This is a genomic window from Cobetia sp. SIMBA_158 (assembly GCF_046566945.1).
In the GTDB taxonomy this organism is placed as follows: Bacteria; Pseudomonadota; Gammaproteobacteria; order Pseudomonadales; family Halomonadaceae; genus Cobetia; species Cobetia amphilecti.
In genome coordinates this window covers 1-57671 of sequence record NZ_JAWJYL010000017.1, presented here as the reverse complement: position 1 = coordinate 57671, position 57671 = coordinate 1, and the positions used below count along the sequence as shown (strand labels likewise).

The 57671-nt window shown below is 63.9% G+C and carries 48 protein-coding genes (1 of these 48 running past the window's edge); 16 read left to right on the top strand and 32 right to left on the bottom strand.

What is annotated here, in order from left to right; all coding sequences use genetic code 11:
* The 3 genes in view from R2R70_RS17665 to lptF are tightly spaced (each overlapping or abutting the next) and all read right to left on the bottom strand, a layout consistent with a single transcriptional unit that may run on beyond the window.
* Nucleotides 1–321 carry the 5' portion of an RDD family protein gene (locus R2R70_RS17665; protein ID WP_235506925.1) on the bottom strand. It extends 144 nt beyond the left edge of the window, so only the first 321 of its 465 coding nucleotides appear in the window; the start codon lies at nt 319–321; the stop codon falls past the left edge of the window.
* Nucleotides 314–1396, bottom strand: coding sequence for an LPS export ABC transporter permease LptG (gene lptG, locus R2R70_RS17660; protein WP_107335633.1), 1083 nt, complete (start codon nt 1394–1396; stop codon nt 314–316). Before lptG ends, R2R70_RS17665 begins: the two co-directional genes overlap by 8 nt.
* Nucleotides 1396–2490 carry an LPS export ABC transporter permease LptF gene (gene lptF, locus R2R70_RS17655; RefSeq protein WP_410978630.1) on the bottom strand — a complete coding sequence of 365 codons (1095 nt, stop codon included), beginning with the start codon at nt 2488–2490 and terminating at the stop codon, nt 1396–1398. The genes lptG and lptF overlap by 1 nt, the downstream gene beginning before the upstream one ends.
* A 412-nt stretch (nt 2491–2902) precedes the next feature.
* On the opposite strand from lptF, the gene R2R70_RS17650 reads away from it, so the two are divergent.
* From R2R70_RS17650 to R2R70_RS17640, 3 genes are all read left to right on the top strand, one after another.
* Complete coding sequence (locus R2R70_RS17650) at nt 2903–4423, top strand: leucyl aminopeptidase (RefSeq protein WP_043333204.1); 1521 nt, start codon at nt 2903–2905, stop codon at nt 4421–4423.
* Nucleotides 4424–4568: 145 nt separating this feature from the next.
* Complete coding sequence (locus tag R2R70_RS17645; protein WP_410978629.1) at nt 4569–5663, top strand: branched-chain amino acid aminotransferase; 1095 nt, start codon at nt 4569–4571, stop codon at nt 5661–5663.
* 221 nt (nt 5664–5884) lie between these two features.
* Nucleotides 5885–6355 (top strand): DNA polymerase III subunit chi, encoded by a 471-nt coding sequence (locus tag R2R70_RS17640; RefSeq protein WP_043333207.1) that lies wholly within the window; start codon nt 5885–5887, stop codon nt 6353–6355.
* Between the two features lie 15 nt (nt 6356–6370).
* Here R2R70_RS17640 and R2R70_RS17635 read toward each other — a convergent pair whose 3' ends face one another.
* A complete protein-coding gene (locus R2R70_RS17635; protein WP_410978628.1) occupies nt 6371–9325 on the bottom strand; it encodes an ATP-binding protein in 2955 nt (984 codons plus the stop codon).
* Between the two features lie 262 nt (nt 9326–9587).
* On the opposite strand from R2R70_RS17635, the gene R2R70_RS17630 reads away from it, so the two are divergent.
* A complete protein-coding gene (locus R2R70_RS17630; RefSeq protein WP_410978627.1) occupies nt 9588–12431 on the top strand; it encodes a valine--tRNA ligase in 2844 nt (947 codons plus the stop codon).
* Nucleotides 12432–12596: 165 nt separating this feature from the next.
* Here R2R70_RS17630 and R2R70_RS17625 read toward each other — a convergent pair whose 3' ends face one another.
* Nucleotides 12597–13103, bottom strand: a complete 507-nt coding sequence (locus R2R70_RS17625; protein ID WP_410978626.1) for an META domain-containing protein — start codon at nt 13101–13103, stop codon at nt 12597–12599.
* 524 nt (nt 13104–13627) lie between these two features.
* On the opposite strand from R2R70_RS17625, the gene R2R70_RS17620 reads away from it, so the two are divergent.
* Nucleotides 13628–14311 (top strand): phosphatase PAP2 family protein, encoded by a 684-nt coding sequence (locus R2R70_RS17620; RefSeq protein WP_410978625.1) that lies wholly within the window; start codon nt 13628–13630, stop codon nt 14309–14311.
* 41 nt (nt 14312–14352) lie between these two features.
* On the opposite strand, the gene R2R70_RS17615 is transcribed toward R2R70_RS17620, so the two are convergent.
* From R2R70_RS17615 to R2R70_RS17600, 4 genes are all read right to left on the bottom strand, one after another.
* Complete coding sequence (locus tag R2R70_RS17615; RefSeq protein WP_410978624.1) at nt 14353–15579, bottom strand: diguanylate cyclase; 1227 nt, start codon at nt 15577–15579, stop codon at nt 14353–14355.
* 285 nt (nt 15580–15864) lie between these two features.
* On the bottom strand, nt 15865–16305 hold the full coding sequence (locus tag R2R70_RS17610; protein WP_043333215.1) for a VOC family protein: 441 nt from the start codon (nt 16303–16305) through the stop codon (nt 15865–15867).
* Nucleotides 16306–16479: 174 nt separating this feature from the next.
* A complete protein-coding gene (locus R2R70_RS17605) occupies nt 16480–18867 on the bottom strand; it encodes an FdhF/YdeP family oxidoreductase (RefSeq protein WP_410978623.1) in 2388 nt (795 codons plus the stop codon).
* 15 nt (nt 18868–18882) lie between these two features.
* Nucleotides 18883–19674, bottom strand: a complete 792-nt coding sequence (locus R2R70_RS17600) for a formate dehydrogenase accessory sulfurtransferase FdhD (RefSeq protein WP_052384488.1) — start codon at nt 19672–19674, stop codon at nt 18883–18885.
* A gap of 336 nt (nt 19675–20010) precedes the next feature.
* On the opposite strand from R2R70_RS17600, the gene R2R70_RS17595 reads away from it, so the two are divergent.
* Nucleotides 20011–21117 (top strand): rhodanese-related sulfurtransferase, encoded by a 1107-nt coding sequence (locus R2R70_RS17595; RefSeq protein ID WP_107335642.1) that lies wholly within the window; start codon nt 20011–20013, stop codon nt 21115–21117.
* A 69-nt stretch (nt 21118–21186) separates the two neighbouring features.
* Here R2R70_RS17595 and R2R70_RS17590 read toward each other — a convergent pair whose 3' ends face one another.
* From R2R70_RS17590 to R2R70_RS17555, 8 genes are all read right to left on the bottom strand, one after another.
* Nucleotides 21187–22074, bottom strand: coding sequence for a LysR family transcriptional regulator (locus tag R2R70_RS17590; RefSeq protein WP_410978622.1), 888 nt, complete (start codon nt 22072–22074; stop codon nt 21187–21189).
* 175 nt (nt 22075–22249) lie between these two features.
* On the bottom strand, nt 22250–22381 hold the full coding sequence (locus tag R2R70_RS17585; protein ID WP_043333217.1) for an entericidin A/B family lipoprotein: 132 nt from the start codon (nt 22379–22381) through the stop codon (nt 22250–22252).
* 151 nt (nt 22382–22532) lie between these two features.
* Nucleotides 22533–22664, bottom strand: a complete 132-nt coding sequence (locus R2R70_RS17580; RefSeq protein ID WP_131431188.1) for an entericidin A/B family lipoprotein — start codon at nt 22662–22664, stop codon at nt 22533–22535.
* A 23-nt stretch (nt 22665–22687) separates the two neighbouring features.
* Complete coding sequence (locus R2R70_RS17575) at nt 22688–22819, bottom strand: entericidin A/B family lipoprotein (protein ID WP_084589348.1); 132 nt, start codon at nt 22817–22819, stop codon at nt 22688–22690.
* 65 nt (nt 22820–22884) lie between these two features.
* Complete coding sequence (locus R2R70_RS17570; protein ID WP_054555249.1) at nt 22885–23880, bottom strand: zinc-dependent alcohol dehydrogenase family protein; 996 nt, start codon at nt 23878–23880, stop codon at nt 22885–22887.
* Nucleotides 23881–24037: 157 nt separating this feature from the next.
* Nucleotides 24038–24817, bottom strand: a complete 780-nt coding sequence (locus tag R2R70_RS17565; RefSeq protein ID WP_225347489.1) for a sulfite exporter TauE/SafE family protein — start codon at nt 24815–24817, stop codon at nt 24038–24040.
* A gap of 202 nt (nt 24818–25019) precedes the next feature.
* Nucleotides 25020–27092: a TRAP transporter permease gene (locus tag R2R70_RS17560; protein ID WP_107336689.1), complete on the bottom strand. Its 2073-nt coding sequence runs from the start codon at nt 27090–27092 to the stop codon at nt 25020–25022.
* 363 nt (nt 27093–27455) lie between these two features.
* The gene (locus tag R2R70_RS17555) at nt 27456–28463 is read right to left on the bottom strand and encodes a TAXI family TRAP transporter solute-binding subunit (protein ID WP_107335646.1); all 1008 of its coding nucleotides are present in this window, start codon (nt 28461–28463) and stop codon (nt 27456–27458) included.
* 404 nt (nt 28464–28867) lie between these two features.
* On the opposite strand from R2R70_RS17555, the gene R2R70_RS17550 reads away from it, so the two are divergent.
* Nucleotides 28868–29296 carry an HIT domain-containing protein gene (locus tag R2R70_RS17550; RefSeq protein WP_054555248.1) on the top strand — a complete coding sequence of 143 codons (429 nt, stop codon included), beginning with the start codon at nt 28868–28870 and terminating at the stop codon, nt 29294–29296.
* Between the two features lie 40 nt (nt 29297–29336).
* Here R2R70_RS17550 and R2R70_RS17545 read toward each other — a convergent pair whose 3' ends face one another.
* The 7 genes from R2R70_RS17545 to R2R70_RS17515 form a co-directional block, all read right to left on the bottom strand.
* Nucleotides 29337–29996, bottom strand: coding sequence for a hypothetical protein (locus R2R70_RS17545; protein ID WP_410978621.1), 660 nt, complete (start codon nt 29994–29996; stop codon nt 29337–29339).
* 55 nt (nt 29997–30051) lie between these two features.
* Nucleotides 30052–31248 carry a nickel/cobalt transporter gene (locus R2R70_RS17540; protein WP_410978620.1) on the bottom strand — a complete coding sequence of 399 codons (1197 nt, stop codon included), beginning with the start codon at nt 31246–31248 and terminating at the stop codon, nt 30052–30054.
* Complete coding sequence (locus tag R2R70_RS17535; protein ID WP_410978619.1) at nt 31238–31999, bottom strand: DUF1007 family protein; 762 nt, start codon at nt 31997–31999, stop codon at nt 31238–31240. Before R2R70_RS17535 ends, R2R70_RS17540 begins: the two co-directional genes overlap by 11 nt.
* A 122-nt stretch (nt 32000–32121) precedes the next feature.
* Nucleotides 32122–33651, bottom strand: a complete 1530-nt coding sequence (locus R2R70_RS17530; RefSeq protein WP_131431186.1) for a sigma-54-dependent transcriptional regulator — start codon at nt 33649–33651, stop codon at nt 32122–32124.
* A 16-nt stretch (nt 33652–33667) separates the two neighbouring features.
* Nucleotides 33668–35791 (bottom strand): cache domain-containing protein, encoded by a 2124-nt coding sequence (locus tag R2R70_RS17525; RefSeq protein WP_410978618.1) that lies wholly within the window; start codon nt 35789–35791, stop codon nt 33668–33670.
* Between the two features lie 121 nt (nt 35792–35912).
* On the bottom strand, nt 35913–36350 hold the full coding sequence (locus tag R2R70_RS17520; RefSeq protein ID WP_410978617.1) for a hypothetical protein: 438 nt from the start codon (nt 36348–36350) through the stop codon (nt 35913–35915).
* Nucleotides 36350–36898: a hypothetical protein gene (locus tag R2R70_RS17515; RefSeq protein WP_107335651.1), complete on the bottom strand. Its 549-nt coding sequence runs from the start codon at nt 36896–36898 to the stop codon at nt 36350–36352. Before R2R70_RS17515 ends, R2R70_RS17520 begins: the two co-directional genes overlap by 1 nt.
* A 487-nt stretch (nt 36899–37385) precedes the next feature.
* Between R2R70_RS17515 and R2R70_RS17510 the strand changes: the two genes are divergently transcribed.
* From R2R70_RS17510 to R2R70_RS17500, 3 genes are all read left to right on the top strand, one after another.
* On the top strand, nt 37386–39383 hold the full coding sequence (locus tag R2R70_RS17510; protein ID WP_410978616.1) for a BCCT family transporter: 1998 nt from the start codon (nt 37386–37388) through the stop codon (nt 39381–39383).
* 364 nt (nt 39384–39747) lie between these two features.
* On the top strand, nt 39748–40227 hold the full coding sequence (locus tag R2R70_RS17505) for a Dps family protein (protein ID WP_043333228.1): 480 nt from the start codon (nt 39748–39750) through the stop codon (nt 40225–40227).
* A 199-nt stretch (nt 40228–40426) separates the two neighbouring features.
* The gene (locus R2R70_RS17500; protein WP_410978615.1) at nt 40427–41539 is read left to right on the top strand and encodes an App1 family protein; all 1113 of its coding nucleotides are present in this window, start codon (nt 40427–40429) and stop codon (nt 41537–41539) included.
* A gap of 135 nt (nt 41540–41674) precedes the next feature.
* Here the strand turns inward: R2R70_RS17500 and R2R70_RS17495 are convergent, their stop codons facing one another.
* From R2R70_RS17495 to rmuC, 5 genes are all read right to left on the bottom strand, one after another.
* Nucleotides 41675–42148 carry a DoxX family protein gene (locus R2R70_RS17495; protein WP_410978614.1) on the bottom strand — a complete coding sequence of 158 codons (474 nt, stop codon included), beginning with the start codon at nt 42146–42148 and terminating at the stop codon, nt 41675–41677.
* 77 nt (nt 42149–42225) lie between these two features.
* Nucleotides 42226–43032: a putative DNA-binding domain-containing protein gene (locus R2R70_RS17490; RefSeq protein ID WP_410978613.1), complete on the bottom strand. Its 807-nt coding sequence runs from the start codon at nt 43030–43032 to the stop codon at nt 42226–42228.
* Nucleotides 43029–43955 carry a DUF692 family multinuclear iron-containing protein gene (locus R2R70_RS17485; RefSeq protein ID WP_410978612.1) on the bottom strand — a complete coding sequence of 309 codons (927 nt, stop codon included), beginning with the start codon at nt 43953–43955 and terminating at the stop codon, nt 43029–43031. Before R2R70_RS17485 ends, R2R70_RS17490 begins: the two co-directional genes overlap by 4 nt.
* A gap of 109 nt (nt 43956–44064) precedes the next feature.
* On the bottom strand, nt 44065–44361 hold the full coding sequence (locus R2R70_RS17480) for a DUF2282 domain-containing protein (RefSeq protein WP_043333233.1): 297 nt from the start codon (nt 44359–44361) through the stop codon (nt 44065–44067).
* A 234-nt stretch (nt 44362–44595) separates the two neighbouring features.
* Nucleotides 44596–46452: a DNA recombination protein RmuC gene (rmuC, locus tag R2R70_RS17475; RefSeq protein ID WP_410978611.1), complete on the bottom strand. Its 1857-nt coding sequence runs from the start codon at nt 46450–46452 to the stop codon at nt 44596–44598.
* Between the two features lie 216 nt (nt 46453–46668).
* Here rmuC and R2R70_RS17470 point away from each other — a divergent pair, with 216 nt between their 5' ends.
* Together R2R70_RS17470 and R2R70_RS17465 are read left to right on the top strand one after the other, a co-directional pair.
* Nucleotides 46669–47256, top strand: a complete 588-nt coding sequence (locus tag R2R70_RS17470) for a type 1 glutamine amidotransferase domain-containing protein (protein ID WP_043333235.1) — start codon at nt 46669–46671, stop codon at nt 47254–47256.
* A 405-nt stretch (nt 47257–47661) separates the two neighbouring features.
* Nucleotides 47662–48075 (top strand): hypothetical protein, encoded by a 414-nt coding sequence (locus R2R70_RS17465; RefSeq protein WP_410978610.1) that lies wholly within the window; start codon nt 47662–47664, stop codon nt 48073–48075.
* Nucleotides 48076–48208: 133 nt separating this feature from the next.
* Here R2R70_RS17465 and R2R70_RS17460 read toward each other — a convergent pair whose 3' ends face one another.
* Nucleotides 48209–49675 (bottom strand): aminoacyl-histidine dipeptidase, encoded by a 1467-nt coding sequence (locus R2R70_RS17460; RefSeq protein ID WP_248379790.1) that lies wholly within the window; start codon nt 49673–49675, stop codon nt 48209–48211.
* Between the two features lie 356 nt (nt 49676–50031).
* Nucleotides 50032–52371 carry a tRNA(Met) cytidine acetyltransferase TmcA gene (locus R2R70_RS17455; RefSeq protein WP_410978609.1) on the bottom strand — a complete coding sequence of 780 codons (2340 nt, stop codon included), beginning with the start codon at nt 52369–52371 and terminating at the stop codon, nt 50032–50034.
* Nucleotides 52372–52683: 312 nt separating this feature from the next.
* Between R2R70_RS17455 and R2R70_RS17450 the strand changes: the two genes are divergently transcribed.
* The 4 genes from R2R70_RS17450 to R2R70_RS17435 all read left to right on the top strand — a co-directional run bounded on the left by R2R70_RS17450 (nt 52684) and on the right by R2R70_RS17435 (nt 56283).
* Entirely contained in the window at nt 52684–53244 is a 561-nt protein-coding gene (locus R2R70_RS17450) for an iron transporter (protein ID WP_107335659.1), read from the top strand.
* Nucleotides 53245–53421: 177 nt separating this feature from the next.
* Nucleotides 53422–53826, top strand: coding sequence for a cupredoxin domain-containing protein (locus R2R70_RS17445; RefSeq protein WP_410978608.1), 405 nt, complete (start codon nt 53422–53424; stop codon nt 53824–53826).
* 76 nt (nt 53827–53902) lie between these two features.
* Nucleotides 53903–54763, top strand: coding sequence for an FTR1 family protein (locus tag R2R70_RS17440; protein ID WP_107335660.1), 861 nt, complete (start codon nt 53903–53905; stop codon nt 54761–54763).
* 41 nt (nt 54764–54804) lie between these two features.
* Nucleotides 54805–56283 (top strand): 4Fe-4S binding protein, encoded by a 1479-nt coding sequence (locus R2R70_RS17435; RefSeq protein ID WP_410978607.1) that lies wholly within the window; start codon nt 54805–54807, stop codon nt 56281–56283.
* 127 nt (nt 56284–56410) lie between these two features.
* On the opposite strand, the gene R2R70_RS17430 is transcribed toward R2R70_RS17435, so the two are convergent.
* Nucleotides 56411–57535: a hypothetical protein gene (locus R2R70_RS17430; RefSeq protein ID WP_410978606.1), complete on the bottom strand. Its 1125-nt coding sequence runs from the start codon at nt 57533–57535 to the stop codon at nt 56411–56413.
* Between the last annotated feature and the right edge of the window lie 136 nt (nt 57536–57671).

The window sequence follows — 57671 nt, the reverse complement described above, 5'->3', positions numbered from 1 at the left end:
CAGGCACTGCTGCAGCGTCGGGACATGACCCTGTGGCGTCTCGATGCGCAGTCGCCAGGCCTGCATGCCCAGCGTCATGCCACTGCGGCTCCAGCAGCCGCCGAAGAAGGCGAACATCGCCACCAGCAACAGACTGCGGAACAGCGGCGACTGATTGGCCTCACCGCCATTGACGGCAACCCCGATGAAGCCCAGCACGATCAACAACGCCATCACGAGGAAGGCGTCATAGACCACGCCGCCCAGACGCCGCATCAGGCCCGCAGGGCGCGCTCCCTGCGGGTCGAGACGGCGGCGAGAGTGCGGGGCGCCCCTAGCCACTGCGCCGGATCAGCAGCAGGCCGATCACGTAACAGGCCAGCATCGGCGCCAGCACCGCCCAGATGGGCGCGAAGCCGAACACCACCGAGGCCGGGGCGAGCAGGTCCTGCAGATACTTGAACAGCAGGCCGACCACGATGCCGTAGAAGACCCGCGTCCCCGCCGCCACCGTGCGCAAGGGCCCGAACACGAAGGAGGCGGCCACCAGTACCAGCGCCGCCAGTGTCAGCGGCTGCAGAATCTTCTGCCAGAAGTAGAGCAGTGGCTGGTTGGCCGACAGTCCCTGGTCCTGCAGATAGCGGGAATAGCGCCACAGATCGGAGGCTGACTGCTGCTTGGGGTCGCTGATGACCAGCTTGAGCAGGTCCGGCGTCAGCTGGGTGTCCCACTCGCGGGTCTCCTGCTGAGCCACCGTGGTGGCGCTCGGCTCGCCATCCTGAGACTCGAAGGTGGTGGTCTGCACCGCCTCCAGCGTCCAGCCATCGTCCTGCCAGACGGCGCGCCTGGCGTAGAGCGCCTGGGTCAGGTGGCGCTCGTCATCGAAGCGATAGCGGGTGACATTGAGCACCACATCATCGCTGCGAATCGAGCCGAATCGGTAGTAGTCGTTGCCCTCGCGCTGCCAGCCGCCGCCTTCCGCGTAGACGGCGCCTGCGCCCTGCTGCTTCTCGGCGCGCCAGGCGTCGGCCTGCAGTTCGGTGACGGGGGCGACGTATTCACCGACCGCCATGGTGATGGCGATGACCAGCCCCAGCGGCTTCATCACACCCCACAGAATGCGCGTCAGTGAGCGACCGGCGGCGCGCATGATGGTCAGCTCATTGCTCGAGGCCATGCTGCCCAGCCCGATCAGGGCGCCCAGCAGTACGCCGACCGGCACGAATTCGTAGAAGCGCGACGGCAGACGCATCAGCAGATAGAGGAGCACTTCAAAGGCGCCGTAGTCGCCTTTCACATCCCCCAGATCATTGATGTAGGTGATCATCAGGTCGAGCCCGAGAATCAGTACCTGCACCACCAGCATGGCCACCAGCACATTGCGGGCGATGTAACGGTCGAGACGATCAAGCAGCATCAGCGGCCACCTCCGCGGTTGTCGCGCCAGCTCAGCCAGATGCCGAGCGCCAGATAGACGCCGTGAATGGGCCACAGGCCAATGGCGGCCGGGTACTTCTCGGATGCGACGGCATTCTGCGCCGCGATCAACAGGCTGAGATAGGTGATATGCACGAAGATGGCCGGCAGCAGACGCGCAAAACGCCCCTGACGCGGATTGACGCGTGCCAGCGGCAGGCCGATCAGCATCAGGATCGGCACCATCAACGGCAGCGAGATGCGCCACTGCAGCTGGCCCTTGGCCTCCGGAAGATCGGAAGCCCAGAGCTGCGCCGTGGTCGCAAGCTCGATGTCCTCCTTGAGAGCCGCGGCATCCTGACCCTCGGTGATGCGCACGCCGTAGCGATCAAAGCCCAGTCGCTGGGCGATCGCCTTGCCTGGCTCCACCCCGTAGCGCGTACCGTCGCTCAATACCAGATAGCGGCTGCCGGTCTCGGGGCTGACTTCCTGGAAGGCACGCTCGGCGCGCACCACCGACTGGCTCGGTTCGCTGTCGGGCGTGCTGGCGGCATTGCTGTCACCTGCCTCGGCGATGAAGACGTTTTCCAGCTCGCTGTTGTCATCGCTCATGCTCTCGGCATAGACGGTGCGATTGCCGATCTCCTGGAAGCGTCCCGCGCCGAGAATCGAGAAGTCGGTCTTCTGCTTCTGCTGCTCGAGCAACAGCTCATTCTTGAGCGCGCCGGCAGGCGTCAGATAGAGGCTGCAGGCCGCGACCAGCGCCGTGATCAACAGCGCCGGCAGCAGGGTGACACGCAGCAGGCGCTCCGGGCCGACGCCACAGGCGACCAGCACGGTGATCTCGCTGTTCATGTACAGCTGACCGAAGGCCAGCAACACGGCAAGGAAGAAGGACAGCGGCAGTAGCAGTTCGAAGAAACCCGGCAGGTGATAGAGCATCAGGCTGCCGAGAATCGACGCCGGGAAATCCCCCTCCGCCGCATCACTGAAATAGCGGATGAATCGGCTGCCCATGATGACAAGCATCAGCACCCCGGCCACGGCGGCCATGGTGGTGAGTATCTCGCGTGTCAGGTAGCGGAAGATGATCAAGTGGAACTCCTGTTTCCCGCTCGCAAGCGAGCGTGTTGACCAGATCGATGATAGCCGGTGGAGGAATGGTCGTGATCACATGAAGGCATCATCCCCCTCATGCATGGTGCGCAGCCTTTGCGTACACTGGCGGCACGGGTCTGAAGACTGGACGGGAGCGACTCCCCCTCATGCAGCAGCATTATCCAGAAAGGATGCTGCCTTGTCGCGGCTGCAGGCATTGCACGTGGACAGCCTGACATGATGGACTGCCCTCACTCGTGCATGCCAGCTCAGCTTGTCATGAGCGGTCTGCGCCCCCATCCAGACCATGACCCCGATGTCGCCGCGAGCCGGGCACGCCTGGCCTGACGACATCCTTCATCCTTGTACTGTTCATCTTCGTACCCTCACTCGCGCGCGTGGAGTTGCCATGGAATTTCCTGTAGTCACTGCCAATCCGGCCCAGCTTGAAACCGCCTGCATCGTGGTACCTGTCATCGAGGGCGACCTCACCGGTGCTGCGGCACGACTCGACGATGCCAGCGAGAAGCTGATTTCCCAGCTGATCGAGCGCGGCGACTTCAAGCCCGAGCTCGGCAATACCCTGCTGGTGCCCTTCGCTCCGGGCCTCGGCGCTCAGCGCCTGCTGCTGGCCGGTTTCGGCAGTGAGGAAAAGCTCGACGAAAGCCGTTACAAGCGTGGCCTCGACGCCGCCATGACCGCTCTGCTCAAGCTGCCCATCGAAGACGCGGCCTTCGCTGGTCTCGAGTTGAATCTCGAGCTGCGTGAGGCTGACTGGATGGCGCGCATGATCGCCGAGAGCGCGCTGCGCACTGCCTATCGCTTCACCGAGATGAAGAGCAAGCCGGGCGAGCCCGTCTCTCTGACCCGCCTGAGCGTGGTTAGTGCCGACAAGCAGCGTCAGGCCGAACTGGAAGCCGGCCTGCGCGTCGGTGCCGCCATCGGCATGGGCGTCAATGAAGCGCGCACGCTGGGCAATCTGCCGGGCAACATCTGCACGCCGCGCTACCTGGGCGAGCGTGCCGAGCAACTGGGTGCCGCCTCGGATGGCGCCCTGAAAGTGACCGTGCTCGGCGAGGAAGAGCTCGAGGAGCTCGGTGCCCTGTCCCTGCTGTCGGTCGGCCGCGGCAGTGAAGAGCCGAGCCGCCTGATCGTGATGGAATACCGCGGCGCGGAAGACGAGAACGAAGCCCCGCACGTGCTGGTCGGCAAGGGCATCACCTTCGATACCGGCGGCATCTCGCTCAAGCCGGGCGCCGGCATGGACGAGATGAAGTACGATATGGGCGGCGCGGCCAGCGTGTTCGGCACCATGCGCACCGTGCTGGAACTCAAGCCCAAGCTCAACGTGGTGGCCATCGTGGCCAGCGCCGAGAACATGCCGGACGGCCGCGCCACCAAGCCGGGCGACATCATCAAGACCCTGAAGGGTCTGACCGTCGAAGTCCTCAACACCGACGCCGAAGGCCGTCTGGTGCTGTGTGATGCGCTGACCTACGCCGAGCGCTTCGAGCCGGCCAGCGTCGTCGACATCGCCACTCTGACCGGCGCCTGCGTCATCGCGCTGGGCAATCACGCCACCGGCCTGATCTCCAACGATGATGACCTGGCGCTCGACCTGCTCGACGCCGGCGAAGAAGCCTGGGACCGCGCCTGGCACATGCCGCTGTGGGACGAGTATCAGACTCAGCTGGATTCCAACTTCGCCGACATCGCCAACATCGGCGGTCGCGAAGCCGGCATGATCACCGCAGGTTGCTTCCTGTCCCGCTTCGCGGACACCTTCCCGTGGGCGCATCTGGACATCGCTGGCACCGCCTGGATGTCCGGCAAGCAGAAAGGAGCCAGCGGCCGCCCGGTGGGACTTCTGACCCAATACCTGCTGGATCGCGAAGCGGAACTCAGCGCCCCGCAGGAAGAGACCGTCTGAGGCTTCGCATGCTCTCGATAGCGTGCTAGCGTTGAGACACGCGGGTCGCGACGCCACTCGGCACCGCTGACCCGAGAGGTCCTATAAAAATGATTCGACCCCCGGCGTTCCGCGTCGGGGGTCTCGCTGCTACGGAGACACCCACGTGACCAAAGGCTTCGACGTCCGCGCGTCCACGCAACCGGCGGATGCTGCCGTTCGTGACACCATTCTGGCCAATCCCGGCTTCGGCCGTCACTTCAGCGATCACATGGCCCATGTACGCTGGACCGCCGACGGCGGCTGGCACGGCCATGAAGTCCGCCCCTACGGCCCGCTGAGCCTCGACCCCGCCGCCTCGGTACTGCACTACGCCCAGGAAATCTTCGAAGGCATCAAGGCCTACCGTCATGAAGACGGCTCGGTGTGGACCTTCCGCCCCGAGAAGAATGCCGCACGTTTCCGCAACTCCGCCCGCCGTCTGGCACTGCCGGAGCTGTCCGACGAGGACTTCGTCGGCTCGCTCAAGGCCCTGCTCGCGCAGGACAGCGCCTGGGTGCCGACTCCGGCCAGCGTCAGTGACGAATGCAGCCTCTATCTGCGCCCGTTCATGATCGCCAGTGAAGCCTTCCTAGGCGTGCGTCCGTCGCGTGAAGTCGATTACTACGTGATCGCCTCACCGGTGGCGGCCTACTTCAAGGGCGGCATCAAGCCGGTCTCCATCTGGCTGTCCTCGCACTACAACCGTGCGGCCGCCGGCGGTACCGGTTTCGCCAAGTGCGGCGGCAACTACGCGGGCTCACTGGCCGCGCAGAGCGAAGCTTCCGCCAATGGCTGTGACCAGGTCGTGTTCCTGGACGCCGCCGAGAACAAGTGGGTCGAGGAACTGGGCGGCATGAACCTGTTCTTCGTCTTCAAGGACGGCCGTCTGGTCACGCCGCGCCTGACCGGCACCATTCTGGAAGGTGTCACCCGTGACTCCATCCTGACCATGGCGAGCGATCTGGGACTGACGCCGGAAGAGCGCCCGATCAGCATCGACGAGTGGCGTGAAGGCATCGCCTCCGGCGAGATCACCGAGGTGTTCGCCTGCGGTACCGCCGCCGTCATCACCCCGGTGGGCGAGCTGGTCAGTGAAGAAGGTCGCCTCGACCTGACCGCCAACGCCGGTGATGTCGCCATGCGTCTGCGCAGCCAGCTGCTGGATCTGCAATACGGTCGCGCCGAAGACACGCGTGGCTGGATGACGCGTCTGGCATAAGTGCACTGACATGAGTGCACGGGAACAAGCCCTCGAGCCTGCCCCTGTGGCTTGAAGGATGACTGAAACCCCAAGGCCCGCCTCTCTCGAGGCGGGCCTTGGGGTTTCTGGCGCGCGGATATCTGACTGCGGAAAGATGTCACGGGAGGCAGGCTGCATCGAAGCCGCGCGACGAGTGCGGTATCCTGAGCGCTCGAGAATTCCTTGCCCGAGCGGTGCCCATGACCCAGATCGACTTCTACATCCTGCCCGACACCACGCTGGAAGCCCGGCTGGAATTCGCCTGCCGGCTGGCCGAGACCATCCACGCCAAGGGCTTTCGCCTGCATGTGCATGTCGAGGACGAGGCGATGGCGCGTCAGTTCGATGAGCATCTGTGGCAGTTCCGCCCGGAAAGCTTCGTGCCCCATGCGCTGGATATCGATCTCGACATGGCCGCCCGCGAGGCCGAACACGCCGATGACGTGCCGCGCCCGCCGGTCACCATCGGCTGGCAGGACGCCCCGGCGCCGGGTATCGAGGCGCTGCTCAACCTGCACCCCGAGATTCCCGAGTGGTTCTCACGCTTCGAGCGCGTCGCCGAGATCATCAATCAGCATCAGGATGTGCTGGTGACCAAGCGCGAATGCTGGCGCACCTACAAGTCACGCGGTTATGCCGTGCGCTCGCATCAGCTCAAGGGCGTCAGCTGAGCGAACCGGCTTTCGTTACATTCCCAGAGTCAGGGCAAGCTTGAAGTTATCCTGCAGATGCGAAAGCCAGCGCTCGATATCGGCCATGCTCGGCGGACTCTCACCGCTGTCGAAGAAGGCCTCGGGCAGGCCGCCTGCGGCCTCGCTGGCGTGACGCTCCCCGATACGCACGGCCCACAACGGCAGTTCGCGCGGCATGCGCTGGATCTCGGCGAACAGCGCCGCCACATTCATATCCGGCACATCGCCGAAGATGACCAGACACGGGCTGACATCTCGCACCAGGCGCAACGCCTGGGCCGCACTGCTGGCGATGATGATCTCCAGATTGGCGACGTGACTGCCGATCACCTCGAGGCGCAGACGGTCCTGCGCCCGGGTGCTGATCACCAGCCAGCGACAAGGCACCGGCAGCACCTTCTCCGCCGACCACGCCGCCTGGACGACGCGCTCATGGGCGCTGACATCCGCCAGCGGCAACCAGACCCGGAAGCTGGCGCCCTCGCCCAGCTCGCCCCGCGCCGTGATGTCGCCGCCCATGCGGCGGGCGAGCTCCCGCGACAGCGCCAGCCCGAGTCCGGTGCCCTCGATGCCTGAATCTTCACGCCCCAGACGCGAGAACGGCTGGAACAGCTGGACCGCCTGCGCGGAATCAAAGCCGAAGCCGCCATCGGTGATTTCCACCCAGCCCATCTCCACTCCGCTGGCATTGCGCTCCTGGCCGATGGCCAGACGAATCCAGCCCCCCTCGCGGTTGTACTTGATGGCATTGCCCATCAGGTTGCCGAGAATCTGATCCAGTCGACGCTGGTCGGCATTCAGCCACAGTGACTCGCCTTCCAGTGCCAGCGATAGCGTCAGGTTGGCGCTCTCCAGGCGCGGCTGATATTGCCCCGCCAGCCGGATCAGCTTCTGGCCCACCGAGAGGGGCTGGCAGTCCAGCGGCAGGTCACCGGCTTCCAGACTCGACATCTGCAGCACGTCCTCGATCAGCGCCGACAGCTGTGCCGCCGCATGACTGGCCTCATCCACGTAGCGGCGCTGCTCGCGGGTCAGGTCGGCTTCCTCGCAGAGCAGATCCGTGAAGCCCATGATGGCGTTGAGCGGGGTGCGAATCTCGTGACTGAAACTCGAGAAGAAACGCGACTTGGACTGGCTGGCCTCGGTGGCACTGTCGCGGGCCGCCTCCAGCAGCTTGAGTGACTGCTTGTGGCGCTGGATATCCAGCGCCAGCCCGGTGGCGCGCTGTGGCCGGCCCTCATGATCACGTCGGGTGATCTGGCCGCGAATCTGCACCCAGACCCAGTGACCACGCGCATGCCGATAGCGCACGTCGCGCGCCTCGGCCCAGCTCTCACCGTGCATGACCCGCCAGCGCGCCTCGAGCAGACCGACGAGGTCTTCCGGGTGCGTCATGGCGTCAAGGTCCGCCAGATGCATGCTGGCGCGGACCGGCAGCCCCAGCATCAGGAAGAAATTCTCGTGCAGGTAGAGATCGTCCTGATCGAAGTCATAGCGCCAGGTGGCATCGCCGGAGGCCGCCATCACCATCTCGACATGCCGTGCACCTTCGGCGCGTTCAAGCTCGATCTGATCACGGCGCTGGGCCGCTTCGCGCAACGCCTCACCGGCCTGATCCAGCTCCTGCAGCTGGAAGCGCTCGCGCACCACGGGCTGGCCGCGACCGATGCGCAGCGCCATGTCGCTGAGGCGTGCCAGTGATTCGGACAGGGTGGCCGCCATGGCCTCGGCCCGCCAACGCATCACCACCAGCAGGGCGAAGAAGAACAGAATCAGTCCCACCAGCATCACGTAGCCCAGCTGATTGAAGCGTTCATTCCAGATATCGATGCCGCTGTTGACCTGCTGCGCATCCACTACCGCCAGCAACCGCCAGTCGGTGCCCGGCACCGATTGCCAGCCGACCAGCCGCTCACCGGCGAGCAAGGAAACGCTGCGCACGCCCTGCGCCTCATCCGAGATGCTGCGCAGCAGGTGCGCCATGGCCGGGGAGTTCTCGACATCATGCGCCGTATCGAGGAAGCGATCGTGCAGCAGCGGCATCGGCACCACTTCAGGGGCGGGCTGGGGGCCGAAATCCTGCTCGCCGACACTCGGCATGGCCATGACGACATCGTCACTCACCAGAATCAGATAGGCACCCCAGGGCAGCTCGGCATTCTCGAGCCGCTCGACCAGAGAATCGAGGGTGACGTCGATGCCGACCACGCCTTCGAGAAAGTCGCCGCGATGGACCGGCATCAGCGTCGAGACCAGCCAGCCGCTGCCGACCGGGCCCTGGTAGGGCGGCGTGATGACGGCGCCACGGCTCGGGTTGTTGCGGTCATCCGCCAGGTAGTAGAAGCCGTAGCTGGTGAGGTCGACGCCGGGCGTGAAGATGTTGCGGGTATCGGTCCACGGCAACATGCGGAAGTAGCCGTCGTAGCCGGAGAACCAGATCTGGCGCAGCTCGGATTGCGTGGCGAGCATGTCCGACACCTGGGCGTCCATTGTCGAGAGGCGCACCACCTTGTCGTGGTCCTGCAGATAGCTGGGCACCAGCGAGGAGTAATAGGAGCCGGCGCCACCATCATTCTCGGCGACGTACAGGGTGCCGGCGCCCGCGCTCATGTGCCGCTTTAGCTCCTGCTCGCGCTGGCGGGACGTCACGGGGGTATCCATGTGACGCAGAGTGCTGCGCGCCAGCTGGCGGGCATCGCTGCGCCAGTCGTCCGCCAGCAGGCTGATGTGCTCTGCCTCGTAATGGGTCAACTGCTCGAGCTGGGTATTCACCAGCTCACTGCGCGTGGAGTCCTGCTGCCCGGAGACCAGCCAGTGCAACACCAGATAGCAGCCCAGCAGCGCCACCTCGAGCACCAGCAATGGCACCAGCGCATGACGCAGCAGTTCATGCCAGACCCAACGACGTGTCGGACGAGGGGCACCGTCCGTGGGGCGAGGCTTGGACATTGCGGCTCCGCGAGCGTGAGAGAATGGGAAGTGTGCGAGGCGGCAAGCCTCGGCTCATGAGGTCGCAACAGGATACGGCATCAGTGCGTGGATGTTGCCTGCTTTGTGAAAACAGGGTCTGCCAGACGCCACGAGGGCCTGCCCGCCAAGACCGAATGACGCCCGTCATCAGCGGCGCTATAATCGAGCCCATTTTCTGCCTGCGCTGACCGCTCCTTGAGCCGGCGCGGGACGCCCCGCCCAACCGGATCAATGCAGACCCATGGACAAGACCTACCAACCGAACGCCATCGAGACGCGCTGGTACGAGCGCTGGGAATCCGACAACCGCTTTGCGCCGTCAGGCCAGGGCGAGAGCTTCTCACTTGTCATCCCGCCGCCCAACGTCACCGGCTCCCTGCACATGGGCCACGCCTTCCAGGATTCCATCATGGACACCCTGGTCCGCTGGCGCCGCATGCAGGGTCGCAACACCCTGTGGCAGGTAGGCACCGACCATGCCGGTATCGCCACCCAGATGCTGGTCGAGCGCAAGGTCGCCGCCGAAGAAGGCAAGACCCGCCATGATCTCGGCCGCGAAGCCTTCACCGACAAGATCTGGGAGTGGAAGGAAGAGTCCGGCGGCAACATCACCCGCCAGCTGCGTCGCATGGGCACCAGCATCGACTGGAAGCGCGAGCGCTTCACCATGGATGACGGCTTCTACAAGGCGGTGCAGGAAGTCTTCGTGCGCCTGCACAAGGAAGACCTGATCTACCGCGGCAAGCGTCTGGTCAACTGGGACCCGACCCTGCACACCGCGATTTCCGATCTCGAAGTCGAGAACCGCGATCAGCAGGGCAGCTTCTGGCACTTCCGCTATCCGCTGGCCGATGGTGTCAAGACCGCCGATGGCAAGGACTACGTCATCGTCGCCACCACGCGCCCGGAAACCCTGCTGGGTGATACCGGCGTGGCCGTCAATCCCAAGGATGAGCGCTACGCAAGCCTGGTCGGCAAGTTCATCGAACTGCCGCTGGTCGGCCGTCGCATCCCCATCGTCGCCGATGAACACGCCGACATGGAAAAGGGCTCCGGTTGCGTCAAGATCACCCCGGCCCACGACTTCAATGACTACGAAGTCGGCAAGCGTCAGGGCCATCTGCTGATCAACGTGATGAGCCAGGATGCCACCATCCTGGAGCGCGCCGAGATCTATGACCTCCAGGGCCGTCCGCAGCCCCAGGAAGACGCCAGCCTGCCAGCCGCCTACGCCGGCCTGGATCGCTTCGTCGCGCGCGAGAAGCTGGTCGCCGACATGGACGCGCTGGGCCTGCTGGAGCAGGTCGAGGCCGTCAACAACACCCTGCCGCACGGTGACCGCTCCGGCGATGTCATCGAGCCGCTGCTGACGGACCAGTGGTTCGTGGCCGTCGAGGAGCTGGCGCGTCCGGCCATCGAGGCGGTCGAGAACGGCGACATCGAGTTCGTGCCCAAGAACTACGAGAACATGTACTTCGCGTGGATGCGCGACCTGCAGGACTGGTGCATCTCGCGTCAGCTGTGGTGGGGCCACCGCATTCCGGCCTGGTACGACAACGACGGCAACGTCTACGTCGGCCGCAATGAAGAAGAAGTCCGCGCCGAGAACAACCTGGGTGCCGACGTCGAACTGCGTCAGGACGAAGACGTCCTCGACACCTGGTTCAGCTCCGCGCTGTGGACCTTCGGTACCCTCGGCTGGCCGGCGGACACGGAGGAGCTCAAGACCTTCCACTCCACCGACGTGCTGGTCACCGGCTTCGACATCATCTTCTTCTGGGTGGCGCGGATGATCATGTTCACCCTGAAGTTCAAGGGTGAAGTGCCGTTCCGCAAGGTCTACGTGCATGGCCTGGTGCGTGACAGCCTCGGTCAGAAGATGTCCAAGTCCAAGGGCAACGTGCTTGATCCCATCGACCTGATCGACGGCATCGGCATCGAGGAGCTGGTCGAGAAGCGTACCGGCAACATGATGCAGCCGAAGAAGGCCAAGGCGATCGCCAAGGCCACGCGCAACGAGTTCCCGGAAGGCATCGAGCCTCACGGCACCGATGCGCTGCGCTACACCCTGCTGTCACTCGCCTCCACCGGGCGTGACGTGAAGTTCGACATGGGCCGTCTCGATGGCTATCGCAACTTCTGCAACAAGCTGTGGAATGCGGCGCGCTACGTGCTGATGAATGCCGAGGACCAGGATTGCGGCGTCAACAGCGAAGCCGTCGAACTGTCGCTGGCCGATCGCTGGATCATCGCGCGCCTGCAGCAGACCGAGCAGCAGGTCACCCGCGCGCTGGAAGAGTTCCGCTTCGACCACGCCTCCCAGGCGCTCTACGAGTTCATCTGGAACGAGTACTGCGACTGGTATCTGGAGCTGTCCAAGCCGGTTCTGTGGGACGACAATGCCAGCATCGAAGCCAAGCGCGGCACGCGTCGCACCCTGGTGCGCGCCCTCGAGACCATCCTGCGCCTGATCCACCCGATGATGCCGTTCATCTCCGAGGAGATCTGGCAGCGTATCGCACCGCACGCCGGCAAGACGGTGGAGGGCGAGAGCATCATGAGCCAGGCGTGGCCGCAGGCCGAAGCCGACCGGATCGATGAGCAGGCCATCCGCGATATCGAGTGGCTTAAAGGCATCATCATCGCCATCCGCAACGTGCGCGGCGAGCTCAACCTGTCACCGGCCAAGCCGCTGGAAGTCTTCCTGCAGAACGGCGCGGCTGGCGATGCCGAGCGCCTGGAAGCCAACCGCCTGTTCCTCTCCAAGCTGGCACGTCTGGAAAGCATCACCTTCCTGGCGGCAGGCGACGAAGCCCCGATGTCCGCCATCCAGCGCGTCGGTGAGCTGGAAGTGCTGGTGCCGATGGCAGGCCTGATCGACAAGGAAGCCGAGCTCAAGCGCATCGACAAGGAGCACGAGAAGCAGCAGAAGGTCATCACCGGCCTCGAGAACAAGCTCGGCAACGAGAAGTTCGTCGGTCGTGCACCGGCTGATGTGGTCGAGAAGGAGCGCGCCAAGCTGGCCGACGCCCATGCGGAACTTGCGCTGCTGGAAAGCCAGCGCGTCAAGATCGAAGCGCTGTAAGTCACGCTCGCGCTTCACGCAAGCAAAAGCCCCCTGCACCAAACGGTGCAGGGGGCTTTCTCGTTTCTGGCAGCCCGCTCGCGAATCGCCAACTCAGACATGCCACCCAAGGCAAGCCGGATGAGCGCATCGAGACGAGCTCATCGAGAAAAGCGCGCCGAGCAATTACTCGGCGGGGCCTTCCAGCGGCATGAAGGTCGCCAGCAGATAACCGGTGTCATCCATCACGCGCAGCCGAGCGCTCTCCCCGCTGCCGATGATCTGGTAACTGGCCACATCCTCGAGCATGCGATTGAAGGCGTTGGACTGCTCGGGGTTGGGGCACATCTTCATGGTCGAGGCCAGCGGACCGATATCCAGCGTCTGACGCGACTCATCCAGCACCACCGGCCCCATCAGACGGTTGCAACCATTGCTGCCGACCAGACGCAGACGGTCATCTTCCTCGTCTGCCAGCTGCTGCTGGCTGGGAGGCTGCAGCAGGAAGTTGGCGGCCTCTTCACTGGCATCCGTGGCGGAGAAACTCCATTGGGTGCCCACCAGGGCAGGAGCAGCGGCACCCAATGAGGCACTGCCCTGCGGAGGCTGTGTCATGGCCGCGCAGCCAGCCAGCAAGGAGATAGCGAACCCCACGGAGGTATAACGCGATAGACGACGCACGGTAACGGACATGGATGACTCCTGTGGCGCCCGCCGGTGACATTGCCGGCAACGGCAGTCACCCGGCAGACGGAAAGAACGGTGGGTAAGGAACAGACATGACAGCAAGGGTAGCGATCATGCGTACGGCTGTCATGAACGACAAGCCCTCACGACATGCGCCTGAATGTCACCTGCCGGACTGCCGCCAGCTTGCCAGCAGCGCGATGGACGCAACCGTCTGTCCACCTCGCCGACTTTTAAAACAGTGTTTTCAAAGCGGAGCCTGCTCTAGAATTTCGACCAGATCGCCACTCAGCGTCGCCTGTCTCGAGTCCTCTGGCCAGCGAGCTACCGGCCTGAGTTCGCCTATCCCGACATGAGCCCCGCAGAGCTGACACGACATGACTCCCGCCGCCCCCGACAGTCCTTCCTTGCACGCCGCTGATACTGCGTCTTCACAGCGAGTCAGTGGTTCGCAGCAGGCCCCGCACGCGCAACCCTCGCCCCCGCCCCGCTCGCACAGGTCGCAGACAGGATTCAATCTGCGACGACTGGTGATCCTGAATGCGCTGGGAGTGGCGCTGCTGGCGTGCTGGTGGATACCGGCGCTGGATTTCTGGCCCACCCTCGACAGCGATGTCTTCTGGGACTTCAACCAGTTCATCACACCGCTCAATCCGCACTGGGACACGCTGCTCGGCATTCTGAACACGCGCGCCTTCGACGCCATGGCCTTCGCCATGATGGGGGTATTGTTCTGCTGGGCGATGCTCAATGATCAACAGCCTGCCCGCTATCGCCGCTGGACCAGCATCGGCATCACCATGCTGCTGACGGCGGGCCTGCTCTCGCTGTTCGTGCTGCGCGCCATCAGCTATGGCCATGCCAGCCCGACGCGCTTCTTCAGCCACGCACAGCATCTCTCCGAGCTGGTGTCCTTCAAGACCAAGGATTCGGCGTCGAACAGCTTCCCGGGGGATCACGGCCTGATGCTGATGGTATTCGCGAGTTTCATGCTGGCCTTCGCACCGCGCCGCATCGCGCTGTGCAGCCTGGCGTTCGTAGTACTGCTGAGCGCTCCGCGGATCATGGTCGGCGCTCACTGGTTCAGCGATGTCTATCTGGGCTCGCTCAGCATTGCACTGATCGCGTTGCCCTGGGTGCTGTGCACACCACTGGCGACCACCGTTGCCCGTGGCATGGAAAACGCGCTGGCCCGATTCAAGCAGCGCTCCTGAAGCAGCATTCGTGAACCTGCACTCAAGAACCTGAACTCAGGTCAGCCGACGAGAGGTGTCCGCGAGAAAGGGCTGGAATCCTTGTGGTGCCGCTTTTCCTGGCGGCCATCCTCCTTGTCGCGAGCGCCCTCCTCCACGGCCTCTGCCTTGCCAAGTCCGCCGCCGTCATTGCCGGGGGATGGAGGGCTGACATCGGGCGTGGCAAGGCCTGTCATCTCGTGTTCCCCACCGGCCACCACCTGATCACGCCCATTGTGCTTGGCGTGATACAGCCGCCTGTCGGCCAGCTGCATCAGCTCATCCAGCGAATCGACCTCATGACTGATGGCAACGCCGATGGAAACCGTGACCGGCACCGGCGTGCCGGCGAAGACCGGAGGAGACTTGGCCAGCAGGGAGCGCATGCGCCCCGCCACGGAAATGGCCTCGGTGCGCCCGATACGTGGCAGCAGCACCAGGAACTCCTCGCCACCGACGCGTCCGGCGCGATCGCCCTGACGAAGCGTAGCCGTCAGCAGACGGCCCAGATGACGCAGCACTTCATCTCCGACGGCATGGCCATGCAGGTCATTGACGCGCTTGAAGTTGTCCGCATCCAGCATCAATACCGCACAGGGCACTCCGTCACGCCACCAGTCCTCGGCGTGGCGCAATATCTGGCGGCGATTGAGCAATTCGGTCAACTCATCACGACTGGCATCCTTCAGATACTGGCGCTCGAAGTGTTCGGTAAGCGCCAGCATGCGCCACAGGAAGGTGACCATCATCAGGAAGACCGCGAACAGATTGGTCGATTGCAGCACCCAGGCCGACAGGACGCCGTCCTCATGCAGGACTGGCGAGACCATCAGTGCCGAGACAGCCGCCATGAACAGCATCAGGGTCGTCACCACTCGAACACGCGCCGCCAGCGGGGCCAGGTGAATACCGGCCATCACGATGAAGAAATAGTACTCATAGCCCGCCGAGAGCCCGAAACAGAAAACCGAGAGCCAGGCCATCAGCGTCAAGGCGCTCATCATCAGGGCCAGGCCCAGCGTCAACTGATGCGCCCGGTGCAGCATCACGCCCAGCACGGACACGAGCGCCATGATGCCGCTGACGAATGCCAGCCGCGGCTCGTTGAAGAGAGTGAAGAAGGGAACCCATACCACGAAGAGGCCCATCAGCATCAGATAGACCCAAAGATAGGCATGGTAGAAACGACGATGCTCCACGGCGAGCAATCGTGGTTCATGACGTAGCCAGGCGCTTATGACTCTCGGCATCAGGCAGTCCTTGCCAGCTAGGCAGTGTCCGCGTGGCAGTCCCTCACGCGACTCAAGGAGGTGCAACATCGCGGCAGGCGGGCAGCAAGAGAAAGGAAGAAGGTATAGCTGCCTGCCGCGATGGCACTCCACAAAGGCCGAGCACGACATGTCACACATCATGCTGCGGGGCTTATGAACTTCATTACATCATAAGCCCTGCTGGGCGATGCACCAGTCATAATTCGGCTATTGCGTTGCCTGGATGCGACGCTTACGCACACGTCAACATGCGGCCTTGCTTGCTTACCAGCTGCCAGTGTTGCTCATGGAGGCCCAGGGTTCCTGCGGCGCAAGGGCGTCACCGGCCTGCAGCAGCTCCAGCGAAATCCCATCCGGGCTCTTCACGAATGCCATGTGGCCGTCACGCGGCGGGCGATTGATGGTCACGCCGTTGTCCATCAGATGCTGACAGGTGGCGTAGATATCCTCGACGCGATAGGCCAGATGGCCGAAGTTGCGCCCACCTTCGTATTCTTCCGGGTCCCAGTTATGGGTCAGTTCCAGCATCGGCGCCTGCATCTCGCGGGCACGTTCGGCATCCTGCGGGGCTGCCAGGAAGATCAGCGTGAAGCGGCCCTTCTCGGAATCCTTGCGCGAGATCTCGACCATGCCGAGCAGGTCACGGAAGAAATGCAGTGAAGCGTCGACATCACGGATACGCAGCATGGTGTGCAGATATTGCATGGATCACTCTCTTGAACGGTGGTTGGGGCAGCACTGAGGACGGAAAAGACGTGCGCCGAGCGTAGCTGGCTCGGCGCACGGGAATATTCTAGACACACGACTGCCGCGCGACGAGTCTCCTCGCGGCACGGCAGTGTGATGATGCATGCACCCTGCTGCTGGCATCTCGCGCCGTCAGGCGATGCGTGAACTGCGCTCCAGACGTACGGGCACCGCCTTGGAGGATGGCGTGCCGGTATCAGCGCCGTGGCTTTCCAATGCGACCAGCACGTTGGTTTCCGGATAGTAGGCCCCGATGCAACCGGCCGGGATGTCGTACTCGACCAGACGGAACTGCGGCGCACGTCGCTCGCTGCCGTCCGGACGCGGCTCGCCGAGCATGTCGACCCAATCACCGTCGGCCAGCCCCAGCCGCGCCAGGTCTTCGCCATTGATGAAGATCACCCGCCGCTGACCCGACACGCCACGATAGCGGTCGTTGTAGCCGTAGACGGTGGTGTTGTACTGATCATGACTGCGCATGGTCTGCAGCGTCAGCCAGCCGTCACGCCGCGCCAGCTGTTGATGCATCACCGACTCCGGCAGCGGCATGTGCGAGAACTCGGCCAGGCCGCTGGAGGTCGGGAAGGCAAGCTCGCGTACCGGATTGGCGAGGTGGAAGCCGCGCTTGTGTGCCAGCCGTGCATTGAAGTCCGCGAAGCCGGGGATGACCGCCGCGATCTCGTCACGGATCAGATCATAGTTCTCGTTCAGGGCCTGCCAATCGACCGGATCACTGACCCCTCGCGCCGGCAGCACGCGCGCCAGGGTGGCACGCGCGATCGCCGCGATGATGCCGGGCTCGGAGCGCAATTCAGGGCTGGCCGGTGCCTTGATGCCGGCGCTGGAGTGCACCATCGACATCGAGTCCTCGACGCTGATGTGCTGGGAAGCCACCTGCGAGGAGCGATCGATCTCGCTGCGACCGAGACACGGCAGAATCAGCGCATCGGTCTGCTTGCCCATCACCAGATGACTGCGGTTGAGCTTGGTGCTGATCTGGACGTTGAGCTCGAGGTTGCGCATCGCGGCCTCGGTCCGCTCGCTGTCCGGCGTGGCACGCGTGAAGTTGCCGCCCAGCGCGATGAAGGTCTTCGCCTTGCCCTGCTCCAGCGCCGCCAGGCTCTCCACGGTGTTGTAGCCCTGCGCACGCGGCATGCTGACGCCGTAGCGCGCTTCCAGCGCATCGATCAGCCAGGCGGGCGCCTTCTCGTCGATGCCCATGGTGCGATCGCCCTGGACGTTGGAATGGCCACGCACCGGACAGGCCCCGGCACCGGGACGGCCGAAATGCCCCCCGAGCAACAGCAGATTGACGATCTCGCGCACACTCTCGACGGCATGCAGATGCTGGGTGATGCCCATCGCCCAGGTGCAGATGACGTTGCCGGCACCCGCGAAGATGGCGGCCGCCTCCTCGAGCTGAGCGCGCGTCAGGCCGGACTGGTCCTCGAGGGTTGCCCACTCGGTCGCCTCGACCAGCGCCTGCCAGGCCTCGACGCCCCGGGTATGCGCCTCGATGAAGCTGGCGGCGCGCGTGAATTCGCCGCGCGCCTCCATCGCGAACAGCGCCTTGGCCATGCCGCGCACCGCCGCCATGTCGCCGCCCATGCGCGGCTGGTAATAGCGATGGCTGATGGGCTGGCTGGAGAGGGTCATCATCTCCAGCGGCGACTGCGGGTCGGCAAAGCGTTCCAGCCCCCGCTCACGCAGCGGATTGAAGCTGACGATGCGCGCGCCACGCCGTGAGGCACGCCGCAGATCGCCCAGCATGCGCGGGTGATTGGTGCCGGGGTTCTGACCGAACACGAAGATGGCATCGGCGTGCTCGAAGTCCTCAAGCAGCACCGTGCCCTTGCCGACGCCGAGGCTCGCCTTCATGCCGACACCGCTGGCCTCGTGGCACATGTTGGAGCAGTCGGGGAAGTTGTTGGTGCCGAACAGACGCACGAAAAGCTGATAGAGATAGGCCGCCTCGTTGCTGGCACGTCCCGAGGTATAGAACAGCGCCTCATCCGGCGACGACAGCGCGCTGAGGTGCTCGGCGACAAGCTCGAAGGCCGCGTCCCAGCTGATCGGCATATAGCGATCACTGGCCGCGTCGTAGCGCATTGGCTCGGTCAGGCGGCCCTGATCCTCGAGCATGAAGTCGTCCCAGCCCAGCAGCTCCGTGACGGTGTGCTGAGCGAAGAAACGCGGCGTGACCCGCTTGGCGGTCACTTCCCAGGCCACCGCCTTGGCGCCGTTCTCGCAGAATTCGAAGGAGGAGCCGTGTTCCGGGTCTCCCCAGGCACAGCCGGGGCAGTCGAAGCCCTTGTCCTGATTGGCCTTGAGCAGGGAGCGCACGCTCTTCCACGGCGCCCTGGAGTGACTGACATGCTGACCGACGCTCTTGAGTGCACCCCAGCCACCCGCCGGCCCGGAATAGGCGGCAATACGCGGATGACGCGTCTGTTGCGCATCCTCGCGGGGCAGGCTGGCAGACGCAGGCGTCTCGATCTCGGGGGCAGCAATGTCGGTCATGTCAGGATCCACTGGCTAGGATGAACGGGGGCGATCAGCGTGACCGCTGAGCAATTCGAGTCGACGCCCGCGGTGAGCACAGATCAGATTGAGGTCGCAGGCGCGGGCGGTCTCGACGGCGAGTCGCGAGGGCACCGCGAGGGTGATCAGGGTCGGAATGCGCGCACGGATGGTCTTCTGCACCAGCTCCAGGCTGCAGCGGCTCGACACCAGCAACGCCTCGGGCCACACACCGCTGTCGAGGCTCATGCCGATCACGCGGTCCAGCGCATTGTGGCGACCGATATCGGCGCCCTGCGAGATCAGACCGCCTTCGGCGTCCAGCCCCAGCGCCAGATGCATGCCGCGGCGCGTGGCGCGCTCCAGGCGCTCCAGCCCACGCATCAGCGCATCGGGTGCCAGCGCTGCCCGTGGCGGCAGACGCATGAGCCCCGCCATCAGCTCCGCTTCGTCCTGCACGCCACAGGCGCCGCAACTCGAGACACTGCTCTCACGCCGCTGATGACGCTCGGCCTTGCGCGCCAGCGAGTCACTGACCTCAAGGCGCACCGCCAGCCCATGACGCAGCCGCGAGAGATGGATCGCCGAGACCTCGTCACGCCGCGTGATCCAGCCCGCGGTGAAGGCATGCCCCAGCGCCAGCGGCTCAAGGGCCTCTGGACTGGCCAGCAAGGTGCCCATCGCGGTGTCATTGAGCGCCAGGCTCACCGGTAGCTCCGATGGGCCATCCAGCTCGCGCAGCGGCACCTCGCGGGCATCCGCGTAGCCTGCAGCGCCTGGCGCCTGTTGATAGAGCGAATCTTTCATTACGGCTCTCCGTGGCGCAGATGTGTGGCGAGAATGGTGCACGCAACCCTCACCCGACCTCTGCGCAATATGGGAATATCCTACCGCCATGCCATGAGGGCGACCAATTGAGCCGAGCCGCCAATTGATAGACACCGCCAATGAAGATGACGTCCAGCCGGTGACAGGCATGCGGGCCATCGCGGTGGGCGAGAAATTCGCGCGCGAGTCGCGTAAAATGCGTCGCCGACCCTTGAGGGTGCGCTTGCTGTCGCGATATCCCCCGTCCGCCGGCCGCTCTCTTCTCTCGATCATCCTGCTCCGGATTTACGTTCCGGCCCGCATGAGGACCTTCGCATGACCGACACTCCCGACCTGACTGCCGCATCTGATCAGGCCAGCGCCCCGCAGCTGACCAGCACGGCTGCCTCCGCCCGCCCCAGCCCGCTGGCGCCGCAGCATGTGGTCTGCGCGCTCTACAAGTTCGTCACCCTCGAGGACTTCGAGGCGCTGCGCGACCCGCTGCTGGCGGTGATGAACGAGCACGCCATCCGCGGCACCCTGCTGCTGGCCCGCGAAGGCATCAACGGCACCGTGTCCGGCTCACGCGCGGGCATCGATGCGCTGCTCGCCTGGCTGACCAGCGACCCGCGTCTGGCCGAGCTCGACACCAAGCAGTCACTGGCCGAGCAGGCGCCCTTCCTGCGTGCCAAGGTCAAGCTCAAGCGCGAGATCGTCACCATGGGCGTCGAGGGCATCGACCCGCGTCACACCGTCGGGACCTATGTGGAGCCGAAGGACTGGAATGCGCTGATCTCCGATCCTGAAGTGCTGCTGATCGACACGCGCAATGACTATGAAGTGGAAGTGGGGACCTTCGCCGGTGCCGTCAACCCGAACACCACGGCCTTCCGTGATTTCCCGGACTACGTCTCGCGTGAGCTGGACCCGACACAGCACCGCAAGGTGGCGATGTTCTGCACCGGCGGCATTCGCTGCGAGAAGTCCACGGCCTATCTCAAGGAGCAGGGCTTCGATGAGGTCTATCACCTCAAGGGCGGCATCCTGAAGTATCTGGAAGAGGTGCCCGAGGAAGAGACGCTGTGGCAGGGCGAGTGCTTCGTGTTCGATGAGCGCGTCACCGTCGACCACCAGCTGCGTCCCGGCCAGTACGACCAGTGCCATGCCTGCCGCCTGCCGATCACCGAGGAAGACAAGCAGAGCGAGCGCTACCAGAAAGGCGTCAGCTGCCCGCGTTGCTACGACAAGCTGAGCGACGCCCAGAAGGCGCGTTTCGCCGAGCGCGAGAACCAGATTCGCCTCGCCAGAGAACGTGGCGAAGCCCACCTGGGCATGGATGCCGTCGCCCAGATGCAGGCACGGCGCGATGCCAAGCAGCAGCAGCGTGAAGCCGCCCGTCGTGCCGCGCTGGAGGCCAGCAAGAAGTCCGGCGAGAAGAGCTGATAGCAGCCAACGTCGCTTTCGCTACCCGAACACCCCGTCTCGACGGGGTGTTCTGCGTTGCAGGCTCACTCAATCGGCCACACCCGCCGAGTGAGGCAGCGAACGCAGCAGCTCCAGCACGGCATTCAGCCGTCGGCTGCGCTGCTGGCCACTGCGCCACAACAGCCCGACCGTCTCGCCCTCACCGGGCAGTCGACGCGCGACCAGCCCTTCACCAAGCCGCGAATCGGCCAGGTTCTCCGCCAGCACGCTGACTCCCAGGCCAGCCTCCAGCATCACGCCGAGGCCGGAAATCGAATTGGCCTCCAACAAGGGCGAGGGCTGCAGCCCCAGCAGCTCGAACTGCTGATTGAGGCGCCGCCGCTGCTGCATCTCCGGCGTCAGCAACACCAGCGGGTAGTCACGCAGGCACTCCCACTGCGGCGCGTCGGGCAGGCGGAAATGCGCCTGACTGGCGATCAAGGCCGAATGCTCCTGATAGAGCGGCCGACAGGCGAAGCCGCTCATGGCCGGCGCCGCAGGGTAGCCGACCGCAAGATCCAACTCGCCATCCTCGAGCCCCTGGGCCAGCGATGAGGTCGACAGCTCGCGCAGGCGCAGCGAGAGCTGCGGAAAGGCCTCACGCAGCCGCGGCAGAAACTCGCCGACCGCCGCCAGCGCCGACGGCACCACGCCCAGTGACAGGCGGCCGGTCAGCACCGCGCCCGGCGACAGGTCTCCCTTCAGCTCATCCAGCTCGGCGAGAATGCGCCGTGCGTGGGTCAGCACGCGCTCCCCTTCCGGCGTGAAGCCCTCGAAGCGATGGCCGCGCAATATCAGCGCCGTGCCCAGCTCCTCCTCGAGCTGCTTGAGGCGCGCCGACAGCGTCGGCTGGGTGACATGACAGACCCGTGCGGCGCGACCGAAATGGCGCTCACTGGCCAGCGCGACCAGAAAACTCAACTGTCGATGATCCATGTCGGGCCCTTGGCTCGCGGTGGCGGGAGTGACGTACGCTGGGGGCGCATGCCGTCAGCGGTATGATGACGCAAGGCGGCCCGTCAGTCAGCACGCCTGCATGTCTGGCGATCAGACACGAAAACGCCCGGCGCGATGGCCGGGCGTTGGATATCACCACTATCCGGGGCGTCGCTTATTGAGCGGCGTCCTGGACAGCTTCGCCAGCATGCTCGACATCCTGGCCGGCACCGTCAACGGTGTTGCAGCCGGAAAGCGCGGCCAGAGTGAAGAAAGAGGCGAAGATGAGTGCAATGGTGCGGGACATGGTCATGCTCCTTGCGGTAGTGAATATCGAGAAATCTCGTAAAGACGCCAGTTCCTGCGCCTCTACCCTCATACCTTGGGCCGCCCCATAGGCTTTCAAGGGGTGAGATTCATGTTTTGTTCACTCGCCGCCCATGTCATGGACAGTGCCATCAACTGGCCGATTCCTCGATGGAACCCCCAAGGTGTTCGAGATCTTCCCCGAAACCTTCCACGGTATTGCAGCCACCCAACAGCAGGCCGATCAGCAGCGCGGTGCCAGTCATCATCATGAATCGTCGCATGGGCATTCCTCTCTCTCGGGCAATCAGCTGGCGGCGTTGTCGATCGAACCGCCCAGATGCTCCAGGTCCTTGCCGAAACCGGCCACGGTATTGCAGCCGGCCAGACTCACACTAGCCACCAACAGGGCAGCCACCATCAAACGCGTCATTCTCATCACTTCTCTTCCTGATCAACGGCCAATGAAGGTAAGACACCCTCACTGACCGAAGGTGCCAATACTCAACGATTTACCAGCAGAATCTTGCCCAGCGCCTCGCCGGACTCCAGTAGCTCATGCGCCTTGGCGACGTCACGGAAGCTGAACTGGTGCTCGTCGAGCAGCGGACGTACCGCGCCGGCCTCCAGCATCTCGCTCAGGGCGTTGAGCAGCTCCGGCTGGTCGTCCATGCCGATACCGGTCAGCAGCGGTACCGAGCGGAAGATGACGTGCAGCGACAGGTTCTTGGAGTGCAGCTGGGTCAGGTCGTGGGTCGAGCGGGTATTGATGGAGCACAGACGACCGGAGGTCGCGGTGGCCTCGATGGAGCGATCCAGGTTGTCGCCACCGACGGTGTCGAAGACCAGATCGAAGCCACGCCCGGAGGTCAGGCGCGTCACGTAGTCCGCGACCGCTTCCTCGCGGTAGTTGATGATCTCGTCGGCGCCCAGCTGGCGCGCCAGGTCCGCCTTAGCTTCGCTGGACACGGTGGTGGTGACATGCGCGCCGAGATACTTGGCGATCTGTACCGCGACATGGCCGACGCCGCCGGTGCCGGCGTGGATCAGCACGTGCTCGCCTTCCTTGATCTGACCGCGCGAGACCAGCGCTGTCCAGGCCGTCAGGAACACCAGCGGCAAGGCCGCGCACTCTTCCAGCGTCAGCGCCGCCAGGCTCGGGCGCTTCACGATCACACGGGTGTCGGCGATCATATAATCGGCCAGAGCACCCTGCCAGCCCTTCACGCCACCGGCACAACCCAGCACTTCATCCCCGACGGAGAAGTCCGACACGCCTTCGCCGACGGCATCGATCACCCCGGAGACATCGCCATTGAGAATGGCCGGGAATTCCGGGTGCGACTTGACCAGCCCGCTGCGCAGCTTGGTCTCGATGGGGTTGATGCTGGAAGCCGTCACCTTGATACGCACCTGCCCCCGCGCCGGTGTCGGGGTCTCCAGTTCGCGCTCGACGAACACTTCGGGACCGCCGTACTGCTCGATGACCATGGCTTGCATGAGGAAAGACTCCTGAACGATGAAGGAAGAGACGCCATAGCCGGGCTCGGCGCCATCATGAATAGGGGGTGAGCGGCGTGCCGGTGTGTCGACAGGACAGACTGGCATTTCGCTCAGATTACCGCGAGCTTACTCCGTGTCGTGCATAAGGTCAGCATCAGGTCAGCGCCAGCTTTAGCACGATGATGAAGATGACCGCGACCGTCAGCCACTTGACCCACCGCGCGCCCGCGGGACTCATGTTGACCCGCGCGCCGAGGAAGGCGCCGCTCATGTTGCCGACCGCCAGTACCAGACCGTAGGCCCAGCGCACCTGACCATCGAACACGAACACCGCCAGCGCCGGCAGGGTATACATCAACACGATGAAGACCTTGAAGACGTTGACCTGGGTCAGGTCGATCTTGAGCAGCCGGTAGAGCACCACGATGAACAGCACGCCGACACCGACCTGGATGAAGCCACCATAAATGCCGATGCCGAACATCGCCAGCAACACCACGGGCGTGATGCGCTCCGGCGTCAGTTCACGGGTGTCGATGCGCGGCGTCGGCAGCAGCATCATGATCGAGCACACCACCATCACCACGATCAGGACGCTCTCGAAGGCCTCGGCACTGATGCGGGTCGCCAGCCAGGCCCCCAGCATGGCGCCTGCCACGGCGGGTACGGCCAGCCGCCAGGCGACGCCCATGTTGTGCGCGCCCGCCTTGAGGAAGGTGCTGGTCGCGGTCGCACTCTGCAACGCGATCGCCACGCGGTTGGTGGCATTGGCCTGCGCAGGTGGCAGACCGAGAAACATCAACAATGGCAGCGTCAGCATCGAGCCACCCGCCGACAGCACATTGATGAAACCGGCCACGCCACCCAGTGCGATCAGCGCCACTACGCTGATCAGATCAAGGCCGCTGGTCAGCCCTGCAACATCCGACATCATGCCGACATTCCTTGTCCCGCCATCCCGTTGAGTGAAGACGCCCGCGGCAAACAGGCCCCAGAGCGCGCGATGCCCGACACACCACCCTCGCGACTGAGCGGGGGAAAGTGATGCCGGGCATCGTTCATAGCATATCGCGTCGCATCACGCCTGCTTCAGCCACATGGACTGACGCGTCTGGCGCTCATCCGACACGCCTGGCTCAGTGCGCCAGCGCTTCCTGCCGGCCACTCTGACGCACGCTGTAGGTCAGCACGCCCAGGAAGATGACCAGACCCGCGAGATCGTAGGTCAGCTGACCATGCGGCCACAGCATCAGTGCACCGAGCGGGAACATCGCCAGACGCAGCCACCAGGGCAGTTCGTGCTCCAGATAGCCTTCCAGGCCCGCGACGATGGCGTAGATCCCGAACAGCGCGAACACGAACACCGTCAGCATCTCGCCGATGTCACCGGAGATCAGCGGGCTCCAGGCGAACAGCAGCGGCACGATGTAGAGGCCCTTGGCGATCTTCCAGGCCATCAGGCCGGTCTTCATCGGCGGTGTGCGGGCGATCGCGGCTGCCGCGAAGGCGGTCAGGCAGACCGGCGGTGTGACGTTGGAATCCTGGGACAACCAGAAGATGATCATGTGGGCACTCACCAGCGCCATGGTCAGCACGTGCGGCGACAGCGCCTGCTCATACAGCTGGCTCTGGAAGGTATCCGGCACCAGCGCCAGCAGTTCGCGGGCGGCGTCCATGCTCATCGGCGCGCCCAGCAGGTCCAGCTTGTCCGGTGCGGCCAGCATGAAGATGGCCTTGGCCTGCTCCGGCAGGTTGCCCGCCGCCAGCAGATCCACCAGCTGGGAATGGGCGATCAGGTTGTAGAGCGCCGGGGCGGACAGCGTGCCCAGCACGATATAGGACGCCGTCACCGGCAGGCCCATGCCCAGAATCAATGACGCCAGCGCGATCAGGATGATGGTGATCAGCAGGCTGCCCCCCGCCCAGTCGGTAATCATCAGCGAGAAGGTGTTGCCGATACCGGTGGTGGAGACGACGTTGACGATCAGGCCGACGGTGATCAGCAGGATCGCCGTGGTGGTCATGTTGCGCACCCCGGCCAGCATCGCCTCGATGATGTCGCCGAGCTTCATCGGATTCTTCGACAGCCACGAGGCCGCGATGACGGACAGGATCGCGATGCCGGCGGCGTAGGTCGGCGTGAAGCCGTAGATCAGCGCGCCGACCAGCACGAACAGCGGTGCCAGATAGTGCCAGCCATCCTTGAGCACGTCCTTGAGGCGCGGGCCCTGCGGGTCGTCCAGCGCCGTGGCGTCGGAGCGCTTGGCCTCGATGCGCACGAACATGGCCACCGACAGGAAGTAGAGCAGCGCCGGCAAGGCGGCTACGCCGACGATGGTCAGGTACGGCACCTGGGTGTAGGACGCCATGATGAAGGCGCCCGCGCCCATCACCGGCGGCATCAGCTGGCCACCGGTCGAGGCAGCGGCCTCGACGCCTGCCGCGAAGCGCGCCGGGAAGCCGGCACGGCGCATCAGCGGAATCGTGATCACACCGGTGGAGACGGTGTTGGCGACACTCGAACCGGACACCGAGCCCATCAGGCCGGAGGCGAACACCGCCACGAAGCCCGGGCCACCCTTGAAGCGACCCGCCGCGCAGCGCGCCAGATCGATGATGAAGTCACCCGCGCCGGACTTGACCAGAAAGGCCCCGAACAGGATGAACATGAACACGTAGGACCAGGAGATGCGCGCGATGGAGCCCAGCATCCCTTCGCCACCGATGAAGCTTCTGAACAGCACCGTCTCCCAGGTCAGGCCCGGGAAGTTGAACACGCCACCGACATACTTGCCCCACCAGGCCACGTAGGTCAGCGCGATCAGACACAGCACCGGAATGAACCAGCCGGTGGTGCGACGCGCGAACTCGAGGATCAGGCCGACCGCGACGATGGAGACCACCCAGTCCGCGGTGGAGAACACCACGCCACGGTCATAGAGCGCATCCTCGAAGCCGATCAGGTAGAGGCCACAACCCAGTGCCGCCAGCCCCAGCATGACATCCACGCCCAGCACCCAGCGCTTGGCACCATCACTGGCCGGCGTCAGCATCGGAATGGTCAGCGCGCACAGCAGACCGAACAGGCCGTAGTGCAAGGCGCTCACCCACAGCTCCGACAGGGTCGAGACGGTGTTGAAGTACAGGTGCACCAGACAGATGACGATGGAGATCACGAAGACGGCACGCCCCAGCCAGGGCAGCTCCATGCGCCACGGCGCAGCTTCGGCGGATTCGTCGCGCACACCGGAGAGATCCGGCTCCTGCGCTTCGCTATCGGTGGGACGAGAGGGCTCTGGCGAGCGGGAATCATGCATGGCGTTGCCTCAAAACGGGATCAGACAGCGATGGCGCAGCGGCGACTTGCGTCACCATGCGCCCGGGCTTGCGAGGAGAATACGGGCTTCTACAGCAATCAATCGTGGGCACTGCTCTGGTCCTGCGCCTCACCTTGCCCACGCGGGGCAGTGCCATGGCGCCGGACCGGCGGTGGTTTATTGGTCTGGGAAACTGCGCTGCCCTCACCGCCGCCAGAGGCGAGCGATGAGGGCAGCGGGAACATCAGGTGTGGATCACTCGGCGATCAGGCGCGCCGGAATCTCGATGCCCTGCTCCTTGAAGTAACGTGCGGCACCCGGGTGCAGCGGCAGCGGCAGGCCCGCGATGGCCTTGTCGATGGCCATGGCCTTGGTGGCCGGGTGGATGTTGTTCAGGAACGGCAGGTTCTCGTACATGGTCTTGGTGATCTGATAGACGTCTTCTTCGGAGACATCGTCACGCACCACCAGGATGTTCGGCTGGGCGATGGTGTTGATCGCCTCGTCCTGGCCCGGGTAGGTGCCAGCGGCGATTTCGTACGGAGTCCACAGCTCGAACTGGGAGTTGACCTTGGCCAGCTGCTCTTCGGTGAAGTCCAGCGTGGTGATCTCGCCGCCCAGGTTGGCGTAGGCACGGGTCACGGCGGAGGCCGGTGCGCCGGCCGGAATGTTCATGCCGTCGATGTTGCCGTTCTGCATCGCATCGGCGCTCGGGCCATAGCCCATGTAGGCCAGATCCATCTTGTCGGCATTGATGCCCAGCTGCTCGAGGATGAAGCGACCCGAACCTTCGGTACCGGAGTTCTTCTTGCCGATGGAGAAGCTCTTGCCGTAGAAGTTGGTCATGTCCTCGATGGTGCCGGACTTGACCTCATCATTGCGGGCCACGAAGTGCTCGACGTTCTGCCACAGCATCGAGATGCTGCGCAGGTTCTTGTGCGCCTTGTTGACCGGCGGGGTGCCATTCCATGCCCAGGCGCCGTAGAGGCCCTGGATGATGCCGAACTGGGCCTGGTCCTCTTCCATCAGCTTGAGGTTCTCGCCGGAACCGGCAGAGGAGATCGCGGACACGGAGATGCCGGCGGTCGGCTCGAGCTTGACCTTGATCAGCGTGGAGAGTGCCACGCCGACCGGGTAGAAGGTGCCACCGGTGGTGGCGGTACCCATGATGTACTTGCCTTCCGCCTGAGCCACGGCACTGAGACCAAGAGAGGCTGCGATGGCGAGACCGAGACCGGCCTTGAGGAACTGGCGCTTTTGCATGGAGTGACTCCTTGGCGAACCTGCCGGGCGCAGGTTGAGCATTCTTGTAATGTGGGTAGGCAGACGGACATTGCGGCTGAGCAGGCTCTGGCCCTGGGCGGTGCTGGCCATGTCGCGACCGACAATGCGCAAGGTAGCCCTCTTTTGCGTGGGGCGTTCGTTGCGAGCCTCTGCATCAGCGTAGGAAGAAGGTTAGCAACTGTCCGCGCGGCGCGGTATTTGGCGATGGGGGCATTGCGCAGCCTCCACAGCGCGCACGGGCAATCCGCAAAGTGGCAGGATTCTGCCGATCTGGTCACACTGAGGGCATTCGCGGGCGTTTACGCCAGGGAGTCCGCCACGATTCGGGTTACCCTTTGCCCTCGACTCACGCCCGCCCTGCTCCATCCGATCAAGGAGAGACGATGACCCCCTTCAGCCTTCACCCGCAGCTGGACGCCGACACCCACTTCGTGGCCGACCTGCCGCTGTGCACCGTGCGCCTGATGAATGATGCGCGCTATCCGTGGCTGGTACTGATTCCGCGCCGCGATGCCATCCGCGAGATCTACGAGCTGGACAGCAGCGCCCAGCAGCAGCTGTGGCAGGAAACCACCCAACTGGGCGAGCTGCTGATGACGGTAAGCGGCGGCGAGAAGCTCAATATCGGCGCACTGGGCAACATGGTGCCGCAGCTGCACATGCACGTGATCGCCCGCCGCAGCGATGATGCAGCCTGGCCGGGGCCGGTGTGGGGCGTCGGCACGGCAGAGCCCCACGACAGCGAAGCGCTGACGGTGCTGGTCGACACTCTGCGCATGAAGATCGCCGAGCTGCCGAGCTATTCCTACTAGAGAATTTGACAATACTTGAGCATGTCAGGAATTGGCATGCTCATATTAAAGAGCAATCACGTTTATTGGGTGGGTTATTGTCCAACATCGCTTTAGCAAACCCCTTCATCTCTTTTATAATTTTATCTACAAACTCATCATGCACAATCAAATAATCCCTCGCGTAGCTCTCCACGTGTAACCCTGATTCTCTATCAACAAATCTGGCAACTGCTATATTCTTTTTCTTATCTATGCACCCTCCGGCATGAGCAATCAAATTCCGAATAAACACTAGATCCTTGATAAAACTCCATGCAGGATTTTTAACCGGTAAAGAGATCTCCCCCTGTTGCTTTAAATATTCTTTAGCTCGGTCAAGTATCCCTTGTTTTTTATTTCTTTCAAACGGCAAATATGGCTCACAGCAGTGAGCTTCAACAGAATTGACCAGTTTAATCAAAAAATCTTCAAACAAAGACACCAGCATTAAAACATGTGCTTTATTTTGATGCTGCGGGAACTCATCTGAAATATAGTACGAGAGATCCGATCGATAATCATAACCTTTTACTCCTTCTTCACTCACTACACCACAATCATAATTCTTTGTTTCTTCATGCCACATTCGACGCGCTGCCTTGACATAAACATCATAACAGTCAAGCTCATTATAAAAATATGCCACTACTTGATATGGAGGTAGTTTATCCTTCGCCATAGACTCTTCCCCTATAATTAAAGAAGTCATCACAAACCTAGGCTTAGCTCATGATTTAAATACTTTTATGATTATCTTCAACTGGCGCCGAGCGATCGAAGGGCGAAGCACCGCGACCGGTGGGAGAGTCCAGCGCCTTGAGACTGCTGGCGACCAGCAGAGCACCAAAGACCGTGATGATGATGCCGCCGAGCAGCCCGACCAGCGCCGCCCACGGCCACTGACGGCGCGTGCGGCCGTTTGAGTGCGGCCCACCCAGGCGCGAGCCGGCCGCCGCCAGGCGGCCGCTGGCCTTCATGATCAAGGTGGCCATCGCCACGCTGCCCACCGTCAGCGCGGTGCCCAATGACATCGCCAGCACCGCCAGCACGCCGCTGCCGACCATGTTCAGCGCCAGCGCGGCCAGCAAGACCAGAATCGCGCCGGAACACGGCCGCAGGCCGATCGCCAGCACCGCCATGCCCATGGTGCGCCAGTCGCCACTGGCCTGCTCCGCCGTCACGCCATGCGCATGGCCGCAACCACAGTCATGCCCGTGTGAATGAGCGTGGCCGTGAGAGTGAGAATGTGAGTGGTCGAGGCCAGGCGACGGCTCGAACGCCAGCCCCTGCATCGCTGGCGCCTGCGGCGCTCCCGCGCTAGAGACAGGCTGTGCCCTGACAACACGCCATAGCGTGCGAGCGGCGCGCCACAGCAGCAACAGCCCCAGTACCAGCACCCCGAGATGACTGAGCAGGGTGACCTTCTCGACCTGCCCGAGCACATCGCGCCCCGCCCAGTCGAGCAGCCCCGCCCCGAGACCGACCAGCACCAGCGCACTGACGCCCTGCAGCAAGGCCGCCAGCAGCGACAGCCACAGCGCACGGCGCCGAACGATGGGCTGGCTGACCAGCAGCGTACTGATCACGACCTTGCCATGCCCGGGGCCCGCGGCATGCAGCACGCCATAGGCGAAGGACAGCCCGATCAGCGCCCAGGGCGTGCCGGGATGCGCGGCAAGCTCACTCATGGCACGCCCCAGCGAGCGCTGGAAACGCGATTGCTCGGCAAAGACCCACCCCAGCGCCTCGCCCCAGCCCTGCACCAGGCTTGGCCAGAGCGCCATGCCCAGCACGAGCAGCCCGCAGCCAACCGCCAGCCAGCCGGCCAGGCGCCGCCCCCGCGACGAGGCCGGTTTCAGCAGGCCATCACGCATGCCCTTGAGGCTCTTGATATCGCCAAGTCCGCTGGTGTCCTTCGGCTCACTGCTCATCAGCCACCTCACAGCTGACACTGCCGACCTCGGCGAAGTACTGGCCGAGATCCATCGGTGCGGTGGCATTGATATCCAGCATCGAGGCCTCGGCGACCTTGGACGGGTCCGGGTCGGCCGGCGTGATGCCCGGCGTGCAGCTCAGCGCCGAGTCCTGCCCTTCCAGCCCGCTCACCACCAGTCCTTGCTGCACGGCGATGGCATCCGGGTCATGCAGAATCTCGATGTAATAGGTGGGGTCATAGATACGATAACTGAGGGTATGGCCAGCCATCGCCACCGGCTCGGCCAGCGGCAGCTCCATCTGGAAGGCGACACGCTCACCCTTGAGCCAGGTGGTCTGGCGCGTCGCCTTGCCAAGCGCCACGGGTTCGCCGTCCAGCGTGACATGGGTGTAGTAATCGAACTGCGACAGATTGGCCAGAATCTCGCTGCCCAGCACATCGAGGCGCTGCTCCATGCTGCTATCGTCCTCGAGCGCGGCCAGCTCCTGACGCAGCGTCAGGCTGTAGAAGGGGTCGAGCAGCCAATACTGGCGCATCGCGACGGCCCGCCCCTGGTCATCGAGGCGCAGTATCACCCGCAGATCGACCCAGCCATGCGGATGCGCGGCGGCAGGCTGACTGGCCACCAGGGTGCCCAGCATCAGCAACGGCGTCAGCCAGGCTACGGGGCGCAGGCCATGACGAGACGGGAAACGCGCCAGCGCGGACGACAGCGCCGCCACCAGGCGATGAACAGCAACAGACATCGGGAAACTCCGGCAGAACGTCACGGGGACGACAGGAAGGGGTTGGCAGGATGTTACTTCATGACAAAACGGGCGGCATCCCGACGCAGCCCGAGGACACCTTCGACAGGCTTTGATGGCGGTCAGTTCGCCGAATCATCATGGCCATGGCGAAAGTCTTCACGGCGCAGCCCGTATTTGTGCATCTTGAGATTGAGCGTACGCCGCGGCAGTGCCAGCTCTTCCAGCACCTGAGCGATGTTGCCGCGTGCACGGGTCAAGGCGGCGCGAATCAAGGTCGACTCGAACATCGCCACCTGTGCCGCCAGCCCATGCTCCTCGCTGCTCGCCAGCGCCTCGTCGCTCGCCCCATTGCCGACCTCGCCTGCGTCCTGCTCCGCTGAGGCATTGCCCAGCGCGGATGACTGCCGCGTTATGGGCGATTCCCCCAGCACCACGCGGCGACTGGCGGCCTGGCGCAGCTGCCACAGATTGCCCGGCCAGTCCGCCGCCATCAATGCGGCCAACTCACCGCTGGCGAAGGGTTGCGCCTCCACCTCATGCACCTCGGCGGCCTGACGGCTGAAATGGGCCATCAGCAACGGAATGTCCTCGCGCCGCTCACGCAGGGCGGGGGTCGTCAGCTCGATCTCGGCCAGTGCATGCCCCAGGGTGCGCGTCAGCGGCCCGCTTGCCATCACGTCGCCCACGCTGCACTGCGCGCTGCACACCAGCCGTGGCGCCTGTCGGGCGCCGTCCTCACGCGCGGCGATCCAGCCATCCAGCCACTGCCATTGCGCGCCACTCAGGTGGTCCACCTCATGCAGCAGCAAGGTATTGGCCGCAGGCCATGCCGCGAGCGCATCCTCGACCGCGCTCGCCAGTGCCTCCGCGCCCTCTGCCCTGGCTTGCGACAGGGGCGCGCATTCCACTCGCGCCAGCAAGGCCGCCGCCGCCGTCGGCATGGCAGCAGATGAGGGCAACACGTCAGCAGGCGGCGCATGCTCGGCCAGTGCCAGCGCCAGAGTGCTGCGCCCGCTGCCCGCCTCGCCGCTGATCCAGACGCGCGCCGGGTGCCCGCGCAATTCAAGCAGTCGCTCACGCAGCTGGCGAATCTGACGGCTCTCGCCCCGCAGCAGACCACTGAGGCCGCGCACGCTCAAGCGGCGGCGCAGGCGTTGGTTTTCATCACTCAGACGCCGCCCCGCCAGCGCCTGACGCAGCTTGAGCTCCAGCGCTTCGGGGTCAAACGGCTTCTCGATGAAATCGCGCGCGCCGCCTTGCATCGCGGCAACGGCCGTGGCGACATCGCCGTGACCGGTCATCATCAGCACCGGCAGCTCCGGCGCCTTTAGTGCAAGCCGCGCCAGCAGCGTCAGGCCATCCATGCCCGGCATGCGGATGTCGCTGATCACCACACTGACCGGCTCGGCGGCGGCCAGGGCTTCCAGCAGCGCCTCGGCGCGCGAGAAGCAGCGCAGGTGGATCTCGGCCAGCTCCAGCCACTGAGCAAGGGATTCGCGCACCGCCGGGTCGTCATCCACCAGCCACACCGGCGCCTCGCGGGTCAGATCGCTGTCCTGCTGCAGGCGCAGCTCTGCCGGGTCCAGGCCCGTGGCGGCAAACTCCTCTGCGCCCTCGAAGCCATCGCTGTCGTGCGTATAGCCTGTCATTCGTGCGTATACCCCGTCATGTCACGGATTGCTGCCCGCTGCCGTGTTGTTCGGTGCCGTGTTGTTCGGTGCCGTCGGCTGCATGCGTTGCCTCCGACGCCGGCGTGCGTAGCCACAATTCGAAGCAGGCGCCGCCCAGCGCAGAGCCCTCAGCCAGCAAGGAGCCCTCAGCCGGTTCAGACACAGAAGCGCCATCGGCCAGACGCAGCAGGCCACCGAGGTCGCGCGCCAGGCCATAACTCAGAAACAGCCCCATCCCCATGCCCTCGCCGACCTCGCGTGTGGTGGTGAAAGGATCAAACAGCGTGGCACGCAGCGCAGGGTCGATGCCGGGGCCGTTGTCCTCGATGCGCAGACATCCGCCCGGCTGCCCCTCAAGACTGGCCACTGCCGGCCAGGCCTGCCAACTGAGGCGCAGTCGCGGAGCCGCGCCCTCGTCGCTCTGCTCGTCATCCGGCTCGTCGCTCTGCTGATCAGCCTGCTGTGCTTTCTGCTGCCCTTCCAGCGCATCGAGCGCATTGCGGATCAGGTTGGTCAGCAACTGCTCGAGACGCACCTGTTCACCCATCACGATGATGTCCCGGGGCAGCGCGTCCTGCTCCACCGTCAGGTCGAGGGCGGTGACTCGCTCGGCGAGCAGTTCCAGTGCGAAGTCGATGCGCGGCGCCAGCGCCAGGGCGACGGGCGCCTGCTGACTGGCCGGGCGCACGAAGACCCGCAACTGGCGAATCATGTCCGCCAGGCGCTCGGACAGCTCACTGATGCGCGTGAAGTTGCTGGCGGCGGATTCGGCGGCACGCGCGGTCAGCTCGGGGCGCGTTGCGGCGGAGGCGATGCCCCGCGCCAGCAGTTTGCCGCCGCTGGCGGCGTAGGTGCGAATGCCGACCAGCGGCTGATTGAGCTCATGAGCGATACCGGCCGCCATGGTACCCAGCGCGGCCAGCTTGCCGGCCTGCACCAGCTCGTCACGCGTGGCCTCGAGTTCGCGCGAGCGCTGGGCGACCCGCTCCTCGAGGCGCTCGTTGATCTCGCGCATCATCACCGCTTCACGCCGAATCAGCCCCAGACGCGCCTGACGCTCGCGCATCCACAGCGCCATCATCGCCAGCCCCAGGATCACGGCGAGCCCGACCAGCACCACATTGCGCGCCTGGATATAGAGTGGCCGCAGCGGCATCAGAAAATGCAGCTGCCAGCCCAGCGGCCCGCTGGCCAGCGACTCATCCAGATAGCGCTGGCCCATCGCCGCCGTCGGCAGCCGCGCGATCTCCGACGCCGCCAGCTCATGGTTGTCGCCCAGCACCAGGCTGCCGTCCTCCAGCTCCCGCGACAGCGGTGTCAGCGGCGCACCGCGAAACTGCTGCTGTGCCCGAATGCTGTCCAGCGCCTGCGGCTCGATCGCCTCCAGCGCGCGATATTTCCAGTTGCGCCGCGAGGCCAGCAGCACGATGCGATTGGCATCGGCGAGCAGCACCGTCTCCCCCGCCTGCCGCCAGGTATCCTCCAGCGCCTCCAGCGAGACCTTGACCACCATGACGCCCAGCGGCTCGCCATCGGCCCCGAGTACCGGCGCCGAGACGAAATAGCCGGGACGCCCGGTGGTATTGCCGACGGCGAAGAACTCGCCGCGCCCGCGCGCCAGGGCATCGATGAAATAAGGGCGGTAGTCGTAGCGATAGCCGACGAAGCTGTCTGGCTCATCGAAGTTGCTCGCGGCCACGGTCATGCCGTCGCGGTCGGTCAGGAAGATGGCCGCCGCGCCGGAGGCACGCGCGACACGCCGCAGATGCTGGTTGAGATCGCTGCTCGAACCGAGGGGAGCGGCGGCACTGGCGGCGTCGCGTTCGTCTGAGGAGGCAACAGGCGGCGTTGCCGCAGGCGGGACGTCCGGCTCACCGAGGGCGATGCGCACACGGGCCTGGCGAGCCAGCAATTCCGGCAGCCACTGGAAGCGCGACAACTCGGCATTCAGCGTGCTGGCGTAGAAATTCAGGCGAGTCGCGGCGTGCTGGCGAGCATCACGCTCGCCACGCGCCAGCTCCCAATGCCAGAGAGCAAACAAGGCCATCAGCCCGGCCAGCAGACTGGCCGAGAGCGCCAACCAGGCCAGACGCCGACGGCGCAGAGCACTCAGCGTCATGGGCCATCACACCGCGCGAGCGCGGGCTCGCCCAGGCTCCGGTACTGCCCGGCGAAATGATGGACAAGGCCAGAGAGGCGGCGCTGAGGGCCGCCTCGTGGGGTTGCCATGCGTGAGGCGGTCACGGCGCGCCGATCACCGGCACGGTGCGCGCATCCAGGGCCACGGCGACCTCCACCAGCAGGTTGTCGAGGCGGCCCGGCGCGATATCGGCACCATTGCTGTCACCGCTCACGCTGAGCCGAATCTGGCCGTTGACCTCGCTCACCCAGGCTTCCAGCGCCAGCGGCGGCCGGGCAGCGTAGCTGGCATCGAGACGCTCGAGGTCAGGGTCTGCGCGCTCGATGATGAAGCCACGCTCCGCCAGCGTCGTCAGCAGGGTGACGAAGACCTGCTGGGAGGTCAGGGTACCGCTGTTGGGGGCGATCACCGCGGTGCGCGAGTCCGGCGCATGGGTCGGCTGATTCATGCAGCCACCCAGCACCAGCAGGCCGGCGAGCAGCGTCGCGAGCCCCAGACGTTGGCACAGCGAGCGTGGAGATGCCTTGCGCATGTTCATCAGCGAACCTCCCGTGGATCACGACCCGCCAGCGCAGCCTGCAGCTGACGCTCGATCTGGCGGCAGCTGTCGCTGTCATTGTGAGGACGGGCATCGATGACGTAGCCGCCCTGATTGATGACCTGCTCATCGCGGATCACACGCACGCGCTCATCCGGCGCGACCAGCGAGATGCGCTCGAAGCTGATCGGGTCATCCCGGAAGGTGTCGTTGCCGACGCCCACGCCGAAGTCATTGCCCGCCGCGACGCCATAGCCCACCGAGAAGCCGATGCGCGAGCCGAAGGGCCCATCGATCGCGCCCAGGCCCGGCTGGTCCACCTTGCGCTCACCCGTCACCACGCCCAGCGCCTGTTCGCTCTCGCGGATCTTGTAGCCACGGGCCTCGACGACCTGCGCCGCGGCACGCAACCACTGATTGGCATCGCCCTCACGCGGGAAGATGCAGGCCTCGGGCAGGCCAGCGCTGTCATTCGCGGCCAGCGGGTCCTTGCCGGACAGGGCCGAGCAACCGCTCAGCAGCACCAGCCCCACTGCGAGCAATGTCATGCGCGGCAGTCGTGAGCGCGCTGACGTGTCAGCCACGCTTGGCCGCGTGGGAAATTCGGGAAGTCGATGGAGCATGCGAACGTCTCCGGTCAGCCACTTGAGCCGGCGCGGCATCACGATTTTCACACCATGAGACACGCCAGAGGCACTAGACTGACACATAAGTCTTGTAGGGTTTCTGCATAATTATGGTATCGAGACAGCGGGATACCCTGGATGCAGGAAGCCTCATCTTAGCGCCCAGCCATGCCAGCGCCTACCGTATCCAGCCCCCGACAATGCAAGCCAAGACCGTACCGCCATTGCCATTTTGCACGATGTTCACGCAACGCCAGCACTGTCAGGGCCGCTCGCTCGGCGCGTAAACCGCCGGTCAGCGCGCGCAACACTGGTTACATATGGAAACGATATCGCGCGGACAACTCACGACGCTACAGGTTCAATAAGTTACCATTATCGACGAATAGGCAATCAGGGAGAGAAATTTATGTCAGAAAATGCCGACCAGCCCACGGTCGCCAAGATCAATCCGCCAGTCTTCTTCGGCTCCGCCGTGGTGATTCTGGCGTTCGTGATCTTTACGGTCGCCATGCCGGATACCGCGCAGACCGCCTTCGGTCATGTCCAGACTTGGATCATCGACACCGTCGGCTGGTTCTACCTGCTGGCCATGGGCGTGTTCGTGATCTTCACGCTGGGTCTCGCCTTCTCGAGCTATGGCGACATCAAGCTGGGGCCAGACCATTCCGAGCCTGATTTCAGCTACGGCTCCTGGTTCGCGATGCTGTTTTCCGCGGGCATGGGCATCGGCCTGATGTTCTACGGCGTCGCCGAGCCTGTCTTCCACTTCACTGCGCCTCCGGTCGGCGATGCCGGCACCGTCGAGGCCGCCCGTGAAGCCATGAAGACCACCTTCTTCCACTGGGGCATCCACGCCTGGGGCGTCTATGCCGTGGTGGCGCTGGCGCTGGCCTACTTCAGCTTCCGCCACAACCTGCCGCTGCGCATCAGCTCTGCGCTGTATCCGCTGATCGGCAAGCGCATCCATGGCCCGATCGGCCATGCCGTCGATATCTTCGCCGTCTTCGGCACCATGTTCGGGGTCGCGACCTCGCTGGGTCTGGGCGTGTTGCAGGTCAGCTCCGGTCTGCATTACCTGTTCGATATCGACAACAACCTGACCACTCAGATCATCCTGATCGCCATCATCACCTGTCTGGCGACCGTTTCCGTGGTCATGGGTCTGGACGGCGGCATCCGTCGTCTCTCCGAGCTGAACCTTGGCCTGGCACTGGCGCTGATGCTGTTCGTGCTGTGCGTGGGTCCGACCATCTTCCTGCTGCAGACGCTGATCCAGAACATCGGTGGCTATCTCAGCGAAGTGGTCGACAAGACCTTCAACATGTTCGCCTATATCCCGGAAGATGGCCCGTCCAAGTGGCTGGGTGGCTGGACCCTGTTCTACTGGGGCTGGTGGATCGCGTGGTCCCCGTTCGTGGGCATGTTCATCGCACGTGTCTCGCGTGGCCGCACCATCCGTGAATTCGTCTACGGCGTGCTGTTCGTGCCGATGGGCTTCACCTTCCTGTGGCTGACCTTCTTCGGCGACAGCGCCCTGCACATGCTGCTGACCGATACTGCGGGCAACCTGGCAGAAGCGGTCTCCGCCGATGCATCCGTGGCACTGTTCAAGTTCTTGGAGCTGTTCCCGTTCGGTAGCATCACCTCCATGCTGGCCACCGTGCTGGTGGTGACCTTCTTCGTCACCTCCTCGGATTCCGGCTCGCTGGTCATCGACATGCTGACCTCCAAGGAAGGTGACGAATCTCCGGTCTGGCAGCGTGTCTTCTGGGCCTTCTCCGAAGGTTTCGTTGCCGTGGCGCTGCTGATGGCAGGTGGTCTGGGCGCACTGCAGACCGCCTCGCTGGCCTCTGCCCTGCCGTTCGCGATCATCCTGATGTTCGTCTGCTATGGCCTGCTCAAGGCACTGCGTCTCGAGGGCGTCAAGCAACGCTCCATGCAGCACCTGAGCAACACGCCGGGCCACACCGCCGGTGGTGCACGCAGCTGGCAGAAGCGCGTCCAGACCCTGGTCGAGACGCCGCGTCAGAAGAACGTCGAGCAGTACCTGATCAACACCGTCACGCCGGCACTGGCGGATGTCGCGAAGGAATTCGAGGCCCAGGGCCTGGATACTCGCGTCAATGACGAGGAAGACCGCAGCTATCTGCAGGTCAGCCACGGCGAGGAAGTCGACTTCGTCTACGGTGTGCGGGTGCGCGAATATGCAGCACCGGCCTTCGCGCTGCGCAACGTCAAGCGCAAGGGCACCAGCGACGTGGAACGCCAGTACCGCGCCGAGGTCTTCCTGCGTGAAGGTGGCCAGACCTATGACGTCATGGGTTACACCAAGGAGCAGGTGATCGGCGACGTGCTGGACCAGTACGAGAAGCACATGCACTTCCTGCACATGGCGCGCAACTGACGCCTGAGCGTTGCAGAAGTGATGACAGCTGATGACATGGCTGTCGCAAAGGCCCCGCCCCGTGCGGGGCCTTTGCGTATGTGGCCGAAATCAGAATGTCCGAGCCGACGACATTGGCCGCAATATCCGTGTGCGACCTTGAAAACCGCGTGCGCGCACCACATCTCTTTCCAAGCATTCATCTACGGCTTGAGGGTGGTGCGCCGGCGACGATAGGGGTGGCCGATGAGGGCGATACAGTGAATTCGTTACCCTGCATCCCGCCCAGCCTCTACACTGGTGGCATACTGGCAGCACGGCTCGCCACCTGCATCTCCACTTTCCCCACAATGCCGTTCACTTCACATTTTTCAGGAGAGTCTTCATGTCCAACGATACCAATGCCATCGGCCTGCACACTGCCAGCGCCACTCAGCTGGCCGAGCACCTCAACATCCTGCTGGCCAACTACCAGACCTTCTACATGAATGCCCGTGGTTACCACTGGAACGTGAAGGGCAACCAGTTCTTCGAGCTGCACGTGAAGTTCGAGGAAACCTACACCGACCTGCTGACCAAGGTCGACGAGATCGCCGAGCGTATCCTGACCCTGGGTCACGAGCCGCTGCACGCCTACAGTGACTACGCGCGCGTCGCCACCATCAAGGAAGACACCCACGTCAGCGACGGCACGGCTTGCGTCAAGGGCCTGCTGACCGGTTACAAGTCCCTGATCGAACTGCAGCGCGAGATCATGTCCGTCGCGTCTGACGCCGACGATGAAGGTACCGCTTCACTGGTCGGTGACTACATCCGCGAGCAGGAAAAGACCGTGTGGATGCTGTCCGCCTACCTGGGCGAGTAAGCGCTCAAGCCAATGCAGCGCCAGGACATGGCAGCGCGGATCTCTGATGCTGCTGCCTGACGCTGTACTTGACTGACACTGGGCCGCGAGGCATTCGCGCAGTGTGAACGCCGCCTTTCGACCCTGCACACGCGGGACTCGAAAGGCGGCGTTGTCATGTGGCCATGAAGGCCCGCCAGATACCGACCAGGAGGGTTGCATGTCACTGCCGCTGACACGTCTGCTACGCAAGCTGCTGCATGTGGCTGCCAAGCCCATGCGCCACGCCCAGGGCAAGGATGGCTACGTCATTCACGCCTATCGTGGCTACGGCTCGCACAGCGAAGCCTTTCTGATGGGGCGCATCTTCCGCCAGCCCGGCTCACGCAGTCAGCTGGCTCCCGGCGCCGGGCGCGACCTGATGGATGTCGGTCGTCGCATGCTGCGCTGGGGCAAGAGCGGCGTCGAAGTAGAGGTCGCGCTGGGGGACAACCGCACCACCGCCATCACCGACCGCGATGGCTACTTCAGCGTACATCTGCCGCTCGATGAGCCGCTGGAGCACCAGGGCCAGTGGCATACCGCCCGCATCACCGCGTGTCCGCCGAAGCAGCCCCCGGTGGAGGGCGAGGCGCAGGTCTATCTGCCGCCCATCAGCACGCGCCTCGGGGTGATCAGCGATATCGACGACACCGTGATGTACACCGGTGTCGCCAACAAGCTCAAGATGCTTTACCGCCTGTTCATCGAGTCCGCCGAGCGGCGCACCGCCTTCCCCGGCGTGGCCGCCCTCTATCAGGCGCTGCATGAGGGTGATGACGGCCAGCAGCAGCGCCCGCTGCTCTATGTGTCGCGTGGTCCGTGGAGCATCTACGAGATGCTGGAGGTCTTTTTCCAGCACAACCGCATTCCGGTCGGGCCGATCCTGTTCCTGCGCGAGTGGGGTCTGACGCTGCAACGCCCGCTGCCCAGACGCTCCGAAGACCACAAGCAGGCGCTGATCGAGAAGATGCTCGGCCTGTATGACGGGATGCAGTTCCTGCTCATCGGCGACAGCGGCCAGCATGACCCGGAAGTCTACGCCGAGGTCGTGCGCCGCTATCCCGGTCGCATCTGCGCGATCTACATTCGCCAGATAGGCGATTCGGACTCGCGCAAGGCCGAGCTGGACCGGCTCGGCGAGGAGCTGGCCGCGCTCGGCTGCGTGATGCTGTTGAGCACCGACAGCCTCGACATGGCGCACCACGCGCATGCCAACGGCTACATCGATGCCGCCAGCGTCGAGATGGTACGTGCCGAGATCGAGCATCAACTCGCCGACGAGCCGGCCTGAGCGCCTCGATAGCCAGCGGATAGATAGCTGGCACTATCGCGGTACTACAACGCAAGACGGAGACCCCAGGGTCTCCGTCTTGCGTTGTGCGCGACTGATATGAGCCTCACCGAACGACTCAGCCGAATGACGGCCTCAGGCGATGCGTGAGCGAATCAGCTGATCGAGCGACAGGCGTCCCGGCCCCTGCAATACCAGCACCAGCAGGCTGGACAGCCACAGGCCGTGGGTCACCCAGGCATGGGGATAGACGAACAGCTGGATGGTCAGCGTCATGACGGCAAGCCCCAGCGCCGCGAAGCGCGTCCCCAGCCCCAACCACAGCATCAGCGGGAACAGGTGCTCGGCGATGGTCGCCAGCCAGGCAGCCAGTATCGGCGAGACCAGCGGCAGGGCGTATTCATGCTCGAACAGAAAGAAGGTGCTGTCCTTGATCGTGAAGCCATCGACCTTGGTCTGCGCCGACATGAAGAATACCGCGCCGACCACGATACGCATCAGGATCAACAGCGCATCCATGCGCAGGTTTTCCAGCCAGACGAACACTTTCAGGACCTGCCCCGCCACACCGGTACGAACCGCAGGCGTCGTTGATGATTCAAGGCTCATGATGAGGCCTCCTCAAGGGTGCGCCAGGGCGCTAAAAAGGGGAATGATTGGCTTGTAATGACCTGCTTGATGCGCGACTAATCCAGCGCCAGGAACACACCGCTTGCCAGCAATGGTGCCAGTAACTGCCCAAGCTCCTGCTCGGGGTGCGCGTCCGCGAGCCGAGCTGCCGCGTCCGCCAGCGTCTCCCCCGCCAGCAGCAGCTCGAGCAGCAAGGATGCGGCCTCGCACAGCACCGTGACCTGCACCTCCAGCGCCGGGCGCGTGATCAAGATCCGCTCCGGCCGCGCGATATCCAGCCCTTCAAGGGTCGCGCCGGCATCCTGATGACGCTGCCAGATCTCGAGCACCGCATGCTCCAGGTGCAGCAGACAAGCCGCGGGGTGCGCCGAGAACCTGAGTTCCATCACCGCCTCCGGCGGCAACCCCGCCAGCTGGGTCGGCACCAGGGCTTCGGCGTCCGCCGCGTGATAAGCCACCAGACGAGCGGCCTCGAGGCGGGCCAGGTCCACCGCATAGAACGGCAGCTGAGCGGCCGACACCTGACGCGTCTCGACCAGCGTGGTCAGGGTCGTGTGCAGGGTCTCGGCAAGCCCGACCCCGTACTCCATCATCAGCGGTGAGCGCGGCAGATGCTGGCGGGAATGATCGTGGGCCAGGGCCGCAAAGAAGCGCTCACCCACCACCTGTCGAGTCACCGGATAGGCCTCTTCCAGCGCACTGATCAGGCTGGCCCAGACATTGTTGCGATAGACATCGATGCGCTGCTGATGGCCTGCCTCGATACCGGGCAGCGCGGCATCAGGCTGGGTAAGTGCCTCGATGAAGGCGCGCTGCCAATCGGGCTGGCGCTCAGCGCTGGCATGCCGCTCGAGAGAGGTCATTGGCCGCCCTCCATGCCGGAGCGCGTCAGCTGCTGCGCCCGTGTGCTGTGCAGCAACGCCTGAGCGCGCGTGGTCTGCCCCAGCAAGACCTCCAGCGCCGGCACCTGGGTGTCCCATTCAATCAGCGTCGGACGCGGCCCGATGCGATTGATGAAGTCGGCATACAGCGCCCAGACCTCATCGCAGACCGGCGCGCCATGGTTGTCGATCAGCAGGCCTTCACGCGAGTCCTCGCCATGCCCCGCCAGATGGATCTCCCCGACGGCGTGGCCCGGAATTGACTCCAGCCAGGCCGCGGGATCGATCCCGATGTTGTGCGCCGAGACGAAGACATTGTTGACGTCGATCAGCAGTCCGCAGCCACTGCGCTCGACCAGGCGAGTGAGGAAATGCGTCTCGGGAATCAGTTCCGCCCCCAGCTCGCGCGCATCGAAACGCAGATAGTGGGCGGGATTCTCGATCAATACCTGACGGCCCAGGGTGTCCTGCAACTGCATCAGGTTATCGCTGACCCGTGCCAGCATCGCGTCCGTCAGCGGTACCGGCAGCAGGTCGTTGTAGAAGTGGCCGCTATGGCCGGCCCAGGCCAGGTGTTCTGACACGCTGGTGGGCGGGTGACGCTCGCAGAGCGTTCTGAGGCGCGCCAGATGCGTGGCATCCAGCGGGCGCTCCGATGCCAGCGACAGGCCGACACCATGAATCGAGAGCGGATACTCCTGCAGCGCATCCAGCCGGGCATGGGGTGCCCCGCCGGCGCCCATGTAGTTCTCGGCATGAATCTCGAGAAACCCCAGCGCCGGGCGCGACGACATCAGCTCACGCACATGCTGCGCCTTGAGGCTGATACCGACGGCCATCTCGTCGAGGGACGGATAGGCCGTACCGAAATCCGGACTGCCGGAGGAAGGGGATGGCTGGTGCATGAAGACCTCTCGAGGCGGCGAACATCCGGTGGCGGCGTGGCGCCAGGCCACCGGACGTCAAGTTCGGGGGGATGCTCGGGGAGTCCGAGCCAGCCCCGAGGCGTGTTGCTTACTTGATTTCTTCCAGGCTGCCGGTGCCATTCGGCGTTTCAATGGAGGTGCAGGTGCCTTCCGGAACCAGCTTCCAGGCATTGCCCTGATAATCGACGGTGGAAGTCCCGGCACATGAAGTACCCGGGCCGGCGGCGCAGTCATTCTCACCGGCCAGCGACACGCCGTAGCACTTTTCCATACCCGCCGCGTGGGCCGGGAGGGAGACGACAGCGGTAGACAGAGCGACAGCGGTTCCGAGTGCGGAGGCTAGGGCAAAAGCGGTCTTGGCGGACTTGTTCGTCTTGGTAGACATGGACACATCTCCTGAGAAAATGCTCTTTAATGAGCCAAACGTTATTTATCTATCACTTTCGCCCCTGCGCTGCGGGCTCAATCCAACTTACGGGGGGCTTGGGGAGATGGATGCAGAAAAAATCGAAATTCTTGCCGCGACTCGACAATATCGCGCAGACCGCACTCCCCTCATCGCATGCGGAAACGATACCCCGCGCTTGCGTTGACCTCGCCATGCAGGCGATGAGGGCGATCAGCTATCGCCCTGCCACTTGCGCTCCATGAGCTCCCAGCGCGAGAGCGACGCAGGCGCCTGCCCTGCCTCGGTGTCCAGTGTCTCTGTGTCCAATGCCTCGGCATCCGGCGCTTCGGCACCCGGCGCTCCGGCGACATCCTGGCCTTCGCTGGCTGCCGGTTCTTCACTGGCAGGCGGCTCGGGCGCGGGCTGGCGATCAAGCGCCGACGGCGCGGATGTCGGCGGCTGATCCAGCGCCTGCTCGGGTTGATGCAGGGTGTCACGCGACTGGCGCACCAGCGCTTCCGGCAGCGGCTTCTTCATGCGCGCGCCGAGTTCCAGCAGCTCCTCGGCACGGCTGATCAGGTTGCCGCGCCCGCTGGCCAGCCGCTTCATGGCGGTATCATGCGCCTCGCGCGTGCGTCCCAGTTGAGTGCCCAGCTCCTCGAGGGATTCTGCGAGGCCGCGGAACTTGTCGAGCAGCGCTCCCGCGCGCTCCCCGATCACGCGCGCATTGTCGTTCTGGCGCTCCAGACTCCACAGACTCGCCACGGTGCGCAGGCTGGCCAGCAAGGTGGTCGGCGTCACCATCACCACGCCCTGGGTGAAGGCGTCCTGGAACAGGCTGTCATCGTGTTCGAAGGCCAGCGCGAAGGCCGGCTCCATCGGCAGGAACAGGAACACGAAGTCCGGCGAGCCCAGCCCCTCGATGGCGGGATAATTGCGCCGCGCCAGCCCGGTGACATGGCCGCGCACCGAGGTCAGATGCGCGCGCAGTGCGCGTGCTCGCGTCACGTCGTCCTCGGCGTTGACGTACTCGGTGTAGGCGGTCAGCGAGACCTTGGCATCGATGATCAGATGCTTGTTGTCCGGCAGGTAGACGATGGCATCCGGACGCTGGCGTCCGCCCTCACCGGTGAACGACACCTCGCGCTTGAACTCGATGCCATCACGCAGGCCGGAGCGCTCCAGCACGGTCTCCAGAATCATCTCGCCCCAGTTGCCCTGCATCTTGCTGTCGCCCTTGAGCGCCCGCGACAGGTTAGCTGCCTCCTCAGTGATCTGGCGGTTGAGCCCCGCCAGCTGGTCGAGCTGACTCTTGAGACTGGTGCGCTCGCGCACCTCCTCGCCATGCAGCTGCTCGAGGCGCTGGCGGAAGTCGCCGACCTGCTCACGAAACGGCTTGAGCAGCTGCTCGAGCTGGGCGCCACTGGCGGCGGTGAAGCGCTGCTGGCGCTCCTCGAACACCTTGCCCGCCAGCTGCTCGAATTCCTGACTCAGACGCTCGCGCGACTCGTTGAGCAATGCCAGCTGCTGCTCGTGATGGCTGGCCTCCTGACGCTGACGCGTCACCAGCGAGGCATGTGTCTCGCGCAGCTCGGCGTAGCGCTCGCTCAGTGTCTCGAGACGCTCCTCGCGCTCCAGCAGCTGCGCCTCCAGCACTTCCTGCTGGCGGGTCAGGCTGCGTGCCAGCGTCTGCTGTTCACTCAGGGCGCGTGACTGTTCATCCAGGCGCCCCTGCAGCGATTCGCGCAGCGTGGCGAGCTGCTCCGTCAGGGCATCACGCGCCTGGCGCGCCTCCTCCAGCGACTGGCTCAGATAGCGTTGCTGCTGCTCCGCCTGCTGCCCGTCCAGCGCGGCACGTTGCTCAATCAGGGCCGCCCGCTGCTCGGCCTGTTGCTGGCGCTCACGCGACTCGTCCAGCGAGGCCTGCCACGTCTGCTGCATCGACTGTTGCTCCTCCTCACTGCTTTCCTGCAGCGCATGGAGCTGCTCGCGGGTTCGCCGCCAGCCCAACCCCAGGGCCAACGACAGCATCAACAGCACGCCGACCAGCAACCACATCACGGCGGAAGATTCAGAAAGCAGCGACATCGGGCACTCCATGGCCTGTGAAAACGCAGCGGGGTCACCCCCCTTGAAAGTCAGTATCGCGCATCCATGTCTTGAGTGTCAGGGCACGAAAGGACGGGAACTGCCTGCCATCATCGAGCGATGCTCACTGCGGTGAGTGACGTACGCCGAGAGCAGAATTCTCCCCTTCTCTGCCCAGCACGCTCGCAAGAGCCGAAGCACGGAAAGGAGATTCGCATGACACAGCAGACCGATCAGCAGACACGTCAACAACTGCAAGGTAAGCGCGTGGCCATTCTCGCGACCCATGGCTTCGAGGAATCCGAGCTCGCGGTGCCGCGTGCCGCACTGCAGGAGGCGGGCGTCGAGGTAGATATCGTCTCGCCGGAGAAAGACGGCATTCGTGCCTGGGCCGAAACCGACTGGGGCGAGAAGTACCAGGTCGACACCCCGCTCAGCGATGCCAGCGAACACGACTATCACGGCCTGGTGCTACCGGGTGGCCTGTTCAATCCGGACACCCTGCGTCAGGACGAGAGCGCACTGAGCTTCGTGCGCAGCTTCTTCCAGGCCCACAAGCCGGTCGCCGCCATCTGTCACGCGCCGTGGATCCTGATCGATGCCGGCGTCGTCGAAGGCCGTCAGATGACCTCCTTCCCCTCCGTCGCCCAGGACCTGAAGAATGCCGGTGCCGAGTGGCAGGACAGCGAAGTGGTGTGTGACAGCGCGCTGGTCACCAGCCGCAAGCCAGCAGACCTTGATGCGTTCAACGCCAAGCTGCTCGAGGAACTGGCCGAAGGCAAGCACCAACATCAGCACGCCTGAGGTCGCAAGCCAGACAGTCGCAAGCCAGACAGTCGCAAGCCAGAGAGCTGCAAGCTCTGAAGCTTGAACAGACAGACGCCCCTGCCACTTCGGCAGGGGCGTTTTCGTTGTCTCAAGGGCGCAATCCGGTGCCTTGGCGGCAGAAGTGAAGTGTCCTCGCAGCACTGGCTTAACCCCTCATGCCCGAGGATCGTTGGCCACTCTGCAGCCGTGCATCCCAGAACCTCATTGCGAGCAACCACTTACGCTACAGGCAACGCAATCTGGTCAACTCAGCTCCACAACAACACACCGAGCGACTCACAGAGACATTAGCGAACGCCTTTCGTAAAAGGCGCTGCGACACGATATTCTGACGACAAGGATCCTCTTGGGTGACTGACCGACCATACGGGAGACCGCCCCATGCATATCTCTACCTTGAACACAGCCCTTACGTCTCTGCTGCCTTCCCTGCTGCTGGGACTGACGCTGATGCTCGCCACGCCGACGCTGGTCGCCGCGGATGATCGCCATCGCGCGCAGGGCCAGCACAGCGAGCGCCACAGCACGCCGCAGAGTCGCCACGAGGCGATCAAGCGCCGCCACCTCAGGATGTTCGACGAGCCGCGCGTGGAGCGCCATCACTCGCGCCAGCACTCTCGTCATGACGTCCGCCGCCATGTCCCCAAGCGCCGCTACCATCAGCATGGGCGCCTTGAACACGACCGCTACCGCCCGTACTACTACCAGAACCATGATTCCGGGCGGCATGGCATCCGCCGCTACCATAACGGCGTGAGCATCGGCATTCCGGCGATCCGCATCAATATCAACTGAGCTGGCGCACTCTCATCAGGCCACGCCAGCGCCTGATGCCCAGAGATAACGACGCCCAGAGATGACGACGCCCCCGCAGGCTGACCTGCGGGGGCGTCGTTCGTCTACGTGACGAGTCTTGCCTGAGAGTTGATCAAGCGGCCTTGGCAGGCTCGGCGAGTTCGGTGATCAGGCCCTTGAGCACCTGCCAGAATTCACCGACCGACTCGACCTCGACCCGCTCGCTGGGCGAGTGGGCACCGCGAATCAGCGGCCCGAAGGAGATCATCTCGAGCTGGGGATACTTGGCCCCCAGAATGCCGCACTCGAGTCCGGCATGGATGACCTTGATCTCCGGCGCGCGGCCGGTGACGCTCTCGTGCAGGCTGCAGAAGCGCGCCAGCAGCTGCGCATCCGGCGCCGGCTGCCAACCCGGATAGGCATTCTCGGCCACGGTGGTCGCGCCGATCAGCGCAAAGAGCCCACGAATGCGTTGCTCCATCATGGTCACGGCATCATCGCGCAGCGAACGCACCAGCGCGCAGAGATGGAAGCGCCCCTCGCGCAGCTGCACCACGCCGAGGTTGTTGGAGGTTTCCACCACGCCTTCCACCGCCGCGCTCATGCGCTCGACCCCGTAGGGCGCGGCATCCAGCACCGCGACCAGCCGCTGGGTGTCCTCGACGGACAGCGCGTTCTCGGCATTGCCACGGGTCACGCTGAGCGAGACATCCGGGTCCGTCTCGCGCAGCTCATCGCGAATCTGGGCCTCGAAGTCCGCGAGGCGCTGGCGCGCGGCGGCGACGCGCTCGTCATAGATCACCACGCCGACCGTGGCCTCACGCGGCAAGGCATTGCGCAGCGTACCGCCAGACCAGCTGACCAGACGCGGCTTGAACTCGGCCAGCGCGACCAGCGCGCGTGACATCAGGCGATTGGCATTGCCGCGACCACGATGGATATCGAGCCCGGAATGGCCGCCGACCAGGCCACCGATGGTCAGCTCCAGCTCCGCTTCGGCATCCTTCAGGGACGAGGTGGCAAACTCGTGGGCGACATTGATGTCCGCGCCACCGGCACAGCCGATATAGACCTGTCCGCGGTCTTCCGAATCCAGATTGAGCAGGTAGCGCCCCTCCAGCCAGTTCTCGGCCAGATTCAGCGCGCCACCCATCGAGGTTTCCTCCTCGAGGGTGAACAGCGCTTCCAGCGGGCCGTGCACGAGGCTGTCGTCTTCGAGAACGGCCAGCGCCGCCGCGACGCCGAGACCGTTGTCGGCCCCCAGAGTGGTGCCGCGCGCCTTGAGCCAGCCGTCTTCCAGATAGGTGTCGAGGGAATCACGCGTGAAGTCGTGATCACTGTCGCTGGCCGCCTGGGCGACCATGTCGAGATGGCCCTGCAGCACGATGCCCGCTGCGCTCTCATGGCCGGGGGTGGCGGGCTTGCGCAGACGCAGGTTGCCGAAAGCGTCGCGATCATGGGCGAGACCACGCGCTTCGGCCCAGTCGATCAGATAGGCCACCAGCGCGGCTTCATGCCCGGACGGGCGCGGGATATTGCACAGAGTGCGGAAATGACGCCAGAGGATGGCGGGGTCCAACGTATCGATATGCTCATTCATGGCGAAGATTCCTGTTCTTGTCATCAATGAGCATACGGAACAGCGGACGGGCGTGGCTAGTGGTTGTCGACGCCTATCGATCAGCGACTTCGAATATGCAAGGATGACAATCACGACCCTGCTGACAGCTGCATGCCATTCCCCACCTTCATCGGAGCCTTTATGCCTCGTCGACTACTGCTGCTGACCGCCATCTCCGCCACTGCCGGCCTGCTGATGCTGAGTGGCTGCTCGCCGATTCCTGACATGCCCGGCCCGATCGGCATTCCGGGCCTCTGAGCCGCGACCGGTCGCTCTGCTCTTGTCAGACAGGCTTGACCGATGCTCATGTCAGATGAGCTTGTCAGACGGCCTTGTCATTCGCTCTTTTCGATCAAGCGCCCGGCGGCCGCTCGGCACCAGCGATCGCGCGCCTTGCGGCCCACGATGCCCAGCCCCTCGGCCCAGCTGATGAAGGCAGGTGCATCCTGTCCGCCCAGCGCCAGCACCAGCCCGTGACGCGACGCCTCATCGAGTCGTGCAGGCTCACAGGCCTCGAGCGCTGTCTCGAGCCACGGCCGCACCAGCGCCAGCCCCCCGCCACCACGGCGATACCAGTCCAGTCGCTGCGCGCATGCGGCTGGCGTCAGCGTGGCCAGATCTGCCTCACTTCCTCGCTGCCGCAGCCTGTCGGCCAAGACGAGCGGCAAGCCGTGCAGCTCATGCGCGAGCAGGCTGGGCAGCAGGCGCTGGAAGTCCTGCTGCAGCGCGCCGAGCAAGGCATCCTGCGCCAACTGCCCGCGCGGCGCAGATTCGCCACTCCCGCTCTCGCCGATGGCCTTGCCCATCATCACCGCGTGCTCGCCACTGGCGGCATCGCGCTTGAGGCCCATGCGCAGCGGCACGAAGCCCTGCGCCAGCCAGAAGGCGACCAGATCGGCCTCGGCCCCGAAGCTGGTGCCGAGCCGCGTGACGCCTGCCGCCAGCGCCTGCTGCTCGAGCGCCTTGAGCAAGCGTGCGCCCTGGCCACGCCGCCATAGCGCGGGATGCACCGCGATGCGCAGCACCCGCCACCAGCGGGCTTCGGCGGCGCCCTGGTGGCCTGCATGCGCCGCCAGCGACTGTGCCAGCAGATGCCCACGCGGACGCCGCTTGCCGCACCAGATGTCATGCGCCAGAGGCGTCGGGAAGCCGCCCTCCTCGACGGCGGCCACCACCCCCAGCCAGGCATCGCGCCCAGTCGTGACGTCGCGCTGACGAATCGCCATCAGCGTGAGCCCCGGCGTGTCGAGCAGCTGGCGCAGGTCCGCCGGTGTGGTGCGGTAATGCGCCTGCACCAGCAGGCCGAACAGCTGCCGCAACGCCGCCTCATCACGCGCCAATACATCACGCTCCAGTACGACAATGTCGCAGCCCTCCAACCACTGCTGAGCATTCTTCGCGCATGGCTCAGGCAGCTCAGGCAGCTCAGGCGGCTGCGCCGAGAGCAGCAGCAGGTCATCGGTCAATGCTTCCAGCGGGTCGCCGGGCGCCCAGCGCACGGGCGTCGTCATCTCCAGCGCCTGCCAGCCGGGACACTGACGCTCGAGATGATGGCGAAACCGCAGCTGGAAGCCGCGCCCGGTGCCTTCATAGCCATGCACGGTGGTGGCGAAGGCGATGCGCGGAAAATGCGCCAGATAGCCTTTCAGCAATGGCGTGGGGATGGCGGCGGCCTCATCGACGAACAGCCGCGGCAGCACCTCATCGTGGCAGGCGAGGCGAGCCGCCTCGATGGCATCCGGCGCCAGAAAGCGCAGTTCGCTGCCGGAAGCCGTGTCGCCCTCCGCCTGTCCAACCGGCAGCCGAAAGACATTGCCCGCGCGCCGCCCCCGGGGCAGCAGGGCTGCCAGGCGTTCGAAGATCGCGCTGACCGCCGCAGGGCGCGGCGCCGTCAGCCAGACATCCTCCCCCGCTGCCAGACAGCGCGCCGCCGCGATGCCCAGCGCGCCACTCTTGCCACGCCCGCGATCGGCGCTGATCACCACGGGCCGCGCAGGCGCCAGTGCCTCCAGCGCAGCCACGCTGGCGGCCTGGTCCTGCGTCAGGCAGTCACTGTCGGCGATGGCGTCTGCTCGCGCCGCCTGATTGCCGCTATCCAGCGATGGCGCAGGCAAGTGTCCGCCCTGTGCCCAGTGCAGCACACTGGCGTGCGATGAGAGGCGCCGCGCCAGCCGCGCCAGATAGCGTGCCGTCAGCTGCTGCCGCTCGAAGGGCCAGTGAGCCAGACGCGCATGATCGCCATCCGGCACTGGCGCAGGGTCTGCCGCGGCCCAGGCGGCAGGCGTCATCAGTACCAGCAGGCCCCCCGCCTTCAGGGTGCCGGCCACGGCGCCGAAGGCATCGGGGTCGAAGCCCGTCGCCGGCTGCGCCGCATCGAAGATGACCAATGACTGCTCACCGCCCAGCTGGGTGGCGGCCTTGGCCATCGCCAGCGCACGCACCGGCGTCGCGCCCGCTGTCGACAAGGCTTCACCTGTGCCCAGCCACAGCGGAGCAGGCTCAGGCGCTGGCCACCGCTCACAGATCGCCTGCGCGGCGCCAGTGGGGTCATCGCCGCTGATCCACAGGCAGGCACGCTGACGCCGCGCGAGCAGATGTTGATGCAGCGTTCGGCACCACGCCTCGAGGGCGGGCAGGTCAATGCGAGAAGGAGAATCTGAAGGAGGAGTCGTCATGTCGCGCAGCATGCCGCATGGCAGCGCGCCAGACCAGATGAGCAGACCAGATGGTGCGAGAAACTCGCGAGGCAGCCGTGTGGCAATCGTGAGGCCGTCGTGAGAAAGTCGCGACCTGCTCGGCGCTGCCGCCAGGCCTGCCACCCGCCCCTGTTACTTGAGAAGAAGCTCGTGCTTACTTGAGAAGAAGCTCATGCTCATACAACGCCCCGTTGCAAGATGAGCAACGCAAGCGGCGCAGGGATGAGAATGGTTATATTTAGGCTTATCGGGATAATGAAGCTCCACTTCCCATCATTGCGAGTCCCCCCGATGCCACAGCGTCACTCCCTCACCACTGCTCTGCCCCGCGCGCTCAAGCCTTGCCTGCTCGCCCTGAGCCTGGCGGCAACATTCGTGGCGGGTCAGGCCTCGGCACTGGAATACCCGATCGGCACGCCGGTCAAGGAAGGCGGCATGGAAATCGCTGCGGTCTACCTGCAGCCGGTGGTGATGGCCCCGGCCGGCAAGCTGCCTGCCAATCAGGCCGATATCCACCTGGAAGCCGATATCCACGCGCTGATGGAAAACGACAACGGCTTCGCGCCGGGCGACTGGATTCCCTATCTCGGCATTCACTACACCCTGACCAGGCAGGGTGGCAAGGCGCCGATCGAAGGCGAGCTGGTGCCGATGATCGCCAATGACGGCACCCACTACGGCAAGAACGTCAAACTGGATGGCCCGGGCAAGTACCACCTGACCTTCGAGATCCAGCATCCGGACATGCCGCGTCATATCGACAAGGAAACCGGCGTCGCCGAGTGGCCGCAGACCATCACCACCGACTACGACTTCGTCTATGCCGGCGTCGGCAAGAAAGGCGGCTACTGAGCGCCGCTCTGTCCTTGCTGCATGTCCCTGAATGTCTGCATCCCGTGAGGCGGCCATTGCCGCTTGCTCCTTCGATGGCCGCCTGTGCTGACCTGCACTCGCGGCCATTGGTCGCTCTACCACCAGCGCCTTGTGCTGGTGTCAGTGTGCGCTTTCCCTCATCGTCCGGAGTGTCCCATGCGCCTGACCTCTTTCTTGCCCTCCCTCTTGCCCTCTCGCCTGCCCCGTCGAGCAAGCGCCCTGCTGCCCGCGCTCGCCATGTTGCTCGTCGCCCTTTTGCTCGTCGCTCTGCTGCCTCGACCGGCAGCCGCCAGCGACATGCCGTCCTACGACCTGACCCTCGACAACGGCAAGCTCATCCCTGAGGTCCTTGAGGTGAAGGCCGGCGAGAAATTCGTCATCCAGCTGCACAACGCGGGCAATACGCCGGCCGAATTCGAGAGCAACTCCCTGCGTAAGGAGAAGGTGCTGGCACCGGGCGTGAAGTCGTTCGTCGTCATCCATCCGCTGCGCGCGGGGAGCTATGACTTCTTCGATGATTTCCACCTGCCGGACGCGCGTGGCAAGGTCGTCGCCGAATAAGCTCGGCCACCCTGTGCCAATGACGCCTTTTTCGTCATCGATGGCGCGCACCGAACGTCAGTAGAAGAGAGTCCGCATGTTTGATCAGATCCTGTTTATCGTCTGGCGTGAAAGCGTCGAAGCCATTCTCGTCATCGGCATCATGCACGCCTGGCTGGTGCAGTCCGGCACCCGCGCGGGCCTGCGCTACCTGTGGGGTGGGGTCGTCGCCGGCTTGGTGCTGGCCGGCCTGATGGGGGCGGCGCTGATGGGCGCCAACACCTGGCTGACCGGCACCGCGCAGGAGGTCTTCCAGGCCGTACTGGTGCTGACCGCCTGCCTGTTGATCACCCAGATGGTGCTGTGGATGCGCACCAAGGGCCGCACGCTCAAGGCAGAACTCGAGAGCGGCCTGGCCAGCGCCGTCTCCTCCGGCAGCTACTGGGGCGTGGCGACGCTGGTTGCCATCGCCGTGGCGCGTGAAGGCGCGGAAACCGTCGTCTTCCTCTACGGCATGGGCGCCGCCAGCCTGCAGTCCGGCGGCATCGCCAGCTTCGCGCTGGCTGCGGGCCTCGGCTTCGCCCTCGCGGTGGCAACCTTCATGGCGCTGCAGCTCGGTTCACGCCTGTTCTCGTGGAAGCTGTTCTTCCGCGTGACCGAAATCCTGCTGTTGCTGCTGGCGGCGTCACTTTTGATGTCGGGCCTCGAGCAGCTGATCGGCCTCGGCTATCTGCCGGCGGGCCTCGACCCGCTGTGGGATTCCAGCTGGCTGCTCGATGATGGCAGCGGCCTCGGCGGACTGCTGGCGACCTTCGCCGGCTATCGCGCCTGGCCTGCCACGACGATGGTGGTCGGCTATCTCGGCTACTGGGTCATCGTCGCAAGCCTCATGAAGCGTCAGCGCAAGAAGGAGCGCGTGGACCAGCGCCGTCAGCTCACTGCCCGCGCGCGCAGCTGAGTCTTGTTCACGCGATCTGCCAGTCAGGAGAAACGATAGTCATGGCCAATTGCGGCTCCAGCCCCCACGGCGACATCGCCAACCTCATCGCCAGTGATGGCGGCACCTCGCCGGGCCGTCAGGCCACGCGCATCGCGCGCTTCGGACAGGCGATGCAGCAGCGGCGTGGTCTGATCCAGCTGGTGCAATGGCTGGTGGTCGGCGTCTATGCCTTCCTGCTGGTGGTGCCGGCCCTGTTGCCACTGCCGGATTACCAGGCGCATATCCTCACCAACCTGACGGTGTTCGCCGAGTTCGTGTTCTGGGGGCTGTGGTGGCCCTTCGTGCTGATCAGCATGGTGCTGATGGGCCGCGTGTGGTGCGGTGTCTTCTGCCCCGAAGGCACCCTGACCGAAGCCGCCAGCCGCATCGGCCTCGGTCGGCCGATTCCCGGCTGGATGCGCTGGGGCGGCTGGCCCTTCGTGGCCTTCCTCGGCACCACGCTGTATGGCCAGCTGGCCAGCGTCTATCAGTACCCGCTGGGCGCACTGGTGGTACTGGGGGGCTCGACGGTGGCCGCGATCATCGTCGGGCTGATCTACGGCAAGGGCACGCGCGTCTGGTGCCGGCAGCTGTGTCCGGTGAATGGCGTTTTCAATCTGCTGGCGCGCCTGTCACCGACCCACTTCCGTACCGACCAGGCCCGCTGGAACGCCCATAATCAGGCTGTCCGTCAGGGCAACGCCGTGCGCATGCACGCCCCTGACTGCGCGCCGCTGATTCCGCTCAAGCAGCTCGACAGCGCCGGTGACTGCCATGTCTGCGGACGCTGCAGCGGCTACAAGAACGCGATGCAGCTGGAGTGGCGTGCGCCGGGCGTGGAGCTGGTCGAGCCGCCGCAGCCGGTGCGCTTCACCCACTACTCGGTGCTGGTGTTCGGCCTGCTCGGCATCGCCATCGGCGCCTTCAGCTGGAGCGCCAGCCCGTGGTTCGTCACCCTCAAGCAGCAGCTGGCCTTCTGGCTGATCGATCACGACCTGATGTGGCCACTGACCACCACCCTGCCGACCTGGATTCTGACCAACTACCCCGAGCACAACGATGTCTTCAACCTGCTCGATGGCAGTCTGATCACGCTGTGGATCGTGGTCGGTGGCGGCCTGCTGGGCGCACTCACCAGCCTGCCGCTGCTGCTGGGCAACTGGCTGATGGGTGGCAAGGCGACGCTGTCACGCCTGTGGCACCTCTCGCTGAGCCTGATTCCGCTGGGCGGACTGGGCGTGTTTCTCGGCCTCTCCGCCACCACCATGACGCTGCTGCGCGGTGACGGCATCAATCTCACCTGGGCCAATGATCTGCGCGCCACCCTGCTGGCACTGGCCTGCCTGTGGGGGCTGCGGCTGGCCTGGCGCATTACCGGTGAGCAGCGCAACGGCGGCCTGCTTGCCGGCAACGCTGCACGGCTGGTCGGTACCGCGAGTGTCGCGCTGGCCTGCCTGCCCGCGCTGGGCATCTGGTATCTGATGTTCTGGGGCTGGTGACGCCCTGCTGGCTGGATGCTGGCTGACTGACTGACTGACAGATGCTCAATGCCTGAAATACAAAGACCCGCCGATTGGCGGGTCTTTGTATTTCTAATTACAACTTGTAAAAAACTTGATGTCTAGCTTACGCTTTAGCTGTATTTATCAATTTTGTAACCTTCTCAATCGCTGAAACCATAACATTAGAATCATGCTTACTCTTTTCCAGCTCTACAGTAGTATGTTTTTTGTCTATCACAAAATTTCTTTCTACTTTGGATAGCTCATCCACTAGTCCATTCAGCGCCTCACTCTGCTTGGAGCTATCAATAGCATACAAAGCCAACAGCCTAGCCTCTATATTAGTTATTTCATTTCGGTAGTACTTAACATCTTTAATTATTTCACGGTATAAACGAAGATAGTAGAAAGCAAAAATCTCCACAAAAAACACAATAGAAATCTTGACTGACATTACCAATAATTCATGCTTAGTAAACCCTAAAGCATAAACCCCTCTGACATCATTGCCGCTATACTGCAGGCCTCCCATTGATAGATATAAAATATACCCAGCTGCTATGGTCAAGACTGAACCGATAATAATATAGATATCGCCTCGCCTAGAAAGCTGAGTAATTTCATTCTCAAGACGAGATGTCATAACTTTAATCAGTAATCGCATTTTATCAAGCGACGAATCATCCTCAATATCATCAGCAGTTCTACTTTGTAGCTTGTCTTCGATCGCTAACCTTTTTTCAGATAATTTTTTTATATCTCTCTCTAGAGTAGACTCGAAGCTAGATAGCTTAGCAGCATTATACAAATCTTCCACATTATGAATAAGTCTATCCTTTTTACTTAAAACCTCACTTCTAATTGAAATATAATCTACAATAAATTTATTTTCATTACTTGCTTCATCGAGCTCATCGCCATTTCTCTTGAAAAACTCAATAGCCTCGATTATATCCTCCATATCACCCAGCTGTGAATTAACCTTAATTAGTTCATCTCTAGGATCGTCAGAGGCAACATAGCTATTAGAAGGCTTAACCCTTAAATACCAATACAACATAGAGATTAAAAGCATTGAAAATAAAAAAACAGCAATGCCTTCAATATACGAACCATTAACTCCATAGTTAACACAAAAATAAAGTATTAAAATTGATCCTATAACATAACACCCCCAAAACAGCAAAAATGATTTCGACTTAGACTCTTGCATACTAATGGCCCTAACTTCGTGAAAACTACTATGCATAGCAACCTCCTTGTTTTTCGAGTATAGTTTTTGAAAGAATAATCAACAAACCTTACACCCCTTGGCCGCAGATTCTGAGTGCAACACCTGAGTTTCCCTGTAAGGTATTGCGCTCATGTCATACTCAGAACTCAGC

What these genes read in the sequence shown, in the direction of transcription:
- lptG (WP_107335633.1), bottom strand. Translation starts at nt 1,396, where the DNA reads ATGCTGCTTGATCGTCTCGACCGTTACATCGCCCGCAATGTGCTGGTG.
- R2R70_RS17650 (WP_043333204.1), top strand. Translation starts at nt 2,903, where the DNA reads ATGGAATTTCCTGTAGTCACTGCCAATCCGGCCCAGCTTGAAACCGCC.
- R2R70_RS17640 (WP_043333207.1), top strand. Translation starts at nt 5,885, where the DNA reads ATGACCCAGATCGACTTCTACATCCTGCCCGACACCACGCTGGAAGCC.
- R2R70_RS17635 (WP_410978628.1), bottom strand. Translation starts at nt 9,325, where the DNA reads ATGTCCAAGCCTCGCCCCACGGACGGTGCCCCTCGTCCGACACGTCGT.
- R2R70_RS17630 (WP_410978627.1), top strand. Translation starts at nt 9,588, where the DNA reads ATGGACAAGACCTACCAACCGAACGCCATCGAGACGCGCTGGTACGAG.
- R2R70_RS17625 (WP_410978626.1), bottom strand. Translation starts at nt 13,103, where the DNA reads ATGTCCGTTACCGTGCGTCGTCTATCGCGTTATACCTCCGTGGGGTTC.
- R2R70_RS17615 (WP_410978624.1), bottom strand. Translation starts at nt 15,579, where the DNA reads ATGCCGAGAGTCATAAGCGCCTGGCTACGTCATGAACCACGATTGCTC.
- R2R70_RS17610 (WP_043333215.1), bottom strand. Translation starts at nt 16,305, where the DNA reads ATGCAATATCTGCACACCATGCTGCGTATCCGTGATGTCGACGCTTCA.
- R2R70_RS17605 (WP_410978623.1), bottom strand. Translation starts at nt 18,867, where the DNA reads ATGACCGACATTGCTGCCCCCGAGATCGAGACGCCTGCGTCTGCCAGC.
- R2R70_RS17600 (WP_052384488.1), bottom strand. Translation starts at nt 19,674, where the DNA reads ATGAAAGATTCGCTCTATCAACAGGCGCCAGGCGCTGCAGGCTACGCG.
- R2R70_RS17595 (WP_107335642.1), top strand. Translation starts at nt 20,011, where the DNA reads ATGACCGACACTCCCGACCTGACTGCCGCATCTGATCAGGCCAGCGCC.
- R2R70_RS17590 (WP_410978622.1), bottom strand. Translation starts at nt 22,074, where the DNA reads ATGGATCATCGACAGTTGAGTTTTCTGGTCGCGCTGGCCAGTGAGCGC.
- R2R70_RS17585 (WP_043333217.1), bottom strand. Translation starts at nt 22,381, where the DNA reads ATGTCCCGCACCATTGCACTCATCTTCGCCTCTTTCTTCACTCTGGCC.
- R2R70_RS17580 (WP_131431188.1), bottom strand. Translation starts at nt 22,664, where the DNA reads ATGCGACGATTCATGATGATGACTGGCACCGCGCTGCTGATCGGCCTG.
- R2R70_RS17575 (WP_084589348.1), bottom strand. Translation starts at nt 22,819, where the DNA reads ATGAGAATGACGCGTTTGATGGTGGCTGCCCTGTTGGTGGCTAGTGTG.
- R2R70_RS17570 (WP_054555249.1), bottom strand. Translation starts at nt 23,880, where the DNA reads ATGCAAGCCATGGTCATCGAGCAGTACGGCGGTCCCGAAGTGTTCGTC.
- R2R70_RS17565 (WP_225347489.1), bottom strand. Translation starts at nt 24,817, where the DNA reads ATGATGTCGGATGTTGCAGGGCTGACCAGCGGCCTTGATCTGATCAGC.
- R2R70_RS17560 (WP_107336689.1), bottom strand. Translation starts at nt 27,092, where the DNA reads ATGGAGCTGCCCTGGCTGGGGCGTGCCGTCTTCGTGATCTCCATCGTC.
- R2R70_RS17555 (WP_107335646.1), bottom strand. Translation starts at nt 28,463, where the DNA reads ATGCAAAAGCGCCAGTTCCTCAAGGCCGGTCTCGGTCTCGCCATCGCA.
- R2R70_RS17550 (WP_054555248.1), top strand. Translation starts at nt 28,868, where the DNA reads ATGACCCCCTTCAGCCTTCACCCGCAGCTGGACGCCGACACCCACTTC.
- R2R70_RS17545 (WP_410978621.1), bottom strand. Translation starts at nt 29,996, where the DNA reads ATGGCGAAGGATAAACTACCTCCATATCAAGTAGTGGCATATTTTTAT.
- R2R70_RS17540 (WP_410978620.1), bottom strand. Translation starts at nt 31,248, where the DNA reads ATGAGCAGTGAGCCGAAGGACACCAGCGGACTTGGCGATATCAAGAGC.
- R2R70_RS17535 (WP_410978619.1), bottom strand. Translation starts at nt 31,999, where the DNA reads ATGTCTGTTGCTGTTCATCGCCTGGTGGCGGCGCTGTCGTCCGCGCTG.
- R2R70_RS17530 (WP_131431186.1), bottom strand. Translation starts at nt 33,651, where the DNA reads ATGACAGGCTATACGCACGACAGCGATGGCTTCGAGGGCGCAGAGGAG.
- R2R70_RS17525 (WP_410978618.1), bottom strand. Translation starts at nt 35,791, where the DNA reads ATGACGCTGAGTGCTCTGCGCCGTCGGCGTCTGGCCTGGTTGGCGCTC.
- R2R70_RS17520 (WP_410978617.1), bottom strand. Translation starts at nt 36,350, where the DNA reads ATGAACATGCGCAAGGCATCTCCACGCTCGCTGTGCCAACGTCTGGGG.
- R2R70_RS17515 (WP_107335651.1), bottom strand. Translation starts at nt 36,898, where the DNA reads ATGACATTGCTCGCAGTGGGGCTGGTGCTGCTGAGCGGTTGCTCGGCC.
- R2R70_RS17510 (WP_410978616.1), top strand. Translation starts at nt 37,386, where the DNA reads ATGTCAGAAAATGCCGACCAGCCCACGGTCGCCAAGATCAATCCGCCA.
- R2R70_RS17505 (WP_043333228.1), top strand. Translation starts at nt 39,748, where the DNA reads ATGTCCAACGATACCAATGCCATCGGCCTGCACACTGCCAGCGCCACT.
- R2R70_RS17500 (WP_410978615.1), top strand. Translation starts at nt 40,427, where the DNA reads ATGTCACTGCCGCTGACACGTCTGCTACGCAAGCTGCTGCATGTGGCT.
- R2R70_RS17495 (WP_410978614.1), bottom strand. Translation starts at nt 42,148, where the DNA reads ATGAGCCTTGAATCATCAACGACGCCTGCGGTTCGTACCGGTGTGGCG.
- R2R70_RS17490 (WP_410978613.1), bottom strand. Translation starts at nt 43,032, where the DNA reads ATGACCTCTCTCGAGCGGCATGCCAGCGCTGAGCGCCAGCCCGATTGG.
- R2R70_RS17485 (WP_410978612.1), bottom strand. Translation starts at nt 43,955, where the DNA reads ATGCACCAGCCATCCCCTTCCTCCGGCAGTCCGGATTTCGGTACGGCC.
- R2R70_RS17480 (WP_043333233.1), bottom strand. Translation starts at nt 44,361, where the DNA reads ATGTCTACCAAGACGAACAAGTCCGCCAAGACCGCTTTTGCCCTAGCC.
- rmuC (WP_410978611.1), bottom strand. Translation starts at nt 46,452, where the DNA reads ATGTCGCTGCTTTCTGAATCTTCCGCCGTGATGTGGTTGCTGGTCGGC.
- R2R70_RS17470 (WP_043333235.1), top strand. Translation starts at nt 46,669, where the DNA reads ATGACACAGCAGACCGATCAGCAGACACGTCAACAACTGCAAGGTAAG.
- R2R70_RS17465 (WP_410978610.1), top strand. Translation starts at nt 47,662, where the DNA reads ATGCATATCTCTACCTTGAACACAGCCCTTACGTCTCTGCTGCCTTCC.
- R2R70_RS17460 (WP_248379790.1), bottom strand. Translation starts at nt 49,675, where the DNA reads ATGAATGAGCATATCGATACGTTGGACCCCGCCATCCTCTGGCGTCAT.
- R2R70_RS17455 (WP_410978609.1), bottom strand. Translation starts at nt 52,371, where the DNA reads ATGACGACTCCTCCTTCAGATTCTCCTTCTCGCATTGACCTGCCCGCC.
- R2R70_RS17450 (WP_107335659.1), top strand. Translation starts at nt 52,684, where the DNA reads ATGCCACAGCGTCACTCCCTCACCACTGCTCTGCCCCGCGCGCTCAAG.
- R2R70_RS17445 (WP_410978608.1), top strand. Translation starts at nt 53,422, where the DNA reads ATGCGCCTGACCTCTTTCTTGCCCTCCCTCTTGCCCTCTCGCCTGCCC.
- R2R70_RS17440 (WP_107335660.1), top strand. Translation starts at nt 53,903, where the DNA reads ATGTTTGATCAGATCCTGTTTATCGTCTGGCGTGAAAGCGTCGAAGCC.
- R2R70_RS17435 (WP_410978607.1), top strand. Translation starts at nt 54,805, where the DNA reads ATGGCCAATTGCGGCTCCAGCCCCCACGGCGACATCGCCAACCTCATC.
- R2R70_RS17430 (WP_410978606.1), bottom strand. Translation starts at nt 57,535, where the DNA reads ATGCATAGTAGTTTTCACGAAGTTAGGGCCATTAGTATGCAAGAGTCT.